The following is a 56932-nucleotide window of genomic DNA, read 5'->3' as shown; positions in this document are numbered from 1 at the left end:
CCTGGTGGCCGTGCTGGAGGCGCGCGATCCGCTGCGGTCCCGTTCCGACGCCCTGGCCGCGCGCTGGCAGGCGCTGGCGGCGTTCCGTGCCGGGCGCGTGCCGGCGGACGCCGGCCGCGGTGCACTGGCCGCCATCGACGCTGCCGCCAGGCAGTGGCGCCGGCGCCTGCGGCTGGAGGCCGCGCCTCCCGGGGAGGCGCCGGGGCACCTGCTCGGCGACCTGCTCGCGCACGCCTTTCCCGACCGCATCGCCCGCCAGCACCCCGCCGACCCGCGCCGCTACCAGCTGGCCAACGGGCGCATGGCGCGGCTGTTCGACGACAGCGCGCTGTACGGCGAGCCGTGGCTGGTCGCCAGCGACCTGCGCTTCGAGGCGAAGGACGCCTTGCTGCTGCGCGCCGCTCCGGCCGACGAGGCGGCGCTGCGGATCGGGTTCCCCGCGCATTTCCGCGAGACCGACGAGACCCGCTGGGATCCGGCCCGGCGCGCGCTGGTGGCCGAGCGGGTGAGCCGTTTCGACGGCATCGTCCTCGAGGTCCGTGCCGGTGGCCGGGTCGACCCGCGGCAGGCGGCCTCGGCGCTGACCGCGGCGGTGCGCGAGCTGGGCCTGCAGGCGTTGCCCTGGAGCGAGAGCCTGGCGCAGTGGCGCGAGCGCGTGCGCTGCCTGCGCGAGTGGATGCCCGAGCTGGACCTGCCCGATCTCTCCGACACCGCGCTGCTTGCGCGGCTGCACGACTGGCTGGGACCGGCGTTCGAAGGCCTCACCCGCCTCGACGCGCTGGACCCGGCGGCGCTGTCGGCGGCGCTGCGCGGCTCGGTCGACTGGTCGCTGCGCGAGCGCATAGACGCACTCGCGCCCGAACGGATCGCGGTGCCGTCGGGCATGCAGCGCCGCATCGCCTACGCCCATGACGCCGACCCGGTCCTCGCGGTCAAGCTGCAGGAGCTGTTCGGCCTCGCCGACACCCCGCGCATCGCCGGCGGGCGGGTGCCGCTGACCCTGCACCTGCTGTCGCCGGCCGGGCGGCCGCTGCAGGTCACCCGTGACCTGCGCGGCTTCTGGGAGCGCACCTGGCCGGAAGTGCGGCGCGAGATGAAGGGGCGCTACCCGAAGCACCCCTGGCCGGAGGACCCATGGAGCGCCGCGCCCACCCATCGCGCCCGGCCGCGCGGCTGAGCGGACGGCCCGCGTTCAGCGCGGCGGCCACCCGCTCACGCAGCCGCCACGGCCGCGCTTCGATACTGCGGCGGTCGCGACTATCGCATCCGTGCACGCACAGAGGTTTCCGATGAGCAAGCTCGACATCCTGCAGGGCAAGGCCCTGGAGCTCGCCGGCCAGGTCGGCGACGGCCTGCGCCATTCCGCCCCGACCGCCACCACCTGGCTGCGGGCGGGCATGGCGCTCGGCGCCGCGCGCGCCAGCGCCCGGACCGCCGGCAAGCTGGCGCGGCGCAATCCTGCGGTCACCGTGGCCGCGGCGGTCGCAGCGGCGGGTGCCGGTCTGCTGATCTACGCGCTGCGGCGCCGCCAGAACGGCAACGGCCAGGGCAGCACCCTCGAAGGCAAGTCCAAGCGGGTCGAGGCCCGCCGCGCCAGCCCTTCGCGGACTTCGCGGCCGCGCAAGACCGCTTCGCGGCGCAGCCGAACCACCACCGGTAACGACGGCAACGACAGCTAGCGCGCTGGGCGGGCGCCCTAGGCCGGCAACCGCGCCTCGGGCAGTTCGATCACGAAGCGCGCCCCGCCGCCGTCGCGGTCCTCGTACCAGAGCTGGCCACCGGCCTCGCCGACGATCTGCTTGGCCAGCGACAGGCCGAGCCCGCTGGACATGTCCCCGGGCGCCGGCTGGCCGCCCTGCAGGCGTACGAACGGCTGGAACAGCTGCCGCTGCTTGGCGGCCGGGATGCCCGGCCCCCGGTCCTCGAACACCAACTGCAGGAACCCGTCGGCACCGCGCCGGCAGCCGATCTCCAGGTCGCTGTGCGGCGCGTACTTCATTGCATTGGTGACCAGGTTTTCCGCGACCTGGCGCAGCACCAGCGGGTCGATCGCGACCGCCATGGCGTCGTTCGGCGCCGAGACCGACAGGCGACGATCGCGCGCCTCGAACTGCAGCGCATAGCGGCGCTCCAGCCATCCCAGCACGTCGGACAGCGGCGCCACCGCCGCCGCCGGCTCATCGCGGGCGGCGCGCTGGGTCTCGAGATAGCGGCGGATATAGCCGAGCGCATCGTTGGCGCTGTCGTTGATCGTCTCGAGATACCGGGGAACTCGGTCTTCGCGCACCTCGCCGGCACGCAGCATGTCGACCGCGAACAGGACGCTGCTGAGCGGGTTCTTCAGATCGTGGGCGACCAGATTCACCAGTTCCTGGCGTTCGCGCGCGACCCGCTCCAGGCGGTCGCGGGTCAGCTTGAGACCGATGTGCGCGCTGACCCGCGCCAGCAGCTCCTCGGGCAGGAACGGCTTGGTCACGTAGTCCACCGCGCCGGCATCGAACGCACGCAGCAGCTGCTCGCGATCGCGCGCGGCGGTCAGGCAGACCACCGGCAGGCGCATCAGCGTGTCGCGCTGCTTGATCTCGGCCAGCACCTGGAACCCGTCCATGCCGGGCATCAGCACGTCGAGCAGGATCAGGTCGGGCAGCTGCTCGGTGGCGATCCGCAATGCCTGCTCGCCGTCGCCGGCATCGAGCACCTCGTAGCCGTTGCGGGACAGCAGCGTGCCGACCACGCGCAGGTTCGCAGGCTGGTCGTCGACGACGAGGATCCGACCCGAAGCGGTACTGCCCTTGACCATGGGATCACTTTCATGAACGCGAATATCCCTGCCAAGTTAGCAGAATTGCTCACGTTTGCACCGTCTTCGCCAGGCCTCTGGCCGGCCCGTTCATGAACAAACTTAAGCGTTCATTTCAGAGGCTCGGCGCTACCTCGGTCCACTGTCCCGGCGCCAGGCCGCGCAGCTGCCACGGCCCGATCGCGACCCTGACCAGGCGCAGGGTGGGCAGGCCGACCGCCGCGGTCATGCGCCGTACCTGGCGGTTGCGGCCCTCCCGTAGCACCAGCTCGAGCCAGGCGTCCGGCACCCGCTTGCGGAACCGCACCGGCGGGTCGCGCGGCCACAGCGACGGGGCGCCGATGGCTTCGGCCACGACGGGCCGGGTGGGCCCGTCGCGCAGCTCGACGCCGTTGCGCAATGCCGTCAGTTGCTCCGGCCCTGGAGCGCCTTCGACCTGCGCCCAGTAGGTCTTGGCCAGCTTGTGGCGCGGGTCGGTGATGCGGTGCGCCAGGGCACCGTCGTCGGTCAGCAGCAGCAGGCCTTCGCTGTCGTGGTCGAGGCGGCCGGCGGGATAGACCGCGGCCGGCAGGCCGAAGCCGGCCAGGGTGGCGCGCGGCGGGGTGCTGCGGTCGGTGAACTGGCACAGCACCCCGTACGGCTTGTTGAACGCGATCAGCACCGCGGCCGCGGCCGCGCTTCAGTCTTCGCTGATCACCACCGCGCGCACCGAGTACGCGCCGGTGTGGCCGTCGCCCATCGGCAGCGAGTTGACCCGGACCGTGTGCTTGCCGGTGGACGGGGCGGAAGTGACCAGCAGCGAGTCGGTCCCGCCGCCTTCCTTGTCGTCGTTCTCGGCGATGCGCTCATTGTCGGGCCCGAACAGGATCACCACCGGGTCGAACTCGGTCGACTTGACGGTGATCGCCACCAGCTGGCCCTCGGTCAGCTCCAGGGTGTAGTCGTGGCTGCGGCCGCCGTTGTCGGCCGGGCGGTCCTCGGCGCGCAGCGTGCCTTCCACGGTCTTGCCGGGCGGCAGCGGTTCGGCGGCGGCGGCCGGCACCGCGGCCAGTGCGGCGATGGCGAACGGAATCAATGAACGAGCAAGACGCATGGAACCCCCTGGGATGGACGAATGGACGCGAACAGCGCGCGCGAAGCGTACACCAGCTTCGCCCCCGCCACGCGCCCGCGGCTTCCGTCCGCGGGCGCGCCAGGGCTCATTCGGGCTTGACGAAACGCAGCGTCATGCGGTCGCTCTCGCCGATCGCGGCGTACTTCTCGGCGTCGGCCTCGTCGTGGTTGTTGGAGGGCGGCAGCGTCCACACCCCGTTGGGGTGGTCGCGGGTGTCGTCGCGGTTGGCGTTGATGTCGCTGCGGTCCACCAGCCGGAAGCCGGCGCTTTCGGCCAGCGCGATCACCGTCGCCTCGGCGACATAACCGGACTCGTCGTCCTTGGGCAGCTCCTGCTCCGCGCGGTGCTCGACCACGCCGAGCACGCCGCCCGGCTTGAGCACCTCGAAGAAGCCCTGGAACATGCCGTTCGCGGTGTCGTTGCCCAGCCAGTTGTGGACGTTGCGGAAGGTGAGCACGGCGTCGGCGGTGCCCGGCTCGCCGAAGCGCGGCGCCGCCGGGTCGAACTCGACCATGGTGGCGCGGCCGTACACCGCTTCCGGCTCGCCGCCCAGGCGCTCGCGCAGGCCGTCGCGGGCGCGCGCATAGTACTCCCGAGAATCCGCCTCCTCCTGGCTGGCCGGGTCCACCACGGCGGCGACATAGGTGCCGTTCTCGTAGAGGTAGGGCGCCAGGATCTCGGCATACCAGCCGCCGCCGGGGGTGATCTCGACCACGGTCATGTCCGGGGTGATACCGAAGAAGGACAGCGTCTCCTTCGGGTGGCGGTACTGGTCGCGGGCGGCGAACTCCGGCGTGCGCCAGTCGCCGGCGAGGACCCGGTCCAGCTCCGCGGCGCTGTCCACGGCGGCATCGGGCGCCGGAACCGGGGCTTCGGCCGCGGGCGGGGGGGTGGTCGCGGCCGCGGGGGGGTCGCTTTCGGCGGCACAGGCGGCGAACAGGGCGGGCAGCAGGGCGGCGAGCAGGGTGCGCTTCATTCGGCGGGCTCCGGTCGAGGGGCGGCCAGCCTAGCGCCAATCCGGCCGCGGCCGTTAGTGCGCCGCAGCGCCGCGGCTGCCGCTGGCGGCGGCATGCCGCCTCGCCTCGCCATGCAGCCACTCGCGGAACGCGCGCAAGCCGGCGTGCGCCTGTCGGTGCGGCGGATACACCAGGTAGTGCGCATAGCCGGTCCGCAGGCGCTTGCGGCCCAGCCGCTGCAGCTGCCGCGACTCCAGCAGCAGGCGGACCCGGGTCAGCCGGCCCAGCGCCACCCCCATGCCGGCGGCGGCGGCCCGGTGCAGCGCCTCGGCGTCGTCGAAACGCGCTGCGAACCGTGCCGGCACGGTCCCGCCGTGGCGCGCGAACCATTGCGGCCAGGCCTCGGGATCGGGGTCGCCGAGCAGCGGCCAGCGCGCCAGATCGCCGGTGCCGGCGCCGGTGCGGCGCATCCGCGCCACCAGCGCCGGGCTCGCCACCGGCGCCAGCCACTCGTCGAACAGGTGCTCGGCGATCACCCCGGGCCAGGCGCCGCCGCCGCTGCGAAGCGCGGCGTCGACATCGCCGGCGCGGGCGAAGTCCACCAGCGCGGCGTCCGACAGCAGGTTGAGGTCGAGCTGCGGGTTGGCGGCGGCGAACCCCGGCAGCCGCGGCAGCAGCCAGGCCGAGGCCAGCGACGGCACAACGCTGAGGGTGAGCACGTGGTCGCGCCGCGCCGCCAACGGTCGCAGCGCCTGCTCGATCGCCGCCAGGTGCGGGGCGACCTGCTGCAGCAGGCGCTGGCCGTCGGCGGTGGGATGCATGCCGCGCGGACCGCGCTCGAACAGCCGCCTGTCCAGGCGCCGCTCGAGCGCGGCGATCTGGTGGCTGAGGGCGCTGACAGTCAGGTGCAGCGCCGCCGCCGCGCCGGTCAGGCTGCCGGCCTGCGCCACCGCCACGAATCCCTGCAGCGCGTGCAGCGGCGCGCGCAGGTCCCTCGGCGCCGCGGTCGGACTTGAAACCATTTCAAGCCTGCTTTCGGAATTGAGCGATTTTCATCCTCCGACTATCGGCCTAGCTTGTGAACCGTTCAAGCCTTGGAGCGTTCGACATGAGCATCTGGAACGAACTGCTGTTCCTGCACGGGCATATCGCAAGCCCGCACCTGGCGCGCGCGCTGGCGGCGGAGCCGGACGCGGGCGCGGCGGCGGAGCTGCCGCCGCTGCTGCGGGACCCGCCCGGCGACCTGCGCCGCGGACGGCGGAGCGCGGGTCAGGACGCGCCCGCCACTCCCGGGGCCGCGGCGTCGGCCGGCTAGCACGGTGCGGAGGCCGGGACCGGCGGCGTCCACCACGGCGTTGCACAGCCGCAACGCAGTATTGCCGGCCGCCGCCGCGCACGTCGCCCCGGCGGCGCTATGGTGCGCACTCCCCCGCGAACCGTGAGCGCCATGACCGCCACCCAGAACACCCGCGTCCTGCTCGCCGCGCGACCGAACGGCGAGCCGACCGAGGCCGACTTCCGCATCGAGCGCGCCCCGCTGCCCGTGCCCGGCAAGGGCCAGGTGCTGCTGCGCAACCGCTGGCTCTCGCTCGACCCCTACATGCGCGGGCGCATGAACGCCGGCCGTTCCTATGTCGCCCCGATCGAGGTCGGCGCGGTGATGGAGGGTGGCACCGTATCGGAGGTGGTGGAGTCGCTGCACCCGGATCTGGCGCCCGGCGAGCTGGTGCTGGCCGAGGGCGGCTGGCAGACCCATGCCGTGGCCGATGGCGACAGCCTGCGCCGCAAGCTCGATCCCGGCGACCTGCCGTTGACCACCGCGCTGGGCGTGTACGGCATGCCCGGATTCACCGCGTACGCGGGCCTGCGCGAGATCGGCAAGCCGGCGCCGGGCGAGACCGTGGTGGTGGCGGCCGCCTCCGGACCGGTCGGCGCCACCGTCGGCCAGATCGCGAAGCTGCGCGGCGCGCGCGTGGTCGGTATCGCCGGCGGTCCGCGCAAGGTGGCGCACCTGCGCGACGATCTCGGCTTCGACGTCGCCCTGGACCATCGCGCCGACGACTTCGCCGCGCAGCTGAAGGCGGCGGTGCCGGACGGCATCGACGTGTACTTCGAGAACGTCGGTGGCCACGTGTTCGACGCGGTGCTGCCCTTGCTCAACGAGTTCGCGCGGATACCGGTGTGCGGGTTGATCGCGCACTACAACGACAGTGCGCCGCCGCCGGGGCCGGATCGCCTGCCGCAGCTGATGGCGCTGGCGCTGGCCAGGCGGCTGACCATCCGCGGCTTCATCGTGTTCGACTTCAACAAGCTCTACCCGGAGTTCCTGCGCGAGATGGGCGCCTGGCTGCGCGACGGCAAGGTCCGCTACAGCGAGGACATCGTGGAAGGTCTGGAGAACGCGCCGCAGGGTCTGATCGGCCTGCTCCGCGGCGAGAACTTCGGCAAGCGCCTGGTGCGCATCGCCTGATCGCCTTGGCAGGGAGATCGGGGGCCCCGATCTCCGAGGCATGCGAACGCCCCCGGATGCTCGCGCCGGGGGCGTCATGAATACCCCGAATGGCAACCGATCCATGGCCGACTACGAGCTGCTGCACGCCGAAGGCGCCGCCACCCCGATCAAGGGCTGGGTGCGCGGGGTGCCGCTCGAGGACCAGGCCCACCGCCAGCTGCGGAACATCGCCGCGATCCCGTTCGTCGGGCCCTGGGTGGCGGTGATGCCCGACGTGCACCTGGGCAAGGGCGCCACCGTCGGCTCGGTGATCCCGACCCGCGGCGCGATCATCCCGGCCGCGGTCGGCGTCGACATCGGCTGCGGCATGGCCGCGGTGCGGACCACCCTGCGCGCCTCCGACCTTCCCGACAGCCTGGTGCAGCTGCGTACGGGAATCGAGCGCAGCGTGCCGGTCGGCAACGGTCCCGGCGGCGAGCATCGCCGCCCGCCCGACAGCATCGGCACCCGCATCGCGCAATCGGGACTGGCGGCGCGGCTGGACACGATCAAGGCCAAGCACCGGCGCATCCGCACCGACAAGCTCGACCGCCAGGTCGGCACCCTGGGCGGCGGCAATCACTTCATCGAGATCTGCCTGGACGAGGCCGACGCGGTGTGGGTGATGCTGCACTCCGGCTCGCGCGGCACCGGCAACCTGATCGGCAGCTATTTCATCGAACGCGCCCGCGAACAGCTGGCGCACCGCGTGCTCGGCTTCCATCTGCCCGACAAGGACCTGGCGTTCTTCATGGAAGGAGAGCCGCTGTTCGACGACTACGTCGAGGCGGTGTCGTGGGCGCAGGACTACGCCCGCGAGAACCGCGAGGCGATGATGGCGCGGGTGCTGCACGAGCTGCGCCAGCGCCTGCCGAAGTTCCAGCTCGAGAAGATGGCGGTCAACTGCCACCACAACTACGTGCAGAAGGAGACGCATGGCGGCGAGGCGCTGCTGGTGACCCGCAAGGGTGCGGTGAGCGCGCGCGCGGGCGAGCTGGGGATCATCCCCGGCAGCATGGGCACGCGCAGCTACATCGTGCGAGGACGCGGCAACGCCGACAGCTTCCACAGCTGCAGCCACGGCGCCGGAAGGGTGATGAGCCGCACCGCAGCGCGCCAGAACATCACCCTGGCCCAGCACCGCGAGGCCACCGCGCACGTCGAATGCCGCAAGGACAAGGCGGTGATCGACGAGTCGCCGGCGGCCTACAAGTCGATCGACGCGGTGATGGCGGCGCAGTCGGACCTGGTCGAGGTGGTGCACACCCTGCGCCAGGTGGTCTGCGTGAAGGGGTGAGCGGGCGGACACCATGAAGAAGGCCCGCGCATGCCCGGGCCTCCCGTTGTCAGCGCGCTGACGCGCTCAGCCGGCCGCCAGGGAATCCAGCGCCGCGTTGAACGTCGCGCTCGGCCGCATCGCCCGGGCGACGCGCTCCAGGTCGGGATGATAGTAGCCGCCGATGTCCACGGCCTTTCCCTGCACCGCATTGAGCTCCTCGACGATCTTGGCCTCGCTGGCCGCCAGCGTCGCCGCCAGGGGCGCGAAGGTCCCCTGCAGCGCGGCGTCTTCTTCCTGCGCCGCCAGCGCCTGGGCCCAGTACAGCGCCAGGAAGAAGTGGCTGCCGCGGTTGTCCAGTTCGCCGACCCTGCGCGAGGGGGACTTGTTGCCGTCCAGGAACATGCCGTTGGCCCGGTCCAGCGCCCTGGCCAACACCCCCGCGGCGGCATTGTCGTGGCGCCCGGCCAGGTGCTCGAAGGAGGCCGCCAGCGCCAGGAACTCGCCCAGCGAGTCCCAGCGCAGGTGGTTCTCCTCGACGAACTGCTGCACGTGCTTGGGCGCCGAGCCGCCGGCGCCGGTCTCGAACAGCCCGCCGCCGGCCATCAACGGCACCACCGAGAGCATCTTGGCGCTGGTGCCCAGCTCCAGGATCGGGAACAGGTCGGTCAGGTAGTCGCGCAGCACGTTGCCGGTGACCGAGATGGTGTCCTCGCCCCGGCGGATGCGCTCGAGCGAGAACGTCGTGGCCGCCACCGGATCGAGGATGCGGATGTCCAGGCCGCCGGTGTCGTGGTCCTTCAGGTAGGTCTCGACCTTGGCGATCACCTGGCCGTCGTGCGCGCGCGCCGGATCGAGCCAGAACACCGCCGGCGTGGCGCTCAGCCGGGCCCGCTCCACCGCCAGCCGCACCCAGTCTCGCACCGGGGCGTCGCGGGTCTGGCACATGCGCCAGATGTCGCCGGTCTCGACCGCGTGCTCGAACACCACGGCGCCGTCCTGGTCGGTGACCCGCACCGTTCCCTCGGCAGGGATCCGGAAGGTCTTGTCGTGCGAGCCGTACTCCTCGGCCTTCTGCGCCATCAGCCCGACGTTGGGCACGCTGCCCATGGTGGCCGGGTCGAACGCGCCGTTGGCGCGGCAATCGTCGATCACCGCCTGGTACACGCCGGCGTAGCTGCGATCCGGGATCACCGCCTTGGTGTCCTGCAGCTCGCCGTCGGCGTTCCACATGCGGCCGGAGTCGCGGATCATCGCCGGCATCGACGCGTCGACGATCACGTCGCTGGGCACGTGCAGGTTGGTGATGCCCTTGTCGGAGTTCACCATCGCCAGCCGCGGGCGTTGCATGTAGAGCGCGTCGATGTCGGCGCGGATGGCGTCGCGGGTCGCTTCCGGCAGGCGGTCCAGCTTCGCGTAGAGGTCGCCGATGCCGTTGTCGCCGTCGAAGCCGACCTCGGCCAGGGCCGCGGCGTGCTTCTCCAGGACTTCGCGGTAGAAGCGCTCCACCACCACCCCGAAGACGATCGGATCGGAGACCTTCATCATGGTCGCCTTGAGGTGCAGCGAGAACAGCACGCCCCGGGCCTTGGCGTCCTCGATCTGGGCGTCGACGAAGGCGGACAGCGCACTGCGGCGCATCACCGCGGCATCGACGATCTCGCCGGCCTGCACCTTCACCGCGTCCTTCAGCACCGTACGCTCGCCGTCGGCGCGGTGCAGCTCGATGCGCAGCGAGCCGGCGCGTTCGAGCGTGGCCGAGCGCTCGCTGGCGTAGAAGTCGCCGTCGGCCATGTGCGCGACGTGGGTCTTCGAGTCGGCGCTCCACTTGCCCATCCGGTGCGGGTGCTTGCGTGCGTAGCGCTTCACCGAGGCCGGCGCGCGGCGGTCGGAATTGCCCTCGCGCAGCACCGGATTCACCGCGCTGCCCTTGACCCGGTCATAGCGGTTCCGGATGTCCCGTTCGCCGTCGCTGCTCGGCGCGTCGGGGTAGTCCGGCAGATCGTAGCCCTGGCCCTGGAGTTCGCGGATCGCCGCCTTCAGCTGCGGCTCGGACGCGCTGATGTTCGGCAGCTTGACGATATTGGCCTCCGGCGTGGTGGCCAGCTCGCCGAGCTCGGCGAGATGGTCGCCGATGCGCTGCTCCGCGGTGAGCCGTTCCGGGAACTGGGCGATGATGCGCCCGGCCAGCGAGATGTCGCGGGTCTCCACCGCCACGCCGGCGGTGGCGGCGAACGCCGAGACGATCGGCAACAGCGACTGGGTGGCCAGGTAGGGGGCTTCGTCGGTCAGGGTGTAGATGATCTTGGGGGCGTCGGACATGGGGCGTGGGGGTTCCTGCAGGCGGAAGGAGGGCGCGCGGGCGGCGGGCCGGACCGGGCGGGATCGCGGCGGCCGGGCGCCGGCGACGGCGGGGCGATGGAGGCGCGAGCGATCGCCGTATTGTGGCGGGAACCGCAGGGGCGGGCAAAGGGACGGCGCGGTGCGCCTGCGGATCGGGGCCGGTCCGGCCTCAATCTCCGGCCCCGGCCGCCGCTATCGACGGCAGGGACACCCGGAAACCCAGCCGATGGCACTGCGCGTCACCCATGCCGAGACCTCCTCGCGCGATGCGACCGCAGCGGTGCACGAACTGGCCGGGCAGCTCGGCGGCGCCGAGCTCGACGCGGTGCTGCTGTTCTGCGACCCCGACTACGACCTGGATGCGCTCGGGGCGGCGATCAAGGCCGCGTTCGCCTGCCCGGTGATCGGCTGCACCTCGGCCGGGCAGCTCGGCGCACGCGGGTTCCAGGCCAGCGGCATCCTCGCCGCGGGCGTGCGCGGCGGCGCGATCGACGTCCACCCGCTGCTGATCGCGCCGCTGTCCGACCTGCAGGCCCAGGCCGCGGTCGCGGCCGCCACCGTGCAGGCGGCGACCGAGGCGAGGCCCGCGCAATGGTTCGGACTGCTGCTGGTCGACGGACTGTCGACCTGCGAGGAACACCTGGCCGCGGCGTTGTACCAGATGACCGGCAGCCTGCCGGTCATCGGCGGTTCGGCCGGCGACAACCTCAAGTTCGAACGCACCCACGTCTACCACGACGGCCGCTTCCTGTCCCATGCCGCGGTGCTGGCGCTGTTCGAGTGCCGCAACCCGTTCGCCGCCTTCAAGTTCCAGCATTTCGTGCCCAGCCAGATCGAGCTGGTGGTCACCGGCGCGGATCCGGACCGGCGCATCATCTTCGAGCTGGACGGCGAACCGGCGGCACTGGCGTATGCGGAGGCGGTGGGGGTGGCGGTGGCCGACCTTGACGCCGCCGTCTTCTCCACCCACCCGCTGCTGCTGACCATCGCCGGCGAGCCCTACGTGCGCTCGATCCTGCGGGCCAACGCGGATCTGTCGCTCACCTGCTACTGCGCGGTCGACGAGGCCATGGTGGTCTCGGTGGGGCGGGCGGTGGACCCGATGGACACCCTGGAGCGCGCATTCGCCGAGGTCCGCCGCAGCGTGGCGGACCCGGCGCTGGTGATCGGCTGCGACTGCATCCTGCGCCGCGTCGGCTTCGAGCAGAGCGGCCTGGCCGTACGGGTCGGCGCGTTCATGGCCGGTCAGCACGTGTTCGGCTTCTCCACCTATGGCGAGCAGTTCAACGGCCTGCACGTCAACCAGACGTTCACCGGCGTGGCGATCGGGGCATGAGCAGGGCCGGCCGCGCAGCACCGCCCCAGGCGGCCCCGGCAACGGCGGACGCCGCCGCCGTGGCCGAGCTGCGGCGCAGGCTGGCGGCGCGCGACAAGGTGATCGCGGTGCTGAAGCGGCGGGTGCGCGAGCGCGACCACTCGGCCGCTTCGCCGCTGGCGACCCTGCAGCACAACGTCGCGCTGGGAAGGGTCGTGGCCATGAAGACCCGCGAACTGAGCGAGGAGCGCCACGAGCTGCAGCGCGCGCTCACCGAGCTGGGCAGGACCCAGGCGGCGCTGCTGCAGGCGCAGAAGATGGAATCGGTGGGCCAGCTCGCCGCCGGCATCGCCCACGAGATCAACACCCCGGCCCAGTACGTGCGCGACAACGTCGCCTTCGTGCGCAAGGGCATGGCCGCCGCCGACGAGGTGCTGGCCGCCGCGCTGGCCGTGGTCGAGGCGGCGCGCGGCTGCGGCGGGCTCGAGGCGCCGGTGGAGGCGTTCGAGGCCGCGGTCCGCCGCACCCGCTTCGACTACGTTCGACGCCAGGTGCCCGAGGCGCTGGAGCAGTCGCTGGAGGGGCTGGACCGGATCTCCAGGATCGTCGGCGCGATGAAGCAGTTCTCGCACCCCTCGGCGGGCGAGAAGGAGCGCGTCGACCTGCGCCCGCTGGTCGAAACCGCGGTGACGGTGGCGCGCAACGAGTGGAAGTACGTCGCGCAGATGGAGCAGGATTTCGCGGAGGACGTGCCGGAGGTCTCCTGCCTGCGCGACGAGATCGGCCAGGTGCTGTTGAACCTGGTGGTCAACGCCGCGCATGCGATCTCCGACAGCCTGGTGCCCGGGCAGCGGGACAAGGGCCGGATCGCGATCTCGGTGCGCAGGTTCGGCGACCGCCACGTCGACATCCGCGTCGCCGACGACGGGCCCGGGATCCCGGAGGCGATCCGCACCCGGGTGTTCGACCCGTTCTTCACCACCAAGCCGGTGGGCAAGGGCACCGGGCAGGGACTGGCGATGGCCTATTCCACGGTGGTCGACAAACACGGCGGCGCGCTCTTCTTCGAGACCGGTGCCGGGCCCGGCACCACCTTCGTGGTACGCCTGCCGATAGAGGCCACGGGGGCGGGGCCGTGAGCGAAGCCGCGCTGCCGCGCATCCTGTGCGTCGACGACGAGCCCAACCTGCTCGCCGCGCTCGAACGCAACCTGTTCGGCCAGTTCGAGGTGACGACCGCCGGCGGCGGCGAGGCGGCGCTGGCGGCGATGGCGGAAGCGCCGCCGTTCGACGTCGTCGTCTCCGACATGCGCATGCCGGCGATGGACGGCGCCACGTTTCTCGGCCTGGTCCGCCAGCGCTCCCCGGACACGGTGCGGGTGCTGCTGACCGGGCAGGCCGACGCCGAGTCGGCGATCGCGGCGATCAACCGCGGCGCCATCTTCCGGTTCCTGTGCAAGCCCTGCCCGACCGAGGAGCTCGCCGCCACCCTGCACGAAGCGGTGCGGGTGCACCGCCGCATCCTGTTCGAGCGCGAGCTGCTGGAGACCACGCTGGCCGGGGCCATCCGCATGCTCACCGAGGTGCTGTCGATGGTGGCGCCGGGCGCCTTTCATCGCTCCGAGCTGCTGCAGACCTGCGTCGCCCACGTCGCCGACCGGCTCGGCTGGGCCGACAGCTGGGCGGTGCGGGTGGCCGCGGCGCTCAGCCATGTCGGCTGCGTCGGCGTTCCCGCCGACCTGATCCAGCGCGACCTGGCCGGCGGCGAGCTCTCCGGGGAGGAGCGGCGGCTGCTGGAGTCGCACCCCGAGGTCGGCCACCGGCTGCTGGCGGAGATCCCGCGCCTGGACACCGTGGCCCGGATCGTCCGCTACCAGGCGGCGCCGCCGCCCCATGGCGAGCCCGCCGAGGTGGTGCGTGGCGCGCAGCTGCTGCGCGCCGCGTTGTATCTGGTGCGGTGCCTGTCGCGCAAGGAGTCGCAGGCCAGCGCCATCGAGGGCGTGCGCATGCTGGAGCCGGAGATCCCGACGGACATCGTCAAGGCACTGGGCGGGCTGCGCCTGCGCATCCACGAGGGCCCGCGGCTGGCGCGCATCCGCGAGCTGATGCCGGGCTGGCGGGTGGAGCGCGACATCGCCAGCACCCGCGGCACCATGCTGCTGCGGCAGGGCAGCGAGCTCAGCGCCACCGCGATCCTGGCGTTGCGCAACCTGCATGCCGCCGGCGCCATCGAGGAACCGGTGCTGGTCAGCTGCGGGGCCGACCCCGGGGCCCCGGAGCCGGACGTGGCTGCGTTCTGAACCGGCACCCGACGGCCGTGGGCCGGCCGAGCACCCCGGCCGGGCGGCCGCCGATGGTTGGGCGGATCCGGCCCGAGGCCCGTGCGGCGGGCGAAGCGCCCACGCGGTCACCGCGGCGTCATGAACCGGCCTTACCTTGCCGCGCACTCCAGGGGTAGGACGGCACGTTGGCCGAACAGGCGAAGCGGGGACTGGCGCGCATGTTCGCCGAACAGGGGCCGGTGCTGCGCGGATTCTTCGTGCGTCGCGGCGCGAACGAGGACGCGGAGGACCTGGTGCAGGAAACCTACCTGCGCCTGCTGCGGGCGCACGATCGCCAGGGCGGGGCGATCGCCAATCCTGAGGCGTACCTGTTCACTGTCGCGTTGAACCTCGCGCGCGAACAGGCGGTGCGCCGCCAGCGATCGCCGCTGCCGATCGACGATCTCGAGGCCCTGACGGCCCTGCTCAGCAGCGAGGAGAGCGTCGAGGACGCCGCCGAACGCGCGCAGCGGGGAAAGCGCCTGCAGGCACTGCTGAACGGCCTGCCCGGGCCCACCCGCGCGGTGCTGGTGATGCAGTACCGCGACGGCCTGAGCTACAAGCAGATCGCCGAGCGGCTGGGCGTGTCGCCGCACATGGTCAAGAAGCACGTGGTGCGCGGACTCTCCGTCTGCCGGCGTGCGCTGGCCGCTCCCGCGGGGGCGCGATGACCGAACCCGGGGACCACCCGGCACGCATCACCCAGGAAGCGGCGCACTGGCATGCGCTGCAACGCCAGGACCGGCTGAGCACGGCGCAGCAGGCGCGCTTCATGGACTGGCTGGCGGCCTCGCCGGAGCACCTGCGCGAATACCTGGCCATCGCCCGGGTGGCGGGTGAGCTGGGCGACCTCCTGCGCGCGATGCCCATCGACCTGGAGGCGCTGATCGACGACGAAGCGCCGCGGGCGGCACCCGGCAACGTGGTCGTGCTGCCCGCCCGGCGCCCACCGCCGCCGAAGACGGTGCCCCGGCGGCGAATGCGCCTGCCGCGCTTCGCGGCCGCGGCGGTCGCGCTGCTCGCGCTGGGCATCGGCATGCACCTCGCCTGGCCGCGATCCGCGCATTACGCCGCGCCGCACGGTGCGCCGCGCAGTTTCGAGCTTCCCGACGGCACCGTGGTGCACCTGAACGCCGAGAGCGCGTTGTCCATGCGCTTCAGCCTGCTGCACCGTCGCATCGAACTGGCGCGCGGGCAGGCGAGCTTCGTGGTGGCCGACGACCGCCGTCCCTTCGCGGTCCACGCGGCGGGCCTGCAGGTCCGCGACATCGGCACCACCTTCGACGTCTCGCTGCAGCGCGAGCAGGCGCGGATCGGCGTGGCCGAGGGCCGGGTGCGCATCGTCGCCGCCGCCGGCGAAGGCCGGCTCCTGGCGGACCTGCGCGCCGGCCAGAGCGCCCGCGTCGACTATCGCGACCAGGCCGTCAGCGTGAGCCACGAGGATGTCGAGACGATGACGGGATGGTGGACGCGACGGGTCGTGTTCCGCGACATGCCGCTGCGCGACGTGGCCGATGCGTTCAACCGCCTCAATCGCGTCCACCTGCACGTGGAGGACGCGGCCGCCGGCGAGTTGCGCCTGACCGGCAACCTGAGCGGCGACGACCTGGAGTCGCTGCGCGCCTTCCTCGACGGGCAGCCCACGCTCAGGACGACGCTGTCCGCGGACAGGATCGGCGTCGGCACCCGGCGCCGCGTGCCCGGCGGCGTACAGCGCAAATAGAACGTCGCACCGGTCGTGCTTCGTTGCGGCGCCGCGTGAATCGACGCAGCCGTCGATGAAACGCGCACCGCCGCCGGCGCTGTAAAAAAAAATTCATCGAAAAGGCGGTGCCCGGTCTCCGCTCCGGGCCCTCGTAGTCCAGGCATGCGCGACCGCCCCTGCGTCGCGGCGCCCGACATCACCCCACTGGAATCCACGATGCGCAGAATCCTGTTTCTCTCGATCGCCCTGGCTTTGCAGGCCGCAACCACCACCGCGACCGCACAGGAGGCCGGCGTCGCGACCGAGGCCATTGCGTCGCAGCCCCTGGACCGCGCGCTCAACGCGCTGTCGCGGCAGACCGGTCTGCAGTTCGTCTATGGCGCGCAGGCGGCCGGGAACCCCGAGACCCGCGCCATCCCCGCGGGCCTGCCGCCCGAGGAAGGCCTGAAGCGACTGCTGGCCGGCACGGGATTGCGTCATCGCTATCTCAATGCGACCACCGTGACCATCGAGGCCGCGGGTGCCATGGACGCTCCGGCCCCGGCGCCGGCGGTACCGGGCGCCGCGCCGGGCGCCGCCGCGGTGCCGCAGGCGCTGTCCCCCGTGCAGGAACTGGAAAGCGTCCAGGTGGTCGGCAGCTACAGCCGCAGTCTCGAACAGGCGGTGGACATCAAGCGGTCGAACATCGGGTTCTCCGACTCCATCGTCGCCACCGACGTCGCCGACTTTCCCGAGCAGAACCTCTCGGAGGCCCTGCAGCGCATGCCCGGCGTGACGATCGAACGCAACAAGGGCCTGGGCACCCGGGTCAACGTGCGCGGCCTGCCGTCCGAGTTCACCCACGTCTCCATCAACAACCTGGCGACGGCCTCGGGCAGCGGCGGGCGCGACGTGGAGTTCGACATCTTCGCCTCCGAGATCATCCAGCAGGTGACGGTGCAGAAGTCGCCCACCGCCGCGGACGAGGAGGGCGGCATCGCCGGTTCGGTGCTGATCTCCACCGCGCGCCCGTTCGACTACGACGGTCGCAAGCTGGTCGCCTCGGCGGAAGGCGCCTACAACTCGATCTCCGAGCAGACCGATCCCAGGCTGTCGTTCCTGGCCAGCGACACCCGGGGCGACTGGGGCGCGCTGGTCTCCTTCTCCAAGGCGGAGCGCACCAACCGCACCGATTCCACCTCGGGCATCAACTTCCGGCCGATGTTCCGCTTCCTGGAGGCGTCGGACCCGCGCGGAAGCCAGGCCGCCGAGGTCCTCGAGCGCGATGCGGGCATCGTCGTGCGCGATCGCACCGACCGCGACGAGACCGGCCGCATCATCTTCCAGGACAAGGTCGGCGACCGCGTCTATCTCAACGACCAGGACAAGTGGGGCGCCACCGCGTCGGTCCAGTACAGGCCGAGCAACCGCTTCAGCCTCACCTTCGACGCGATGATCGGCGGCTACGACACCACCGAGGACGAGTACGACGCCGCGGCCTACTCCGCTTCCAGCCGCAGCACGCTCGAGACCATCCACGAATACGACGCCACCACCCTCTCCGAGCACGGCATGGTCGTGCTGCGCGACGTGTCCTACACCGCCACCCAGCACGAGTTCCTGAGCAAGGAACGCATCAACCGGACCGACTACAGCCAGTACAGCGTGGCGATGGACTGGAAGGGCGACAGCTGGGGAATCGACGCGATGCTCGGTTACTCGGGTGCGGAAAAGACGCTCGACTACGCCAACCTCAAACACGTGGCCTATGCGCCCTCGCGCACGCGCTGGACCGGCAACAGCGGCGAGACCGTCCCCAGCGACAATCCCGGCACCATCGACATGTACGACGCGCCGCAGGCGTACCTGTTCGAGGCCTACGAGACCACGCTGGAACAGGTGACCGACGACAAGTACGCCGCGCAGCTCGATTTCAGCAAGGCGCTCGACCTCGCGTTCCTGCCGGCGCTGCGCACCGTGCAGTTCGGCGCGCGCTATACCGACAAGTCGAAGGAGCGCCAATACGGCGAGCTCAAGATCACCGGCCCGGCCGCCGGCGACACCTCCTGGGTCGACACCCGCACCCTGGCCGACAGCCCGCTGCAATGGGTCAGCGACATCGTCCCCGGCGGCGCGTACGGCGTGAAGGACCTGGACTGGCGGCAGGTCTCCAACGAATACGCCCGCGGCGCCTTTCGCTATCCGGGCTTCGCCACCCCGTTCGACGAGGGCCAGTACTACCGCGTGGACGAGGAGGTGACCAGCCTCTACGCGATGGCCGATTTCGCCTTCGACCTGGGCAGCGTGCCGCTGTCGGTGAACGCCGGCGCGCGCTATTCCGACACCGCGGTGCTGTCCTTCGGCTACCACCCGGTGCAGAACGCGGACGGCACCACCGGCTACACGGATTCGCCGGTGTCCAGGACAGGCGGCTACGACGACATCCTGCCCAGCCTGAACATGACCGCCGAGCTGTCGGACGGCCTGCTGCTGCGTGCGGCGGCGTCGGAAACCCTGATCCGCCCGCAGCTGACCGACATCGCCTACAAGCGCACCGCCAGCTGGAATTCGTTCCGCTTCACCGACGGCAACCCCGACCTGCTGCCGACCACCGCCCGGCAATGGGAGATCGGCCTGGAGAAGTACCTCGAGAACGGCGGCCTGCTGGCGGCGTCGTACTTCCGCAAGAAGATCGAGGGCGTGGTCGTCAACTCGCTGACCGGGGTGGTCGAGGACGTGGCGGTGTACAACGCCAACGGCACGCTCAACGGCCGCTACGACTTCGACGTGTACCAGCCGGTGAATGCCGACGGGTCCTACGAGGTGGACGGCGTCGAGCTGATCGCCCAGTTGCCGCTGGCCATGCTGCACGGCGCGCTCGAAGGCTTCGGCGTCAACGCCAACTACACCAGGCTCGACAGCTCGCTGGCCGGCGAATCGGACCTGGGCATCGGCACGCCGATGCCCGGCCTGGCCGAAAACACCTTCAACGTCACCCTGTACTACGACAACGACCGCTTCGATGCGCGCCTGTCCTACAACCACAAGGACGAGTACGTCGAGTCCATCGGCTACAACATGTACCCGATCTGGCGCGACGCCTACGGCCAGCTCGACATGTCCATCGGCTACCGGTTGACCGACAGCATCAAGCTGACCCTGAAGGGCATCAACATGACCGACGAGGAAACCGGTGGCTACACCATGGATCCGTCGTTCCCGACCATGTACGAGCGTTCGGGCCGGCGCATCAGCCTGGGGATCCGGGCCGACTTCTGAGGCCGGCCATCGTTGTCCCGGCCGTGGCGGTCGACCTGCCGCCACGGCCGGATCCCGCGCGCTGCGCGCGCTGCCCCGGCAGCAAACGCAGCCGCTCCACATGCAGAAGGAAAGTCCATGCGCACCCCGCCACGCCTGCCGATCGCGGCGTTCATCGTCTGCCTGCCGCTGGCGGCACAGGCCGCCGACCCGGACGACGGGCGCCGCTGGCAGGCGGGCGATCACCACGTCCACAGCGAGTGGAGCGTGGACTGGGACCGGTCGACGTCCCCGCCCACGCCGATCCGCGGCGGCGATTCGCCCTACACCCGGACCCGCAACGCGCAGCAGGCGTTGGCCTACGGCCTGACCTGGATGGTGCACACCGACCACGGCGGTCCCGGCCATTCCGCGGTGACCCGCGACCATGCCTGGCCCGCCCTGCAGCAGGCCAGGCGGGCGGTGCCGGCATTGATCCAGTTCAACGGCATGGAGTTCGACGTGCCGGGTGGCGAGCATGCCTCGCTGATCATCGCGCCGGGACCGGAGGAGCGCGACCAGCTGGTCGCGATCGAACGCGGGTACGGCCGCACCGAACCGCTGGAGCCGGGCAGCCGCGACAACGGGCAGCTGATGCTCGACGCCCTGGCGCACATGCGGACGCTGCCGGCGCCGCCGCTGGTGTTCATCAATCATCCGTCGCGGTCCGCCACCGGCATCGGCCGCTGGGGTGCGGTGGAGCCGGCGGAACTGCGCGCCTGGCACGATGCCGCGCCACGGGTGCTGGTCGGCATGGAGGGCGCGCCCGGGCATCAGGCTGCGCCGGTGCATCGCGGGCTCTATCGGAATGCCGCCGCGCCCACCTTCGGCGGCTTCGACCAGATGACCGCCGAGGTCGGCGGTGTGTGGGACGCGATGCTGGCGGAGGGCCGACGGTTCTGGATCACCGCGACCTCGGACTCGCACGAGAACCTGCGCGACGGCGGTCGCGACTTCGATCCCGGGCAGTACAGCAGGACCTACGTCTGGGCCCGGCACGAGGCCGGGGACATCCTCGACGGCATGCGCGCGGGAAGGATGTTCGCGGTGACCGGCGACCTGATCGATGCCCTGGAACTGACGGTGCGGGCGGACGGAGAGACGGGCCGGGCCGCCGCCATGGGCGGGACATTGGTCATGCCGGCGGCAGGCACGATGCGGGTGGAGCTGAAGGTCCGCCAGCCCGCCGGGCTGAACTTCAACGGCCAGCGCCCGACGCTGGGCCACATCGAGCTGATCGTGGGGAGCGGCGGCGGCGGCGAACCACGGATGGAAACCAGGCGTTTCGGGCCGGACGACTGGAAGAGAGAAGGTCGGTGGTATGCGTTGTCGTGGGCGCTGCCGGTGCCCCGGAACGGCGGCTTCGTGCGCGCGCGCGGCGCGAACACGGCGGAAGCCGCGCCCCTGGCCGACGTTCCAGGCGAGGATCCCTGGCAGGACCTGTGGTTCTACTCCAACCCCGTCTTCGTCGAGATCGCGCCCTGAGGCGATCGGCGGAGGGGTCGCTGCTCCTTGCGCACCCTGCTCTTCCGCCTGCGTCACCGAACGTGTCGCCGGCGGGCAACCGACAGGCGGCGCGGATGGCGCGCGTCGCGGCGATCAGCCTCCGCGGTACCAGCCGAACACCTCGACCGGCAGCAGCGGTTCGACATCGATCTCCAGCGCGGCGTATGCGTCCAGGGCGTCGCGCACCAGCCGCTGGGTCGGCGTGTGGCCGGCCAGGTGCTGCAACTCGTCGGCCGAGAGCTGCGCCAGGGTCCAGGCGTAGAGTTGCTCGCTGCGCGCACGCAGCGCTGCGCGCAGCCACTCGTGGGGCGGTGCGTGCACCACGTGGCCGCGCGCCGCCAGTCCGTCGATCGCGCGCTGCAGCGGCCGCGCCGCGCCGCGCAGCCATTCGGTGTGGCCGGCGGCCTGCCTGCGCACCATCAGCGGTGCCGGTGCGCGGTGCGCGGCCAGCGGACGGCGCAGTTCGAGCTCCAGCTCGCGGGCGTCGCGCACGGTCTCGGTTTCCACCAGCGCGGCACCCGCCAGGTCGAAGAATTCGAACCAGCGCCGATGCAGGTCCTGCATGCGGCCGAGGGGATCGCGCGAGAAACCGACCTTGCAGTGGTCCTCCCAGGTGCAGGGCAGCACGTAGACGTAGCAGCGGCCGGGACTGGTCACGCACGCAGGTGTAGCAGGTCGGCCGCCGCCGGCGTGCATCCGTCGGGTGCGCCGGCCGGGACCGGCCGGACATGCGGTCGCCATCGCTCGCCGCGGCTGCGAGGGTGGCGGTCCCGCCGCCAACGCCTCGCGACCGGGGCCTGGAGATCGCCAGTCGGCCCAGGGCCCGGGCGCCGTTCGAGTGGGAGGAGTCCGCCGAACGCGGCCGCGGAAGCGCTGGACGGCGCGAGTCCAACGCCGAGCGTGTGGTCGTCGATTCGAGCGCCATGCCCTGATCGGGGGTGTCTTTGCGGGGGGCTGAGGTTCGCTCTCCGCCTGGATGCCCTTCTAGCCGGTTTAACGATATATTATAACATCACCTTACTTGTCCGGCCCCTCGATGCCCCACGTCCACCTCGCAGCGCGCTCCAGCATCAGCTCCCGCTACCACCCCTCCATCCTCGTCCTGGCCGCCGCCGTGGCGGGGCAGGCCTCCGCCCAGACGGCCACCCCGGGCGCCACCGACCTCGACGCGGTGGTGGTCACCGCCACCGCCAGCGAGCGCACCCTGGACACTGCGCCGGCGTCGATGTCGGTGGTCACCCGCGAGGAGCTGGCCGCCCGTCCGGTCTACGATCTCGCCGACGCCCTGCGCGGCGAGCCGGGGATCGGCCTGACCGGCATCGGCCTGGACCGTCGCGGGGTCAGCGTGCGCGGCATGGATCCCAGCTACACCATGACCCTGCTCGACGGCATGCGGGTCAACAGTTCGATCGGCGCGATCGCGCACAGCGACTACGACCTGGGCTGGATGCCGGCCGAGGCGATCGAGCGGGTCGAGATCGTGCGCGGGCCGATGTCGTCGCTGTACGGCTCGGAGGCGCTGGGCGGCGTGATCAACGTGATCAGCCGCAGCGCCACCGATGCCTGGCGCGGCAGCCTGCGCGCCAACGCCGGCGAGCCCGATGCCGCCGGCGGCGCGCGCCGGCAGATGGCCGTGTATGCCGGCGGCCCGCTGGTGGCCGACACCCTCGGCCTGAGCGTGTTCGCCGATCGCAGCCGGACCGACGAGACGCCGGACCCGCTGTTGCCCGGCGCCAGCCGCCGCGAAGCGCGCGACGCCGGCAGCGGCAGCGCCACCCTGAGCTGGACCCCGGGCGAGTTCCACCGCATCGACCTGCGCTGGCTGGGCGGCCGCGAGGAACGGGTGCGGCACGGCCTGCAGAGCGGCAGCAACCCGTACATCTACCAGTCCCGCGACGAAGTCGACCGCGAGCAATGGGCGCTGTCGCACCGCGGCCGCTGGGGCTGGGGCGAGAGCGGCCTGCGGCTCAGTCGCGCCAGCCTCGACAAGGTCAACGAACGCGCGCCCGGCACGCCCACCGGGCCGCAGCACCTGCGCGACGAGATCGCGGACGGGCACCTGGCGCGCACGTTCGGCGAACGCCACCGGGTCACCGTCGGCGGCGAATGGCGGCGCGAATCGCTCGAAGACGCCCTGGTCAACGACGCGGGCGAGGACGAGGCGACCCACCGCGCCGTCTTCGTGCAGGACGAGATCACGTTGGCCGACGGCTGGGACCTGGTGCTCGGCGACCGCTACGACCGCCACCGGCGCTTCGGCGGCCAGCACAGCCCGCGCGCCTACCTGGTGCACGAACGCGGCGGCTGGTTGTTCAAGGGCGGCGCCGGCCGCGGCTTCAAGGCGCCGACGCTGAAGCAGCTCTCGCCGGAGTACTACGCCAGCATCGCCGGCCTGCTCGAGCTGTTCGGCAATCCGGACCTGCGGCCGGAAGTGAGTACCACCTACGAGCTGGCCGCGCAGGTCCGCGGCGACGGCTGGCACGCGCAGGCGACCGCGTTCGAGAACCGCCTGCGCGACCTGATCGAGATCGTCTGCGTGGAACGCTGCGGCCAGCCGGGGGTGATGGAGATCCGCACCTACCGCAACGTCGACCGCGCACGCCTGTCCGGCATCGAGCTGGCCGGCGCGGTCGACCTGGCCGACACGCTGGCGCTCGAGGCCAACTACACCTACCTCGACGCCCGCGACCAGACCGCAGACCGCAAGCTGGAGATGCGCTCCCACCACGGCGGCGCCGCCACGCTGGCGTGGACGCCGGTCGACGCGTTCACCGGCCGCCTGCGCGCCGAGTACGTCGGCAGCCAGCTCGAGTATCCCAGCCGCGGGCCGGCGATCGCGGTTCCCGCCGATACGCTGTACGCGCTCGAGCTGAGCTACCGGATCGGCGATGCGCTGACCCTGCGCGGCGGGGTCGAGAACATCGGCGACGCCCGCCAGGACAGCGTCGACCTGCAATACCCGTACCCGCAGCTCGGCCGCAGCTACCACGTCGGCCTGGACCTGAGCTTCTGACGTGGCCGGGGCATTCCGCCGGCTGCTGTTCGCGGTCGTACTGGCCTGCACGGGTTCGGCGCAGGCCGCCGAACCGCTGCAGGTCACGGTGGTGACCACCGACTTCACCCTGCCGGGCAAGGCGCTGAAGATCGATCGCTGGGGCCGCGCGCACGGCGTGCGGGTCGTCTATCTGTCGATCGACCGGCCGCCGCCCGGCGAGCCGCGCGACTGGCTGGCGGCGAGCGGCCTGGTGATCGTCGATACGCCGGTGGCCAGCCATGCCGAACGCGTGCGCGCGCTGCTCGCGCCGGCGCTGGCCGAGCGCGGCGTGCCCTGGATCGCGATCGGCGGCGGCCCGCTCGCCTTCGACGCACTGGAACCCGCACGGGCGCGGCGCGTGGCCGAGTACTACCGGCAGGGCGGCGAGACCAACTTCCGCCGCATGCTCGACTGGCTCGGCCGCTGGCATCGCGGCGAGGCGACCGCCGCGGTGCCGCCGCCGGTGCCGATGCCGGCGACCGGCTACTACCATCCCGAGGCGGCCGAGCCGTTCGCCACGCTCGAGGCCTATCTCGACTGGCAGCGCCGGCGCGGCCACGCCGACGGCGCCCGCGTCGCGCTGGTGATCTCCAGCCATGCGCTGTCGTCGATGCAGCTCAAGGACGTCGATGCGCTGATCGCCGCGAGCGAACGACGCGGCCTGGTGCCGGTCGCGCTCTGGTTCGAGCGCGACGACCCCGACGGACTGAGGGACGGATTGCGCGACGCCGGCATCGTCGCCCTGGTCAACCTGACCCACTTGGGCGACGGCGAGCAGCGTCTGCGCGACTTCATCGCGCTCGACGTGCCGGCGCTGGTCGCGTCGACCGCGCGCGGCAGCACCGTGGAGGCGTGGCGCAGCGAAACCAGCGGCATGAGCGCCGCGGCGATGGCGACCCTGCTGGCGGTGCCGGAGAGCTGGGGCATGAGCGATCCGGTGGTGCTGGCCGCGGTCGAGGACGGCGAGCCGGTACCGATTCCCGAACAGGTCGAGCTGCTGGCCGACAAGCTGGCGTCGCTGGCGCGGCTGCGCGCGACGGCCGCCGCCGACAAGCGCCTGGCGCTGATGTTCTGGAACTACCCGCACGGCGAGCGCAACCTGTCCGCCTCGCAGCTCAACCTGCCGCGCAGCGTGGCCGACGTGACCGCCGCGCTGGCCGGGGCCGGCTATCCGGTCGCCGCGACCGGCGAGGCGCAGGTGATCGAGGCCGGACAGGCGATGCTGGCCGGCTGGTACCGGCCCGAGACCCTGCCCGGCCTGGTCGAACGCGGTCTCGCCGCCACCCTGCCGCTGGCCGAGTACGAACGCTGGCTGCGGACCCTGCCGGCCCGGCAGCGCGAGGCATTGCTGGAAAGCTGGGGCGATCCGGCCGACAGCCGTGCGGTGATCACGGTCGACGGCGTGCGCGCGTTCGCGATCCCGCGCTGGCGGCTCGGCGGACTGGCGGTGCTGCCGCAGCCGCCGCGGGCCGGCGAGTACGGCGTGGCCACCCACGACGGCGCGGTGCCGCCGGCGCACGCGTACCTGGCCGCCTACCTGTGGCTGCGCCTGCAGCACGACCCGCACGCGCTGATCCACTTCGGCACCCACGGCACCCAGGAATGGCTGCCGGGCAAGGACCGCGGCCTGTGGGCGTTCGACTGGCCGAACATCGCGATCGGCGACCTGCCGGTGTTCTATCCCTACATCCAGGACAACATCGGCGAGGCGGTGCAGGCCAAGCGCCGCGGCCGTGCGGTGCTGGTCAGCCACCAGACCCCGGCGTTCGCGCCGGCCGGCCTCTACGACGAGCTGCGCGACCTGCATCACCTGGTCCACGAGTACCAGATGACCGACCCGGGGCCGGTGCGCGAAACCGCCATGCGCCGCCTGCGCGAGGCGGTGGTCGCGCAGGACCTGCATGCCGACATCGGCTGGTCGGAAGCCGCGATCGAGGCCGATTTCGAGGGCTTCTTCGGCGCCCTGCACGACCATCTGCACCAGCTCGCGCGCAGCGCCATCCCGCTCGGCCTGCACGTGTTCGGCACGCCGGCCGCACCGGAGCACCGGCTGTCGACGGTGATGCAGCAGCTGGGCGACGACTACTACGCCGCGCTCGGCCTCGACCCGCAGGAAGTGTTCGCCGACGACTTCGGCAAGCTGCAGGCGAGCAAGCCGTACCGATTCCTGCAGCGTTACCTGCGCGGCGGCGAGTCGCCGCAGGCCATCGCCGACCCGGCGCTGCGCGAACAGATCGAGTGCGCGATCGCCAGCGACCGCCGCCTGGCCGAGACCGGCGAGATCGAGGCGCTGCTGGCGGGCCTGCGCGGCGGTTTCGTGCGGCCCGGCGAAGGCGGCGATCCGGTGCGCAGTCCCGAGGTGCCGAGCGGCCGCAACCTGTATGCGTTCGACCCCGACAGGATCCCGACCCGCGCGGCTTGGGAGGCGGGCGGGGAGGCCTTCGGGCAGCTGCTCGCCGCCCATCGCCAGGCGCACGGCGGCGCCGCGCCGGACAAGCTGACCTTCGTGATGTGGTCGGTCGAGACCGTGCGCCACCTCGGCGTGGTCGAGGCGCAGGTGCTGCACGCGGCCGGCCTGCGGCCGGTGTGGAGCGCGGGCGGCGACGTCGAGCGGATCGAGATCGTGCCGCAGGCCGAGCTGGGACGCCCGCGCATCGACGTGGTGGTGCAGGTGACCGGCAGCTATCGCGACCAGTTCGACGGCTTCATGCGCAAGCTCGACGCCGCCCTGCAGCAGCTGGCCCGGCTGGACGAGCCCGGCAACGCGATCGCCGCCAACAGCCGCAGGATCGCGGCGGCGCTGGTGGAACGCGGCCTCGACGCCGAACGTGCCGCAGCGCTCTCCCGCCTGCGCATGTTCGGCAACGCCCCGGGCGACTACGGCACCGACCTGGCCGACAAGGTGATGGACTCGACCGGCTGGGACAGCGAGACGCCGCTGGCCGAGCAGTTCCTGGCCCGGCTGCAGTACGGCTACGGCGGCGGCGACTGGGGCACTTCCGGCGGCGAGGACGGCAACCTGCTGGCCGCGCATCTGGCCGGTACCGACGGCGTGGTGCTGCCGCGCTCGTCGAACGTGTACGGCGCGCTCAACACCGACCACGTGTTCGAGTACATGGGCGGGCTGTCGATGGCGATGCGCCACGTCGACGGCAGCACGCCGGCGCTGTACGTCAGCGACCTGCGTGCGGCCGCGGCGCGTACCACCACCGCCGCCGAGTTCCTCTCCACCGAGCTGCGCAGCCGCTACCTCAACCCGCAGTGGATCGGCGCCATGCAGCAGGAAGGCTACGCCGGCACGCTGCAGGTGCTCGACGTCGCCAACAACCTGTTCGGCTGGCAGGCCACCGCGCCCGGCACCGTGCGCGCCGACCAGTGGCAGGCGATGCACGAGACCTACGTGCTCGACAAGCGCGAACTCGGCATCGATGAATGGTTCGAGCGGCACAACCCGACCGCGCAGGCGCAGCTGATCGAACGGATGATGGAGGCGGTGCGCAAGGGTTACTGGCAGGCGGACGCGCAGACCCGGCGCGAGCTGGCGCAGCGCTGGCAGGCGCTGACCGCCGAACACGGCGGCGATGCCGGCGCGCGCGTCACCCGCGAGTTCATCGAGCGGATCGCGGGCGGCTTCGGGCTGGACGCGGCGGCGCCGCGAGCGGCCGCTGCGTCCCCGCCAGCGCCCGCGCAGGTCGACGCTGCGCCGCCCGCGTCCGAGTCCGAATCCGAACCTGCGGCCGCGGAATCCGCAGAACCGGCGACCGTGCGTGGCCGGGTCATGCAGGAGGTCGCGCACGCGGCGCCGGCCGAGCCGCCCTGGCAGGCCTGGCTCGGCGGCCTGCTGCTGCTCGCCTGCGCCGGCCTCGGCGGCTGGCGCCAGGCCCGTCCCCCACGTCCTCTCCGGAGTCATCGATGAACGGTTTCGAATCCGCCCTGTACCAGCTCGCGCACGTCTTCCTGGTCCCGGTGCTGGTGCTGGTGGTGCTGGCGCTGGCCTACAGTTTCATCGCCCTGGGCGCGTTCGCCGTCGAGGGCTGGCAGCGCCGCGGCCGCGGCTACCGCTCGCCGCTGGCCGCGCATCACGCCGCCACCGGCGCCAGCTCCGCCGAACTGGAACTGTGGGTCATGCGCCAGCTCGAATGGCTGCGCATCACCGCGCGCAGCGCGCCGATGCTCGGCCTGGTCGCCACCATGATCCCGATGGGGCCGGCGCTGCTGGCGCTGACCCGCAACGACGCCGCCGGCGTCGGCGAGCACCTGGTGGTCGCGTTCTCCTCGGTGATCCTGGCCCTGGTCAGCGCCTCGATCGCGTTCCTGGTCCTGACCGTGCGCCGGCGCTGGCTGCTGCAGGAACTGGTGGCGATCGAGCGCACGCAGGCGGCGCAGGGCGGAGCGGCGGCGTGATGCGCTTCCTCGAGACCGACGAGCACGACGACCCGATCCTGTCGGTGGTCAACCTGGTCGACCTGTTCCTGCTGGTGATCGCGGTGCTGATGATCGTCATCGTCAGCAATCCGCTGAACCCGTTCTCCGACAGGTCGGTGGTCGTGATCGAGAATCCGGGCCAGGCCGACATGCGGATGCTGGTCAAGGACGGCGAGGAGCTGCGCGAGTATCAGTCCAGCGGCGAGATCGGCGAGGGCGAGGGCGTCAAGGCCGGGGTCGCCTACCGCCTGGCCGACGGGCGCATGGTGTACGTGCCGGAGGCGCCCGCCGGTCCCGACGACGGCGCAGGGCCGGCCGGCGGAGCGCCGCGATAGGCGCCCGCGTGGTCGCCGCCACCGATCGCCTGCCCCTGCAAGAATGCCCCGTGGCCGCGAAAGCCGCGGGAGGCGCCGGCCGGGTGCGCGGTGATGCCGGGCGTCGGCCGGCCGCGCCGGTCTTCGCGTGCATGGCACGCGCCTACATTAGCTCGACGATGCGCGGGGTGAGCTTGCCGTGGGCGACCACCAGCTCGGCGGCGGTGACTGGCAGGCTGAAACGGCGCCGGCCGGCGCTGCCGGGATTGACGTACAGCACGTCGCCGCGCGCCTCGATCCGCGGCCGGTGCGAATGTCCGGACACCACCACGTCGAAGCCCTCGGCGCCCGGATCCCGCTGCAGCTGCTTGCGGTCGTGGAGCACCAGCAGGCGGAGACCGCCGAGCGCCAGCTCGAGCGTGTCCGGGACCGCCGCGGCCCAGTCGCCGGTGTCGACATTGCCGCGGATGGCGCTGAGCGGGGCGAGTGCCGCCAACGCTGCGAGGATGTCGGGCGTACCGATGTCGCCCGCGTGCACGATGTGGTCGCAGCCCTGCAGGAAGGCGAGCGCCTCGGGCCGGAGCAGGCCATGGGTGTCGGAGATCAGGCCGATGCGCATCCGAGGGCCTCCGCCGGGGCGGGATCGCGCACCCGCGGCCGGATGCCCGGCTGCGGAAGGCTGCCGGCAACCGTGGCACGGCCGTGCCGGGTCCGAAAGCGAATGGACCGCGCGCGCGCCGCCGTCATCGCGCGTCCCCGCCGACGCGCGGCACGTGCGGCAGGCGCGCGTGCACCCGCGTCGCGGCGACCGCCGCCTGTCCCACCGCCACCGACACCTGGTTGAGCCCGCTGACCACGTCGCCGATCGCGTACAGCCCGGGCACCGAAGTCGTCTGTCCCGCATCCACCACCAGGGTGCCGTCCCCGGTCAGCTCGGCCCCGGCCGCCGCGGCGATGCCGGCACTCGTGCGTGCGCCGAGGTAGGGGTAGACGCTGTCGAACGTCGCCACCGTGCCGTCGGGGCCGCGGTAGCTGCAGCGCTCGCCATCGAATTCGAGGCGACCACCGGCGGGCAGCAACGCGACCCCGGCCTCCCGCGCCTGCCGCAGGGCCTCGACAGCCCCATCGCCGGGACTGCTGCCCGGGTCGGTGGGCAGCAGGGTCACGTGCTCGGAGTAGCTGCGCAGGAACAGACCGTGCGCGGCAATGTCGGCCAACGGCCCGTATACGCCGATACGGCTGTCGGTGGCCTCCCAGGCATCGCAGACCGCGCACAGGCGCAGCGCCCCGCAGGCCACCGCGTCGCCGGTCCAGGACGCTTCGGGCAGGGTGTCGGCCACCCCGGTCGCCAGGATCACGCAGTGCGCGCGCCACTGCCGCGGCCCGGCGGAGAGCACGAAGCCGTCGTTCTGGCGGCGAATCGCGTCGATCTCGGCGTGCTCGAAGCGCGCACCGAACTTCCGCGCCTGTTCGCGCATGAGCCGCAACAGTTCGTCGCCGGAGACCCCGTGCGGAAAGCCGGGGCAGTTGTTGCTCTCGGGAATCCAGCGCGCGCGGCTGTCGCCTGCGTCGAGCACCAGGCAGTCGCGGTGGAAGCGGCGCAGGTAGGTGGCGGCGGTCAGGCCGGCGGGGCCGGCGCCCACCACGATCGCATCGAGCATGGCGGGCGCAGCAGGGGATTGGGACATGCAGCGTTCCGGTTCGTCGGCCCTGGGGACGCCATTGAAGGCTTCGGCGGGTGCCGGCGGCGTGAGGCCGGACCTGGCGCCATCCCGCGGCCGGAGGCTCGGCACCTCGGGCCGGAGTGCGCTGCAGGGGGACGCACCGGCCCGTGGTCCTGGCGGCCGCTATCCGAGCGCCTGCCTCAGGTAGGGTGCGGTGCGGCTGCCGCCTGCGGCGGCCACCGCACGCGGCGGCCCTTCGGCGACGACGCGGCCGCCGTCCTCGCCGGCGCCCGGGCCGATGTCGATCACCCAGTCCGCGTCGGCCACCACCCGCATCTCGTGTTCGACCACCACCACGGTATTGCCCGCGTCCACCAGGCCGTGCAGCTGCGCCATCAGCCGGTCGACGTCGAGCGGGTGCAGACCGGTGGTGGGCTCGTCCAGGACGTACAGGGTGTCGCCGCGCTGGCTGCGCTGCAGCTCGGTGGCCAGCTTGATCCGCTGCGCCTCGCCGCCGGACAGCTCGGTGGCGGGCTGGCCCAGGCGCAGGTAGCCTAGGCCGATCGCCTCGAGCAGCGCCAGCGGGCGCCGTACCGCAGGCTCGGCCTCGAAGAACGCCAGCGCCTCCTCCACCGTCATCGCCAGCACCTCGGCGATGTTGCGCTCCTGCCACCGCACCTCGAGGGTCTTCGCGTTGTAGCGCGCGCCGTGGCAGGCCGGGCAGGGTGCGTACACGCTCGGCATGAACAGCAGCTCGACGCTGACGAAGCCCTCGCCCTCGCAGGTGTCGCAGCGCCCCTTGGCGACGTTGAACGAGAACCGCCCGGCGTCGTAGCGGCGCGCCCGGGCCTGGCGGGTGCCTGCGAACAGCCGGCGCACGTGGTCGAACAGCCCGGTGTAGGTGGCGAGGTTGGAGCGCGGGGTGCGGCCGATCGGCTTCTGGTCGACGTCGACCAGGCGCCGCACCGCATCGGCGCCGGCGGCGATCCTGCCGGCGGTGGGCGCCACCGCGTCGGCGCGTGGCGCGCCGGACTCGGTCTGTTCCGCCACCGGATCGTGCCCGAGGTGGCGGCAGACCAGCTCCACCAGCGCCTGGCTGACCAGGCTGGACTTGCCCGAGCCGGACACGCCGGTGACCGCGGTGAACGCGCCGAGCGGAATCCGGGCGTCCAGGCCATGCAGGTTGTTGCGGTGCACGCCGCGCAGCTGCAGCCACTGCCGCGGCTCGCGCGGTGGGCGCCGCGGCGTGCCGCGCCGCGCGAACAGGTAGGGGGCGGTGCGCGATCCGGACACCTGTGCCAGCCCCGCAGGCGGGCCGCTGTAGAGCACCCGTCCGCCGTGCTGGCCGGCGCCGGGCCCGATGTCCACCAGCCAGTCGGCGCGGCGCATCATCTCCAGGTCGTGCTCGACCACGAACACGCTGTTGCCGGCGCGCCTGAGCTCGGCCAGGGCACGCTGCAGCGCCTCGCCGTCGGCCGGGTGCAGGCCGGCGGTGGGCTCGTCCAGCACGTACACCACGCCGAACAGGTTGGAGCGGATCTGGGTCGCCAGGCGCAGCCGCTGCAGCTCGCCCGGCGACAACGTCGGCGCGGCCCGGTCCAGCGACAGGTAGCCCAGCCCCAGCGCCTGCAGGGTGCCGATGCGCTCGACCAGGTCGTGGGCGATCCGCTGCGCGGCGATCCGCTTCTCTTCCGACAGCTCGGGCGTGCGCCGCACGTCGGAGGCACCGGCGTGGGCGGCGCCGCCGGCCGCCACCCGCCGCGCGCTGGCCCGCCGCCCTGCCGCGCGCCCCATGGTCGCGCCGGCGCCGCTGACAACGGCGAACCGCCCCTCCGCGGCCGGGCGCAGGGTCTCGGCGATGCGGTCCAGCGGCAGCCCCGCCAGCGTGCCGATGTCCATCCCGGCGAAGCGCACCGACAGCGCCTCGCGCTTGAGCCGGCGCCCGTCGCAGGCCGGGCACACCCGGCCCACCATGTAGCGCGCCGCGCGCTGCTTCATCTGCGCGCTCTGGGTGGTCGCGAAGGTATGCAACACGTAGCGCCGCGCGCTGGAGAAGGTGCCCATGTAGCTGGGCTCCTCCTTGCGCCGCAGCGCCGTGCGGGTCTCCTTCGGGGTGAACCCGGCGTACACCGGCACAACCGGCTGCTCGTCGGTGAACAGGATCCAGTCGCGCTCCTTCTTCGGCAGCGCGCGCCAGGGCCGGTCGACGTCGTAGCCGAGCGTGACCAGGATGTCGCGCAGGTTCTGGCCGTGCCAGGCCGGCGGCCAGGCGGCGATGGCGCGGTCGCGGATGCTCAGCGACGGGTCCGGCACCATCGACTGCTCGGTGACCGCGTACACGTGCCCCAGGCCGTGGCATTCCGGGCAGGCGCCCTGCGCGGTGTTGGGGGAGAAGTCCTCGGCGAACAGCATCGGCTGCCGCGGCGGGTAGCTGCCGGCGCGCGAGTACAGCATCCGCAGCAGGCTCGACAGCGTGGTCACGCTGCCGACCGACGAGCGCACGCCGGGACTGCCGCGCTGCTGCTGCAGCGCCACCGCCGGGGGCAGGCCGTCGATGGCGTCTACGTCGGGCACGCCGACCTGGTCGATCAGCCGCCGCGCGTACGGCGCCACCGATTCCAGGTAGCGGCGCTGCGCCTCGGCGTACAGGGTGCCGAACGCCAGCGAGGACTTGCCCGAGCCGGAGACGCCGGAGAACACCACCAGCGCGTCGCGCGGGATGTCGACGTCGATGTTGCTGAGGTTGTGCTCGCGGGCGCCGCGGACCCGGACCAGCCCGCCGGCACCGGGGCGGGTGCCGGCGGAGCGGCCGGGTGTGGCGTGAGGTTGGCGCGGGCGGCGGGGCATGGCCGCGATGCTGCCGGCTGCCCGGTCACGGTCGCGCGACGGCCGCGCCGCCGCTGCGCGCGCCGCGGCCGTCGCTGATGCGGGAAGGGCGGCTACCCGGCCCTGGCCATCCTGCCGCAGCTGTCGGCGCAGCGCCGGCACGCTTCGGCGCAGCGCTGCATGTCCGCGTCGTCGCCCATCGCGGCGCAGGCTTCGGCGCACTGCCGGCAGACCTCGGCGCAGGCGCCGCAGGTGGCGGTGTGCACGGAGGCGCCGCGCAGCATCGCATCGGCGCTGGTGGCGCAGATGTCGGCGCACACGGACATCAGGTTGATGTGCTCGGCTTCGGCGTGCTTGCCGCCTTTTTCAAGACAGTAGTGGATCGTTTCCAGGCACACCGCATGGCAGGTGCTGCAGTTGTCGATGCACTGGTTCATCTCGTCGCTGCGGTGTTCGGCCGTGTGGTGGCTCATCGGCATCTCCGGTGGTGGCGGGTGATCCACGGCGTACCCGCGTCGCCAGCGGTCGCGATGGCGGCCGCCCCCCTGAGGCCAACCGTGCCAGCAACGTCCTCCACGGACGGTGAAGTGGCGGGTGCCGGGGCAGCCGCCGGCGCGGGGCGCGGGCTGCTTCGGCAGGATTGGCGGCGAAAGCCGGCCGGCGTGCGGTGCGGGCTTTCGCGCGCATGGCGCGCTCCTACGAGTGCGGGCCCGTTCGAGTGCGGGCCCGTTGTGCCGGCTGGCCGTGCGCGCGGGTCAGCGGTGGCGCTGCAGTTCGCTCAGGTGCAACTGCGTTTCGACCACGCCCGGGCGGCGTTCCACGGTCACCGTCTGCGCCACCGCGTCGATGCGGTAGGTCAGGTAGTAGCGCAGCCGCGGGCGGCTCAGCGGCTCGGCGCGGAACGCCGCCAGGCAGCTGCCGTCCGGCCAGCGCGCGGACGGATACAGCAGCCCCGGCAGCCCCTGGGCGCTGGCGTGCTTGCCGATCGCCTGGGTGGCGCCGTAGTCCTCGTCCAGCAGCTCGGGGTGATCCCGTTCCTTGCCGCGCAATTCCAGGAACAGGCCGCGCGCGTGGACCTCGTAGACGGCGCGGTGGCGCGTCACCGGCCGGCTCACGCCCTCGATCGCCGAGAGCTGGCGCAACTGGTGCCAGCAGGTCTCGGCCAGTCCGGTGGCCTCCTCCAGCGCGCCGTACCAGACCCGGAGGCTGCCGTCGCCGTAGCGGCTGGCGACGGTCTGGTCGCTGGTGAACGGATAGCCGATCGCCTGCGAATAGTGCAGCCCGCGTTCGACCACGCCGGTGCGCGCCGGCCGCATCCGCAGGTCCGCGGCCAGCGCCGCGGCGCGCCCGGCGCCGTCGGCCACCAGGTCGTCGAACAGGTCCTCGGAGACCCGCAGCGAGGTGATGTTGCGCAGCAGCCGGCCGTCGAAGTCGGTGAGCCGGTCGTACAGCGACACTACTGGCCCCGCTGGAAGTCGACGAAGCGCGCGATCCGCGCCAGCCCGACCAGGCCGTCCTCGAGCATGACCTCGAGCGGGGTGCGCCCGTCGAGCAGGCGGTTGCGCCGCCGCACCCAGCCGAAGCGCAATTCGGGATCCTCCGGGAACAGCATGCGCAGCCCCTTGTGGATGCCGAGCAGGTAGCCGGCGCGGTCGAGGGTGTCGCGGCTGTTGGGCAGCGCGCGCTCGCCGCGGCGGTACTGGGCCAGGACCTTGCGGCTCTCCGGGCTCATGCCGAGCAGGGCGAGCTGCTGTTCGGTCGGCAGCGCCCACTTCTCGAACAGCGCGGCGAGGATCCGGGCCAGGTCGCGGCGGGCCTCTTCGCGGGCCAGGTCCGGGACCTCCGGCAGGACATGTGCGGTGATGGCCATGAGGCCTCCTGGGTATGCGACCCCAATATAAGGGGATACAACCCCAAAAACCACCCCGCCCCGAGCCTGCGGCGGCGAGCCGGCCACCGATGGCTGGCCGCCGGGGAGCATGCCCCGGTCGGGACGACGCTGCTCCCGAAGCCCACGAGCGCGCGCCGGTCGGTCGATTCCGTCGCCATCCCTCCGCGAAGCGCCAAGAAAAAAGGCGCGGCCTCGGCCGCGCCCTTCCCCGGGCCGAAGGCGCGCGGTCTACTCGATGGTGAACTCGCGGGTCTCCACCACCTCGCCGTCCAGCGAGATCTCGAGGGTGTAGCGGCCCTGCGGCCAGTCCTCGGGGTTGCTGATGCGGAAGTTGGTGACGTCCGCGCCGGTGAAGTCGAGCTGCTCGCTGCGCTCGTCGACCAGCTGGCCGTCCTCGAAGGTCCAGCGGGCGGTCAGGGTGCCGCTGCTGGGCATGGCGGCGTCGCCGATGGCGCTGGTCGAGACCGCCGCGACGATGGTGTCGTCGCTGGCGGAGAAGCTGGTCGCGGGCGCGGCGATGGTGCGGTCGGCGGCGGTGTCGGTCCCCAGCTGCACGGCGGTGACCGTGACGGTGGGAGCCGGGCGTTCCGGCTCCGGCGGGGTGGCCGGCTCGACGGGTTGCGCCGGCGGCGGCGTGGCCGGGGCGACGGGTTCGGGATCGCGGTTGCAGGCGGCGAGCGCGAGGCTGCCGATCAGCAGCGCGGACACCAGCAGGGCGGGGCGGGTACGGTTCATTGCGGTTTCCTCTGTCGAAGATGTGGCGGGTGGCCGCAGGTGGCCTGAGGATCAGGCGGGGTCGGATCCGTCGCTGTCGCGAGCCGGGATCCGCAGCGTCTGGCCGGGGTGGATCAGGTCGGGGTTGTCGAGCTGGTCGCGGTTGGCCTCGAAGATCTCGCGCCAGTGGTTGGCGCTGCCGTAGAACTTCTTCGAGATCGCCGAGAGGTTGTCGCCCTTCTCGACCAGGTAGCTCTGCTCGCCGCTGCGCGCGGCGGTGGACGAGACCGAGGATTGGACCTTGCTGAAATCGGCGCGGTCCGCGCCCGGCGCCGCGGTGCTCGCGCTGCTGCCGGCGACGGCGGAGAAGTCCGGCCGGTCGTTGCCCGAGCGGCCGTCGTCGGAACCATCGGGGGATCTGTTCACGGTGGCGCTCCACTGTCGGGTGGCGGCAAGCCTCCCACGCGGGGTGTTAAGAGCGGATGCTGTCCCCAGGGGCCAGGGGCCTGGGGCCTGGGGCCTGGGCTGGCGAGCGTCTACTGCCGCGGGTCGCGGCGGGCCGCCGGCGGCTCCAGCCCGGGCGTGGCGCGCCACGGGTTGATGTCCAGGCCGCCGCGGCGCGTATAGCGCGCCTCGACCGACAGCCATTGCGGTCGGCAGCGCGCCGCCAGGTCGGTGAAGATGCGCTCCACGCACTGCTCGTGGAACTCGGCGTGGTCGCGGAACGAGACCAGGTAGCGCAGCAGCCCGGCCCGGTCGATCCGCGGCCCGCGGTAGGCGATGTCCACGCTCGCCCAGTCCGGCTGGCCGGTCACCGGACAGTTCGACTTGAGCAGCGCCGAGCGCAGCGTCTCGGCGACGGGGCCGTCCGCATCGCTGGCAAGGTGGTCCGGCTGCGGCGGGCCGTAGTGGTCGATGCCGATCTCGAGGTCGTCGATGGTCTGCGCATCGTCGCGGTCCTGCCCGGCCACCGCGGGCAGCCCGAAGGCCACGGCGACCGGCGCGCCGGCGGCCTCGGCCAGGTCCGCGGCGATGAGCTCACGCACCCGCCCGGGATCGTCGAAGCGGGCGGCGTTGAGCGAGTTGAGGTAGAGCTTGAGCGACTTCGATTCGACCAGCCGCGGCGAATCGGCCGGCACCGTGAACGTGGCGGTGGCCACCACCGGCTTGCCGCGCGCGTCGAGCCAGGCGAGCTCGTAGGCCTGCCAGCGGTCGTGGCCTACGAACGGCAGCGCGGCCGGGTCCAGGCCCAGCGCATCGCGCCCGGCGCTGCGCGCGATCGGAAACAGCAGCGCGGGATCGTAGGCGCGCGGGTAGGCCACGTCGCGGCCAAGGGGGAGATCGGAAGCCATCGGCGCATTCTATCGGGGCCGGCCGCCAGCCCGCGTGCGGCCCGGGCCGCTACCGCATCGCCGCGCTCTCGCCACCGCCTTCGAGATAGTCCAGCGTGAGCTGCAGCATCGCCCGCAGGCCGAGGTCGAGCGCGGACTCGTCGACGTCGAACTGCGGCGAATGGTTGCTCGGGGCGGTCAGCGGATCCTCGCCGACCGGGGTGGCGCCGACGAAGAAGAACAGCCCCGGTACCTGCTGCGCGTACAGCGAGAAGTCCTCGGCGCCCATGATCAGCGGCATGTCGACCAAGTTGCCGGGGCCGGCGGCGGCCTCGAGGCTGGGGCGCATGCGCGCGGTCAGCGCCTCGTTGTTGAAGGTGACCGGGTTGCCGGCGTCGGCCGGGATCTGCGCCTCGACGGTGGCGCCGTTTGCGGCGGCGACGTGCTCGGCGATGCTGTTGAGCCGCGCGAACACGTCCTTGCGCATGTCCTCGTCGAAGGTGCGGATGGTGCCGACCATTTCCACCTCGTCGGGGATGATGTTGTAGCGGATGCCGCCTTCGATCGCGCCGAAGGTCACCACCACCGGCTGCTTGCTGATGTCCATCTGCCGGCTGACGATGGTCTGCGCCTGGGAGACGATCTGCGCCGCGGCGACGATCGGGTCGACCCCACCCCAGGGCCGCGAGCCGTGGGTCTGGCGGCCGATCACCTTCAGCCCGAAGCGGTCGGAGGCGGCCATGGTGGGCCCGGCGCGAACCCCGACCTGGTCGGCGTTGAGGGTGCTGAACACGTGCAGCCCGAACACCGCCTCCGGCTCGAAATCGCGGAACACGCCTTCCTCCAGCATCAGCGCCGCGCCGCCCTCCTCGCCTTCCGGCGCGCCCTCCTCGGCCGGCTGGAACACGAACAGGATCTCGCCTGCAAGCTCTTCGCGCATCCCCACCAGGGCCTCGGCCACGCCCATCAGGATCGCGGTGTGGGCGTCGTGGCCGCAGGCGTGCATCACCCCGGTCTCCTGGCCGCGGTAGGTGTCGGTGACGGTGGAGGCGAACGGCAGCCCGGTCTTCTCGGTCACCGGCAGCGCGTCCATGTCGGCACGCAGGGCGATGCGCGGCCCGGGCCGGCCGCCCTTGAGCACCGCGGTGACGCCGGTATGGGCGATCCCGGTCGTCGGCTCCAGTCCGAGCGCGCGCAGGTGTTCGGCGACCTTGGCCGCCGTGCGCGTCTCGCGGTTGCTCAGCTCCGGATGCTGGTGGATGTCGCGGCGCCAGGCGACCACCTTGTCCTGCAGCGCCTGCGCGGCGGCCGCGACCTCCGGGCGAAGCGCATCGGCGGCGGGCTCCTGCGCGGCGGCGGCGGCGAACAGCGGGAGTGCGAGCAGGGCGGCGGCAAGGTGGGCGCGGACGGGCATCGGCGGTTTCCTGGCGGGAGGGACGGTCCGATGCTAACCCGGGACGAACCCGCTGCCATGGCCGCGAAAGCCGGCGCGTCCCCGGCTGCCGCCGAACGGCGGCGGCCGGATCCCTGCGGAACGCGGCGGCCGACGGCGCCACCGCAGGCGCCGCTCAGAACGCCTCGTCGAACGCCACCTCGCCCTGCACCCCGACCTGGTAGGCCGACACCCGCCGCTCGAAGAAGTTGGTCAGCTCCTGCACGTCCTGCAGGTCCATGAAGCCGAACGGGTTGCGCGCGCCGAAGTGCTTCGCGAAGCCGAGCTGCGCCAGGCGCTGGTCGGCGCAGTACTGCAGGTATTCGCGCATGTCGCGGAGCGACAGCCCCGCCACGCCGCCGGAGAGGGTGTCCTCGGCGAACGCCACCTCGCAGTCCACAGCCTCGCACAGCATCTCCACCACCTGGCGGCGGAACGCCTCGTCGACCAGGCCGGGCTCCTCCTCGCGCGCGGTGCGGATCACCTCGAAGGCGAAGGCCATGTGGCAGCTCTCGTCGCGGAACACCCAGTTGGTGCCGGCGGCCAGGCCGTTGAGCAGCCCGCGCGAGCGCAGGTAGTACACGTAGGCGAACGCGCCGAAGAAGAACAGGCCCTCGATGCAGGCGGCGAAGCACACCAGGTTGAGCAGGAACCGGCGCCGCTGCTCCGGGGTCTCGATCCGCTCCAGTTCCTGGATCGAATCGATCCACTTGAAGCAGAACTCGGCCTTGCGGCGGATCGAGGGAATGTTCTCGGTGGCGGCGAAGGCCTTCGCCCGCGCCTCCGGGTCGGGCAGGTAGGTGTCGAGCAGGGTGAGGTAGAACTGCACGTGCAGCGCCTCCTCGTACAGCTGCCGCGACAGGTACATGCGCGCCTCCGGCGCGTTGATGTGCTGGTAGAGATTGAGCACCAGGTTGTTGGAAACGATCGAGTCGCCGGTGGCGAAGAACGCCACCAGCCGCTCGATCAGGTGGCGCTCGGCCGGGCCGACCTTGTGCGCCAGGTCGCGGGTGTCGAGCGAGAAGTCGACCTCCTCCACGGTCCAGGTGTTGCGGATCGCGTTGCGGTACATCTCGTAGAACTGCGGATAGCGCATCGGCCGCAGGGTCAGTTCGAAGCCGGGGTCGAGCAGGAGCTGCCGGCGGGTGCCGGAAGGGGGATTGGACATCGGGATTTCCTTGGGCTGTCAGCCCGACCGGATCGGGTCGATCCGGTCAGCGCACGTAGCGGTCGGCGACGTGCCGGCTGATGAAGGTGGACAGGCCGCGGCCGGACTCGGCCAGGCGTTTCATGCGCGCGACGTTGCTGCGGCCGGCGCTGGCGTGGCTGTACTCGTAGACGCGCTCGGAGCCGCGGAACTTCACCAGGATCGACTCCGGCGTGAAGGCATAGGCCTGGACGCCGGAGTCGCCGCTGAGGTTGGCGTAGCGCTGCATCGCTGTCTCCGCTGCGGCCTCACTGGCAGGCCTCGCAGGCTTCCGGGTTCTCCAGCGAACAGGCTATCGCCTGCTCCGGCGCGGCCGCGTCAACGGTGGCCTTGGCGATCCGGGTGGCGGGCCGCGAGCGCAGGTAGTAGGTGGTCTTGAGGCCCCGCTTCCAGGCGTGCATGTACATCGACGACAGCGCGCCGATCCGTGGGTTCTCCATGAACAGGTTGAGGGACTGGCCCTGGTCGATGAACGCGCCGCGCTCGGCGGCCATGTCGATCAGCGCGCGCATCGGCAGCTCCCAGGCGGTGCGGTAGATCGCGCGCAGCACCTCCGGGATCTCCGCGATCCCCTGCACCGAGCCCTCGGCCTGCTTGATCGCATCGCGCATCTCCGGGGTCCACAGCCCCAGCTGCTTGAGTTCGCCGACGAGATAGCGGTTGACCTGCAGGAAGTCCCCGGACAGGGTCTCGCGCTTGAACAGGTTGCTCACCTGCGGCTCGATGCATTCGTAGCAGCCGGCGATCGAGGCGATGGTGGCGGTCGGGGCGATCGCGATCAGCAGCGAATTGCGCAGGCCATGCTCGGCGATGCGCGCACGCAGCGCGTTCCAGCGGCCGGGGTCCGCCGGCGCGGCGTCCCAGGCGTCGAACTGGAGCTTCCCGGCGGCGGCGCGGGTATCGGCGAAGGAGGGGTGGCGGCCGCGCTCGAGCGCCAGCTCGCAGGACGCGTCCAGGGCGTGGAAGTAGATCTCCTCGGCGATTCGCGCCGACAGCGCCCGCGCGGCCGCGCCGTCGAACGGCAGGCGCAGGCGGAAGAACACGTCCTGCAGGCCCATGCAGCCCAGCCCCACCGGGCGCCAGCGCAGGTTGCCGCGGCGCGCCGATTCGATCGGGTAGTAGTTGAGGTCGATCACCCGGTCCAGCTGCCGCACCGCCAGCCGCACGGTCTCGGCCAGGCGCTCGAAGTCGAAGCGGCCGTCCTCGTCGAAGTGCCGCGCCAGGTTGATCGAGCCGAGGTTGCACACCGCGGTCTCCTCGGCCGAGGTGACCTCGAGGATCTCGGTGCACAGGTTCGACAGGTGGATCACGTTGCCGGGTTTGGCGGTCTGGTTGCCGGCGCGGTTGCAGGTGTCCTTGAAGGTCATCCAGCCGTTGCCGGTCTGCGCCAGGGTGCGCATCATCCGCGCGTAGAGTTCGCGCGCGCGCACCGTGCGCACCGCCTTGCCCTGCTGCTCGGCCTGCACGTAGGCGCGCTCGAACGCCTCGCCGTACAGATCGGCGAACTCCGGCACCACCCGCGGATCGAACAGCGACCATTCGGCGTCGGCCTCGACGCGCTGCATGAACAGATCCGGGATCCAGTTGGCCAGGTTGAGGTTGTGGGTGCGGCGCGCGTCGTCGCCGGTGTTGTCGCGCAGCTCCAGGAACTCCTCGACGTCGGCGTGCCAGGGTTCCAGGTAGACGCAGGCCGCGCCCTTGCGCTTCCCGCCCTGGTTGACCGCCGAGACCGACGAATCCAGGGTCTTCAGCCACGGCACGATGCCGTTGGAATGGCCGTTGGTGGAGCGGATCAGCGAGCCGCGCGAGCGCACCCGGGTGAACGACACGCCGATGCCGCCGCTGAACTTGGACAGCTGGGCGATGTCGCCGTAGCGCTGGTAGATCGACTCCAGGGTGTCCCGGGGCGAATCGAGCAGGAAGCAGCTCGACAGCTGCTCGTGGGTGGTGCCGGAATTGAACAGCGTCGGCGAGCTCGGCAGGTAGTCCAGCTGGCCCATGCGCCGGTACAGCGCCAGGGCCTCGGGCACGTCCTCGCTCAGCGCGCAGGCGATGCGCATGAAGAACTGCTGCGGGGTTTCGATCACCTTGCGCGCGTGCGGATGGCGCAGCAGGTAGCGGTCGTACAGGGTGCGCAGGCCGAAGTAGTCGAAGCCCATGTCCAGGGCCGGGTCGATCGCGTCGTTGAGCTTGCGCGCGTTGGTCTGCACGAAATCGAGCAGGCGATCGTTGATCAGCCCCAGCTCGTGTCCGCGCGCCACCGATTGCGAGAACGCGTGGATCTCCTGGCCCATCACCTCCTTGCCGATCACGTTGGCCAGCAGGCGCGCGGCCAGGCGGCTGTACTCCGGCTCCTCGGCGGTCAACAGCGCGGCGGTGCGGATCGACAGCTCGTCGAGCTCGCGGGTGCTGGCGCCGTCGTACAGCCCGGAGATGGTGCGCGTGGCCACGCGCATCGGGTCGATCGCGTGCAGGCCCTCGCAGCAGCGCTGCACCGCGCGCACGATCTTGTTGAGGTCGACCGCCTCGCGGCCGCCGTTGCGCTTGGTCACGCGCATCGCGGTGGCGGTGGGCGGCGGGGTGAGCAGGAACGATGGATCCTGCACGATGGCGGGGGTGTCGCCGGCGGCGGCGGCTTCGGTCTGGGACACGGATGGACTCCTGCATGACGCACAGCCGCCTGCCCGCGCAGGCGGCACGGGAGCGAGGCACGACGGCGCGAACGTCGTCGCGGCCCCGCCCCCGCGGGCGAGCGGTCTCTTCGCAGGATGGGAAAGCGGCGTCGCAGGGCCCGCGACGGGCTCCCGGAGGAACGGCCGCGCGCGTCCGCTTCGCCAGCCATCTCCCCCCGGAGATTCCGCAGCCGGCACCGCGCGTCGTGCTTCGCGCGGCCGTCGGCAGGTCTTCGGACTCACGGGCACGAAGGCGCGAGCCTTCACCTGATCCGCCGCTTCCCGAGGTTAGGGCCTCAGTGCTGTGTGGCGGGGTCGTTCCCGATTACCGCTGCGGGGCAGTGCCGGACTGGCCGCCATCCAGGCTGGACGGGGCGTCACCGGCTTCCCTTTTCATCCGGCGGATAGCCGCCGCCGGAACCGACGGCCACAAGATAGTGGGGCCGGGATGCCACGTCAACGCGAAATATTGGGTCGCTGCGCTCGTCACGGCGGAGGTGGAACGGAGTGCCGCAGAGCGGTGGGCCCGGCCCTAGGGGAACTGCGACGCGGCCCCGCCGCCCGTGCCGCCGAGGGATGCCTCGTCGCTGTCGTCGGGGCGCCGCGGCGGCAGCGCCACCGGCACCGGCTCGCCCAGCCAGCGCCGGGTCGCGCGCTGGAAGAACAGGCTGTTGGGCACGCGCAGCAGGCTCTCGCCGCCCTCGTGCTTCTCCTCCAGGGTCACGAAGACCAGGTTCATGTCGACCACGCGGCCGCGAAAGCCCGCGCGCTCGCCGTTCTCGATCAGCTCGATGTGGTCGAGCAGCCGGAACGGCCGCAGGATCAGCAGCAGCAGCGCGCAGAACACGTTGGTGAGCACGCTCCAGGCGGCGAAGAAGGCGATCGCCGCGACCGCGGCGAAGCCGGTGAAGGCGGTCCACAGCACCCCGCCGGACACGCCGAACCGCTCCAGCACCAGCAGCAGCGCACCGAAGCCGACCAGGAACCCGACGATCCGCCGCGCCGCCACCGAGACTTCGAACGGCAAGTCGTAGCGCGCCGACAGGCGCCGCACCATCCGCACCAGCAACCAGCGCAGCACCCAGGCGGCGAGCAGGATCGCGACCACCTGCATCGCGAGGGCGATCTCGCCGAGCCAGGCGTGCAGCCACGGCGGCAGTTGCGCCTGGAAGCGGGAAGGGTTCATGCAGGAGGCAGCGCCCGGCGGTGAGCCGGGAGTCTAGCGCGCCGGCCGCGGCCAGTCCGGCTCCGCGGCCCCGCCCGGCGCCGGCGGCAGCACCATCCGCTGCATCAGGTGGCGGAGGGTCTCGGCCGGATCGCCGGTGCACTGGCCGGTATGCACCGGCGACATCTGGATCACCGCGCTGCGCGTGGCGGTCAGCGCGTGGAAGCGCGCGCGCGGCGCCAGCCGGCCGATCGGGCCGCTGCCCGGGCCGCCGCGGCAGACCGCCACGATCGCGTCGAGGTGGCGGCGCAGGGCGTCGACGTCGAGGCCCGGGTCGAGCGCGCGCAACCGCTGCGGGTCGACCGCGATCTCGGCGCCGAGATAGCCGAGCCCGGGGCACGACAGCAGCACGCCGACGTTGACGAATTCCTCGCGCTCGACCCGCGGCACCGCGCGGACCACCGCGTAGTCATACAGATGCGCGTGCACGCAGGGCCTCCTCGAGGAAGACATGGCGGGCCTGCAGGCGCCGGCAGAGGTGGTCGGCGTAGTCCTCGCGGCGCGACCGCGCCGCTGCCGCATCCGCGGCCGGGTCCAGCCAGGCGTCCGGCACCAGCGCCAGCACCCGCCGGATCGCGGCCTCGTCCAGCGCCGTCGCCAGGCGCGCGTCCGCCGCCTCCAGCGCGTCCGCGAACGGCAGCAGCACGTGCTCGGCCACCAGCCGGAACGGGCTGAGCGCGGCCTTGGCGGCGTTTTCCCAGTCGTGGTGGAAGTACAGCGCGGCGCCATGGTCGATCAGCGTCAGCTGGCGGTGCCACATCATCAGGTTCGGGTTGCGCGCGGTGCGGTCGACGTTGCTGGTGTAGGCATCGAACCACACGATCGCCGAGGCCAGGTCGGCGTCGGGGCGGTCGGCCACCGGGTCGAAGGCGATTGCGCCGGGCAGGTAGTCCAGGCCCACGTTGAGGCCGGCGCTGGCGCGGATCAGCGCCTGGATCTCGGGGTCGCCCTCGGTCCGCGCCAGCTCCGGGTCCAGCGTCATCTTCACGATCTCGGGCACCGGCAGCCCGAGCGCCCGCGCCAGTTCGCCGGCGACCAATTCCGCCACCAGCGCCTTCGGCCCCTGGCCGGCGCCGCGGAACTTGAGCACGTACATGCCCAGGTCGTCGGCCTCCACCACCGCCGGCAGCGAGCCGCCTTCGCGCAGCGGGGTGACGTAGCGGGTGGTGCGGACCGTTCTCAGCGCCGGGCTCCGGGAGACAGGCGCAGATGGTACCTGCCGCCGCTTCGCGGGCCTATCGCGCCGCCGTGCCGCGGCGCTGCGCGCGCGCGGCTTCGCCCGGGCCGTAGCCGGGCGGCCCGAACAGCGTGAGCAGGACCTCGCGCGCGCCGCGCGCAGGTCGCGGAACAGGCCCGCCCAGGCGTGGAAGGCGATCCGGAACGGGTTGCGGCTGCGCACCGGCCGCACCAGCCCGTAGCGCAGCGGAACGCCGTCGCGCGCCTCGCGGAACGTGCCGACCAGGCGGTCGAACACGATCGCCGCGCCGCCGTAGTTGCGGTCCAGGACGCTCAACGACCGCGCTGGGCACGCATCTGCTGGGCCGCGGCGCGCAGTTCGTCGCGCGAGAGCTGGCCGTCCGAGTCGGTGTCGAGCGCATCGAAGCGCTCGGCCACGCGCGGCATCCCGGCGCTGGCCTCGTCGCGGCTGATGCGTCCGTCGCGGTTGGTGTCGGCGGTGGTGAAACGCTCCTGCATCGCCTGGGCGAATCGCTCGGCACGCGAGTTGTTCTGGGCACAGGCGCTGGTGGATAGCGCCGCGAGGGTGGCGGCCAGCAGCAGGCGGGAGGTCGGGTTGCGCATCGGGCGGTTCTCCAGGCGGGTGAAGGAAGTGGCCGTCCATGGCCGGGGGGGAGGACCCACGCTAGCGCCGACGCCGCGCGCGAGGATGTCGGCTCTGTCGCCGGATGTGTCGGGCGCCGGCGCCGGACACATTTGGTCGCAAAACGCGCCGCCCGCGGGGTTTGCCCGCCACCGCGGCGGCCGCGATAGTGCCGCCATGGACGAACCCGCCACCCGCATCCTCCTGGTCGACGACGACGCGCGCCTGCGCGAGCTGCTGGCGCGCTACCTGGAGGGGCAGGGGTTCGCGGTGAAGGGCGTCGGCGACGCGGCGCAGCTGTCGCACGCGCTCGAACGCGGCCACTTCGACCTGATCGTGCTCGACCTGATGCTGCCCGGCGACAGCGGCCTGGACATCTGCCGGCGCCTGCGCGGCCAGGGCGACGCGATCCCGATCGTGATGCTGACCGCGCGCGGCGACGACATCGACCGCATCGTCGGCCTCGAGCTGGGCGCCGACGACTACCTGCCCAAGCCGGTCAACCCGCGCGAGCTGCTGGCGCGGATCCGTGCGGTGCTGCGCCGTGCCGGCGCCGCCCGGCCGGGCGCGCCGCTGGCCGACGGTGGCGAGGTCGCGTTCGGGCCGTTCCGGCTCGACCTCGGCCGGCGCCTGCTCACCCGCGGCGGCGCGCCGCTGCGCCTGACCTCGGGGGAGTTCGCGGTGCTGGCGGTGCTGCTGCGCCATCCGCGCCAGCCGCTGTCGCGCGACCGGCTGATGAGCCTGGCCAGGGGGCGCGGCCACGACGCCTACGAGCGCAGCATCGACGTGGCGATCGCGCGCCTGCGCCGGGTGCTGGAGGACGATCCGCGCGATCCCCGGCTCATCCAGACCGTGTGGGGCGTGGGCTATGTCTACGTGCCGCCGGAGGACTCCGCATGAGCCGGTGGCGGCTGCCGCCGCGCGGGGTGTTCGGCCAGCTGGTGCTGGTGATCGCGCTGGTGCTGCTGGGGGCGGCGCTGCTGGCCGCGGTGCTGGGCCGCGAGCTGGCCGTCGGCCCGGCCAGCGGCCAGCTGCTGCGGGCGATGCAGGCGTTCGCCGCGGTCGCGGAACGGCTGGAGCGCAGCGGCTCGCGGGAAACGCTGGTGACCGCGCTGCGCGAGGCGGGACTGCAGGTGCGCCGCGAGCCGCCGGCCCCGCCCGCCGGGCGGGTGGCGCCGCTGATGCGCGCGCTGCAGGCGCGCGCGGCGGCGCAGACCGGCCCGTCCGCGCCGGCCCGCGAGATCCGCATCGGCCGCGGCAGCGCCGGGGACGGCAACGTGGCCTGGCTGCGGCTCGGCACCAGCGAGCCGCTCTGGGTCTCGTTCACCGACGAGCGCCGCGGCGAGCACGCGCGGCGGTTCTCGGTGGCGCTGCTGCTCGGCTGCGCGCTGCTGGTGTGGGTCGCAGCGGCCTGGTGCGCGCGGCGGCTGGTGCAGCCGCTGCGGCGGCTCGCGCGCCAGGCGCCGGCGGTGGTCCGCGGCGAAGGCAGCGAAGCGCTCGGCGGCCGCGCCCCGCGCGAGGTCGACGAACTGGCGCGGGCGATGGTCGATGCGGGCACGGCGATGCGCGCCGCGAGCGACGAGCGCAACGTGATGCTGGCCGGCATTTCCCACGACCTGCGCACCCCGCTGACCCGCGTGCAGTTCGCGCTGGAGCTGCTGCCGGAGGTGGATCCGGAACTGCGGGCCGGCATCGACCGCGACATCGCCGAGATCGACGCGATCCTGTCGCAGTTCATCGCCTACGCCCGCGACGGCCGCGACGAGGCGGTGGAGCCCGTGGACCTGGCCGAGATCTGCCGCAACGTGGTCGGCGCTTCGGACGTCGCCTGGGAACTGCAGGTTCCGGACCGGGCGCTGGCACGCGGCCGGCCGATGGCGCTGCTGCGTGCGGTCGAGAACCTGGTGGTCAACGCCCAGCGCCATGGCGCGCCGCCGTACTCGCTGGCGCTGGCGCGCGAGCAGGACCACTGGCGCATCGAAATCGGCGACCACGGCCCGGGGCTCGGGCGCCACGAGGCGCGGCGGCTGCTGCAGCCGTTCGCGCACGGCGCCGGCGGCGGTTCCGGGCTCGGCCTGGCGATCGCCGAACGGGTCGCGCGCCAGCACCACGGCGAGCTGCGCCTGCTCCCCAACCCACCACGCGGGCTGCGGGCGGTGCTCGTGGTCCGCGGCCACTGACCCGCGCCGGGAGGCTTCGATGCCGCACCATCCCCTCACGACCCTGCTGCTCGCGTTCGCGCTGCTGGCGCCGGCCGCCGCCGACGACGCCCACGGGCCGCTGGCGCGCTGGCGCGCGCTCCGCGACGCCCCGCACCGGACCGATGCCGGCGAGCTTCCGGCCGGCACCCGGGTGCTGCGCGACATCGCCTATGGCGAGCACCCGCGCCAGCGCTTCGACGTCTACCTGCCGGCGCGCGCCGCGCGCGCGCCGGTGCTGCTGCTGGTGCACGGCGGCGGCTGGGCGCACGGCGACAAGGACCATCCCGGGCTGATCCCGGACAAGGCGCGGCACTGGCTGGCGCGCGGCTGGGTGCTGGTGTCGACCAACTACCGGCTGCTGCCCGAGGCCGCGCCGCTGCAGCAGGCCGGCGACGTCGCCCGTGCGCTCGCGCGGGTGCAGGCCGCGGCACCGGACTGGGGCGCCGATCCGGACCGCGTGGTCCTGATGGGGCACTCCGCCGGCGCCCACCTGGCGGCCCTGCTCGGCGCCGATCCGGCGCGGCTGCGGGACGCCGGCGCCGCCCCGCCGCGCGGCGTGGTGGCGCTGGACAGCGCGGCGATGGACGTGCCGCAGATGATGGCGCTGCCGCGCCGCCCGCGCCTGTACGACCGCGCCTTCGGCGAAGCGCGCAGCGACTGGGTCGCCGCCTCGCCCTGGCATGCGCTGGCGCGCGACGCGCTGCCGATGCTGGCGGTCTGCGCGCAGCGGCGGCCCGACGCGTGCCCGCAGGCGCACGCGCTGGCGGAGAAGGCGGCCACGCTGGGCGCGCGCGTGGAGGTGCTGCCGCAGCCGCTGTCGCACATGGCCATCAACCGCGAGCTCGGCCAGCCCGGGGCCTACACCGAAGCGGTCGACGCCTTCCTGCGCGGGCTGGTGGCGACCCCCGGTCCGTAGGCCGCCCACGGTCGCGACGCCCGCAGGCGGCTCCGGCCGGAGTGGCGGCAGTTGCGGGCGTGTCCAGCCGCGCCGGCCTTCGCGTGCATGGCACGCTCCTACAGGAGAGGAAGGCCACGGCCGCGAGCCGCCGCCGGCGTGTCGGCAACCCGCTGCGCGAACGCGCGGTTGCGGCGAGAATCGGTGCCATGGATGCGACGCTGCGGACCCGCCTCGACGCGCTCGGCGATGGCCTGCACCGGCTGCGCCTGGACGACGGCCGCGCGGTGGTGGTCAAGCGCCGCCGCGGCGCGCCGGCCGGGTTCTTCGCCATGGAGGCGCACGGGCTCCGGCTGCTGGGCGGCGCGCGGGCGCTACGCGTGGCGGAGGTGGTCGCGGTGGCGGACGATGCGCTGGTGCTCGCCGATCTCGGCCGCGGCCGCCCGGATCGCGACGCCTGGGCGCGCGCCGGCGCCGCGCTGGCGCGGCAGCATGCCCGCACCGGCGAGCGGTTCGGCCTGGACCGCGACGGCTGGTGCGGCGATGGCGCCCAGCCGAACACGCCGATGGACGACGGCTGGCGCTTCTTCGCCGAATGCCGGCTGTTGCCGCAGGCCCGCCGCGCGCGCGAGGCCGGCCGCCTCGCGGCCGCCGACGTCGCGCGCATCGAACGCCTGTGTGCCGCGCTGCCGGCGCGGATCCCGGCGCAGCCACCTTCGCTGCTGCACGGCGACCTGTGGAGCGGCAACCTGCACCCCTGCGGCGACGGCGAGCTGGCGTTGATCGACGCCGGCGCGGCGCACTACGGCTGGGCCGAGGCCGAACTGGCGATGCTGACGCTGTTCGGCGAGCCGCCGGCGCCGTTCTTCGCCGCCTATCGCGAAGCCGCCGCCGCCGATGCGGGCTGGCGCGGGCGGGCGCCCGTCTACAACCTGTACCACCTGTTGAACCACCTCAACCTGTTCGGCAGCGGCTACCTGGAGGCGGTGCGCGCGGCGCTGCGCCATGGCGCCTGAGCGCTCAGCAGCGGTGTTCGCGCGCCAGGTACTCGGCGCTGCGCATCTCGATCAGGCGCGAGGCGGTGCGTTCGAAGGCGCCGGCCAGGCGTTCGCCCGTGTACAGCTCCGGCGGCGCGGCGGCGGCGGTGCAGACCAGGTTGACCTGGCGGTCGTAGAGCTCGTCGACCAGGGTGACCAAGCGCCGCGCCGCGTCGTCGCGGGTGGCGTCCAGTACCGGCACCGCGCCGAGCAGCACGGTGTGGAACTCGCGCGCGATCTCGATGTAGTCGCTGGCGCCGCGCGGGCCCTCGCAAAGCGCGTCGAAATCGAACCAGGCCATGCCCGGGCTGCGCGCACGTACGGGAATGCGGCGCCCCTCCACCTCGATCCCGGCGTCGCGATGGCCCTCGTCGCCGCCCAGCTCGCGCCAGCGCCGCCTCAGCCAGTCGTCGGCGCCCTCGTCGAGCGGCGTGCGGTAGACCGGCGAACGGGTCAGCGCGCGCAGCCGGTAATCGGTGTCGCTGTCCATGCGCAGCACCGCGCAATGTCGTTCGATGAGAGCGATGGCGGGCAGGAACCGCACCCGCTGCAGGCCTTCGCGATAGAGCTCCGACGGTGGCGTGTTCGAGCTGGTGACCAGCACCATCCGCTCGGCGAACATCCGCTCGAGCAGTCGCGCCAGCAGCATCGCGTCGCCGATGTCGCTGACGAAGAACTCGTCGAGCACCAGCACCCGCAGCCCGGCGTCGCGCCAGCCGTGCACGATCGCCGAAAGCGGGTCGCGCTCGCCGCTGTGGGCGCGCAGCGCGGCATGCACCTCGCGCATGAAGCGATGGAAATGGGTGCGGCGCTTGCCGTCCCCGTCGCCGCCGCCGCTCTCCAGGACTTCGGGCTTGAGATCGCGCAGCGGCAGGCCGCGGAAGAACAGGTCGATCAGGAAGGTCTTGCCGCGGCCCACGCCGCCCCAGAGGTAGAGCCCCGGCACGGGGTCGCGGCCGCCGCCGAACAGCCGGCCCAGCAGTCCGCCGCGGCCCGCGGCCCGGTCCAGCGCCCGGTGGATGCGGTCGAGCTCGCGCAGCACCGCGCGCTGGGCCGCGTCGTCCTGCCAGTCGCCGCGGGCGACGCCGGCGGCGTAGACCTCCGAGGGCGCTGGCGCCGCCCCTGCGTCAGCCATCCGCGCCGGGCAGGTACTGGCGCACGCCGTTCTTGATCGCGCCGCGCAGGTCCATCAGCTTGCGGTGGAAGAAGTGGCTGGTGTCGGGCATCCGCACCAGCTCGGCCTCGGCCTTGCTGGTGTCCAGCCAGTCGTAGACCGCCTGCGGATCGACGATCTCGTCGGCCTCGCCCTGGATCACCAGCCAGGGACAGGCCGGCAGCTCGATCGCGTCGAAATCCCAGCGCCCGGCCGGCGGTGCGATCGAGATCAGCATGCCCGGCTTCAGCCCGGCGGCGGCGCGCAGGCTGACGTAGGCGCCGAAGCTGAAGCCGGCCAGCCACAGCGCATCGTCGGGGCGGCAGGCGCGCACCCAGGCGGCGACCGCGCGCAGATCGTCCAGCTCGCCCTCGCCGTCGTCGAACTCGCCTTCCGACTGGCCGGTGCCGCGGAAGTTGAAGCGCACCGTGGTGGCGCCGAGCTCGCGCAGCGCGCGGCCGGCCATGGTCACCACCTTGTTGTGCATGGTGCCGCCCTCGGTGGGCAAGGGATGGCAGAGGATGGCCACCACCGGCCGCGCGGCGACGTCCTCGTCGGGCAGGTCCACCGCCAGCTCCAGCGCGCCGGCCGGGCCGGGCAGGGTGAGGGCGGCGGACTGCTGCGGGAAGCGTGGGGTCTGCATGCCCGCGATGATAGGGGGTGATGGGTTCACGGTGTGCGCAGGCGCAGCCCGAGCAGGACCGGATCGTGATCGGAACTGCGCCAGGGGCCCTGCCGTTCCGCGCCGTTGCCCGCGCGATAGCCGACGTTCTGCGGTTCATCCGCATTGACGTGCCAGATCGCCGCGCCCGCCAGGCGCGCCGCCAGGGCCGGGCTCAGCAGCGCATGGTCGAGCCGCCCGGCCTGGCCCTCGTGGACGTAGGTGTACGCCTCGCCGGCATCGCCGAGCGCATCCTGCCAGCCGGCCCGGAGCAGGGTGCGGATCGGATCCTCCTGGGTGTAGGCGTTGAGATCGCCGAGGATCGCCAGCAGATCGGATCCGGACCCGGTCGGGTCCTGTTCCAGCCAGCGCCCCAGGCGCCGCGCCGAATCGGTGCGTGCGGCGTTCCAGCAGCCCTGGCCGTCGCCCTGGTCGCGTTCCGCGCCCCGCGCTTCGCCGCAGCCCTTGGACTTGAAGTGGTTGGCGACCACCACGAACGCCGCGCCGGCGTCGCTGCCTTCGGCGACCGGCACGTAGGCCTGCGCCAGCGGGCTGCGGCTGAGTTCGCCGAACGGTCCGCCGGCAAGCGTGGCCGGAGCGCCGAGGGCGCGCACCCGGTCGGCACGGTGCAGCAGCCCGACCCGGATCGCGTCCTCGCCCGGTCCCTGGCCGGGGTCGGCGAAGCGCCACTCGGCGCCGCCGCGGCCCAGCGCCGCGGCCAGCTGGGCGATGCTCGAGGTCGGCGCGTAGCCGTCGTTCTCCAGCTCGGCCACCGCCAGCACGTCGGGGTCGAGCGCCGCCACGGTCGCCGCCAGCCGCTCCAGCTGCGCCGCCAGCTCCCGCGGCGAGCGTGCGCCGCGTTCGGTCGGGAAGCCGCCGCCGCGGCCGTCGCCGTTGAACAGGTTCTCGAGGTTGAGGGTGGCGATGCGGACGTCGCCGCCGACCCTGGGCGGCTCCGGCCGCGGCGCCGCCCGCAGCTGCAGCGGCGCGGTGAGCTGCAGCCGCCGGCGGCCCCAGCGCGCGTCGACGATGCCCTCCGCGCCCTCGACCGTGCTGCCGGCGCGCGGCGCCTGCGCATCGCCTGGCAGATACCAGACGCCCGGCGGATCCTCGTCGCCGCGGCCGTCGTCGAGCAGCAGGGTGCGGTGGAGGTTGTCGGCGGCGACGGCGGCGGCCGCGGCGCCGGGCGGCGCGGCCTCGGTCGGCGCCGGCAGCCGGCCGCCGAACGCGGTCAGCAGCACCCCGCGGCGGGCGAGGTCGCGATGGCCGCTGACGGTGAGCGGCGCGGACACCCGGACCCGCATGCCCTCGTAGCGCTCCCAGTCCTCCGGCACCGCCTCCAGCACGGCGGCGGCGGTCTCGGCGCGCCCCAGCGGCTCCAGCGCCAGCGGCCGCAGCGCGGTGAGCGTGCCCTCGCCCTCGCCGAGCTCGAAGACCCGGCCGCGGACCCGGACCCGGTCGCCGCCGCGCACCGCGAACGCGTTCTCGGCGGAGACGAACAGCCCGTCCGAGGTGGCCGGGTCGCCGTCGCCGCCGTCCTGCAGGAACCAGCCGCCGAGCTGGCGGCTGAAATCGGCGGTCACCACGCCCTCGACCAGCACCTCCCGGCCCTCCAGCGGGCTGCGTGCGGCGTCGCCCTGCACCGCCCCGATCGCGGTGGGCACGGCCGCGGGCTCGGGCGTGCCGCAGGCGGCCAGCAGCGCGGTCAGCACGGCGGGCAGGGCGGTCTTCGGCTTGGGCAAGGGCGGCATCACGGTCTCCGGCGGGCGGGCGCGCAAACGAAGACGCCGCCCGGAGGCGGCGTCGCGAGGCAGGCCCGACAGAGCTTACTGCAGGTTGTCGAGCATCCAGTCGACCGCGGCGATCACCTGTTCGTCGCTGAGCGCGGGGTTGCCGCCGCGCGGCGGCATCACCCCGGCCGCGCCGGTGAAGCCCTCGATGGCGTGGCGATGCAGCACGTCCTCGCCCTGGGCGATCCGCGCGCTCCACTGCGCCTGCGCCAGGGTGGGCGCGCCGCCGGCGCCGCTGGTATGGCAGCCGGCGCACAGGTTGTCGTAGATCACCGCGCCGTCCAGGGTGCCGCCGTAGGCGACCTGCGACGCCGCGGCGGCCTCGGCCGCCTTCGCGGCGGCGGCGGCGGCGGCGGCGCCGGTGGAGCCGGCATAGACGTCGCCGACCGGGGCGATGCGGTCGAGCTGGCGCTGCACCGCGGCCTCGGGCACGTCGGCCGGAATCGACCGGTGCAGCCAGGCGGCCGTGCCGATCAGTCCCGCGGTGACCAGCATCAGGAACAGGATCACCAGCGAGAACTTCTTCAGGAAATCGAGATCGTAGTTGCGCACGTGGATACCTTTGGCGCGTGGCCACCGGGCCACAGCTAAACGGCGGAGTATATCGGGTTGATCCGGCCCGGTTCAGGCGTGCCGGTGCCCGGCCCGCCGCCCCGTCCGTCGGGCGGGGCGCGCCCGCGGAACAACCTCCGCGCCCGCCGTCCCGCGTCCGCCTAGCCGGCGTGGACCGGGGCGTAGTCTAGCGCATCGGCCGCCGCGGCCGGGCGCCGGAAGCGCGCCAGGCGGGCGTTTTTTGCACTGCAGCAAGGGCTTCCCGGCATCCGCGGTTACCCTTTTCGGGTTCCTCCGGTCCGGGTCCCCATGCGATTCCTCTTCCCCCCGATGTCGCGGCGCGGGTTTGCCATCGCCGATTTTGTTAGCGCTACCTTCGTGGTTGGGGGCGGCCGGTGAGCCTCGTCGTCGGTCTGGACGTCGGCACCCAGGGGGTCAAGCTGCTCGCCTACGACCCGCAGCAGCGCCGCATCGTCGCCGCGCACGGCCAGCCGCTGGAGCTGCTGGCCGGCGACGACGGCAGCCGCGAACAGCATGCGTCCTGGTGGCTGGACGCGATCCGCGCCTGCTTCGCGCGGCTCGCGCCCGACCAGCGCGCGCGGGTGGCGGCGATCGGCGTCTCCGGCCAGCAGCACGGCTTCGTGCCGCTGGACGCGGCCGGCGAGGTGCTGGCGCCGGTGAAGCTGTGGTGCGACACCAGCAGCCAGCGCGAGTGCGGCCAGATCATGGACGCGGCCGGCGGCGCGGAGCGCTGCGTGGCGCTGGCCGGCAACCCGATCCTGGTCGGCTACACCGCCTCCAAGCTGCCGTGGACGCGGCGCCACCGCCCCGACGCCTACGCCAGGCTGGCGTCGATCCTGCTGCCCCACGACTACGTCGACTTCTGGCTCACCGGCGAGCAGTGGATGGAGTGCGGCGACGCCTCCGGCACCGGCTGGCTGGACGTGCGCAACCGGCGCTGGTCGCCGGAGTTGCTGGCCGCGACCGACCCCGAGCGCGACCTCGGCGAATGCCTGCCGCCGCTGGTGGCGGCCGACGCCAGCTTCGCCATCGCCCCGGCCATCGCCGCCGAGCTCGGCCTGCCGCGCGGCGTGCGGGTCTCGGCCGGCGGCGGCGACAACATGATGGCGGCGATCGGTACCGGCAACGTCGCGCCCGGCGTGCTCAGCATGAGCCTGGGCACCTCCGGCACGCTGTTCGCCCACGCCCGCGGGCCCGTGGTGGACGCCGCCGCCGGCTGGGCCGCCTTCTGCGACTCCACCGGCGGCTGGCTGCCGCTGGTGTGCACCATGAACTGCACCCTGGCGACCGAGCAGATCGCACGCCTGCTCGGCTTCGACGCGCGCGATGGCGATGCGGCGATGGCCGGCACCGCGCCGGGCGCCGGCGGCCTGGTGCTGCTGCCGTTCTTCAACGGCGAGCGGACCCCGGACATGCCCAATGCGCGCGCCGCGCTCGCCGGCATGGACCTGTCCAACCTGACCCGCGGCAACGCCTATCGCGCGGCCATGGAGGGCGCGACCTACAGCCTGCGCAACGGCTACGACGCGCTGCTGGGGGCCGGGCTGGATTTCGACGCGATCCGGGTGACCGGCGGCGGCGGCCGCAGCCCGGCGTGGCGGCAGATGGTGGCCGATGTTTTCGGTCTGCCGGTCGACGTGCCGGTGCAGGCGGAAGGCGCCGCCTTCGGCGCCGCACTGCAGGCGCTGTGGGCGCTCGAAGCCGGCGCCGGCGGTGCCGACATCGCCACGATCGCGCGCGAGCACGTGCAGGTCGATCCCGCCCTCGCGGCGCGGCCGGATCCGGCCGCGGTCGAGGCCTACCGCGCGCCGTACGCGAAGTTCCTGCGCCACCTGCAGGCCGCGCGCCGGCTCCACGACGCCGAACCGCAGGCCGGCACCGGCTAGCGCCCGGCCGCCCGGCCCCCTCCTTCCTCTCCCATCACCGGCATCCCCATGAGCACACCCTTCATCGGCAAGCACGAGTACTTCCCCGGCATCGGCCGCATTCCCTACGAGGGGCCCGGTTCGGACAACCCGCTGGCGTTCAAGCACTACGACGCCGCGCGCACCATCGGCACCCGCACCATGCGCGAGCACCTGCGCTTCGCGGTGTGCTACTGGCATACGTTCTGCAATGCCGGCCACGACCCGTTCGGCCCCGGCACCCGCGCCTTCGGCTGGGAGCGCGGCGACACGCCGCTGGCGCGCGCCGAGGCGCGGCTGGATGCGGCGTTCGAGTTCTTCACCAAGCTCGACGTGCCCTACTACTGCTTCCACGACGTCGACCTGGCGCCAGACGCCGACGACATCAACGAGTACCGCGACAACCTCGCGCACATGGTGGCGGCGGCCAAACAGCGCCAGCGGGATACCGGCGTCAAGCTGCTGTGGGGCACCGCCAACCTGTTTTCGCACCCGCGCTACATGAACGGCGCGGCCACCAACCCGGATTTCGCGGTGGTGGCGCGCGCCGCGGTGCAGGTGAAGGCGGCGCTCGACGCGACCGTCGAGCTGGGCGGCGAGAACTACGTGTTCTGGGGCGGACGGGAAGGCTATGCCAGCCTGCTCAACACCGACATGCGCCGCGAGCTGGACCACTTCGCGCGGTTCCTCGGCATGGCGCGCGACTACGGCCGCAGCATCGGCTTCACCGGCAACTTCCTGATCGAGCCCAAGCCGATGGAGCCGATGAAGCACCAGTACGACTTCGACAGCGCCACCGTGGCCGGCTTCCTGCAGCGTCACGGCCTGGCCGGCGACTTCAAGCTCAACATCGAGGCCAACCACGCCACCCTGTCCGGCCACACCTTCGAGCACGACCTGCAGGTGGCCTCCGACCACGGCCTGCTCGGCAGCATCGACGCCAACCGCGGCAACCCGCAGAACGGCTGGGACACCGACCAGTTCCCCACCGACCTGTACGACACCGTCGGCGCCATGCTGGTGGTGCTGCGGCAGGGCGGGCTGGCGCCGGGTGGGCTCAAC

At 72.8% G+C, this 56932-nt stretch carries 50 protein-coding genes and 1 riboswitch (2 of these 51 only partly in view); of the genes, 22 read left to right on the top strand and 28 right to left on the bottom strand.

Going from position 1 to position 56932, the window contains the following annotated elements; all coding sequences use genetic code 11:
• Both hrpB and QFW77_RS06215 read left to right on the top strand, forming a co-directional pair.
• Window positions 1-1177 carry the end of an ATP-dependent helicase HrpB gene (gene hrpB / locus QFW77_RS06220; protein WP_280573524.1) on the top strand. 1373 nt of this gene lie to the left of the window's left edge, so only the last 1177 of its 2550 coding nucleotides appear in the window; its start codon lies beyond the left edge, outside the window; the stop codon is at window positions 1175-1177.
• Window positions 1178-1289: 112 nt separating this feature from the next.
• The gene (locus QFW77_RS06215) at window positions 1290-1679 is read left to right on the top strand and encodes a hypothetical protein (RefSeq protein WP_280573523.1); all 390 of its coding nucleotides are present in this window, start codon (window positions 1290-1292) and stop codon (window positions 1677-1679) included.
• 17 nt (window positions 1680-1696) lie between these two features.
• On the opposite strand, the gene QFW77_RS06210 is transcribed toward QFW77_RS06215, so the two are convergent.
• From QFW77_RS06210 to QFW77_RS06190, 5 genes are all read right to left on the bottom strand, one after another.
• Window positions 1697-2800 (bottom strand): hybrid sensor histidine kinase/response regulator, encoded by a 1104-nt coding sequence (locus tag QFW77_RS06210; RefSeq protein ID WP_280573521.1) that lies wholly within the window; start codon window positions 2798-2800, stop codon window positions 1697-1699.
• A 115-nt stretch (window positions 2801-2915) separates the two neighbouring features.
• Window positions 2916-3461 carry a pseudouridine synthase gene (locus tag QFW77_RS06205; RefSeq protein ID WP_280573519.1) on the bottom strand — a complete coding sequence of 182 codons (546 nt, stop codon included), beginning with the start codon at window positions 3459-3461 and terminating at the stop codon, window positions 2916-2918.
• Between the two features lie 18 nt (window positions 3462-3479).
• Window positions 3480-3893, bottom strand: coding sequence for a pre-peptidase C-terminal domain-containing protein (locus QFW77_RS06200; protein WP_280573517.1), 414 nt, complete (start codon window positions 3891-3893; stop codon window positions 3480-3482).
• Window positions 3894-3999: 106 nt separating this feature from the next.
• Entirely contained in the window at window positions 4000-4890 is an 891-nt protein-coding gene (locus QFW77_RS06195; RefSeq protein ID WP_280573515.1) for a class I SAM-dependent methyltransferase, read from the bottom strand.
• Window positions 4891-4944: 54 nt separating this feature from the next.
• Entirely contained in the window at window positions 4945-5892 is a 948-nt protein-coding gene (locus QFW77_RS06190) for a LysR substrate-binding domain-containing protein (protein ID WP_280573514.1), read from the bottom strand.
• A gap of 86 nt (window positions 5893-5978) precedes the next feature.
• On the opposite strand from QFW77_RS06190, the gene QFW77_RS06185 reads away from it, so the two are divergent.
• From QFW77_RS06185 to QFW77_RS06175, 3 genes are all read left to right on the top strand, one after another.
• Window positions 5979-6185 carry a hypothetical protein gene (locus QFW77_RS06185; RefSeq protein WP_280573512.1) on the top strand — a complete coding sequence of 69 codons (207 nt, stop codon included), beginning with the start codon at window positions 5979-5981 and terminating at the stop codon, window positions 6183-6185.
• Window positions 6186-6317: 132 nt separating this feature from the next.
• Window positions 6318-7340: an NADPH-dependent curcumin/dihydrocurcumin reductase gene (curA, locus tag QFW77_RS06180; protein WP_280573511.1), complete on the top strand. Its 1023-nt coding sequence runs from the start codon at window positions 6318-6320 to the stop codon at window positions 7338-7340.
• Between the two features lie 103 nt (window positions 7341-7443).
• On the top strand, window positions 7444-8658 hold the full coding sequence (locus tag QFW77_RS06175; RefSeq protein ID WP_280573684.1) for an RtcB family protein: 1215 nt from the start codon (window positions 7444-7446) through the stop codon (window positions 8656-8658).
• Between the two features lie 66 nt (window positions 8659-8724).
• On the opposite strand, the gene QFW77_RS06170 is transcribed toward QFW77_RS06175, so the two are convergent.
• Window positions 8725-10959, bottom strand: coding sequence for an NADP-dependent isocitrate dehydrogenase (locus QFW77_RS06170; RefSeq protein WP_280573510.1), 2235 nt, complete (start codon window positions 10957-10959; stop codon window positions 8725-8727).
• Between the two features lie 247 nt (window positions 10960-11206).
• Between QFW77_RS06170 and QFW77_RS06165 the strand changes: the two genes are divergently transcribed.
• The 7 genes from QFW77_RS06165 to QFW77_RS06135 all read left to right on the top strand — a co-directional run bounded on the left by QFW77_RS06165 (window position 11207) and on the right by QFW77_RS06135 (window position 21081).
• A complete protein-coding gene (locus tag QFW77_RS06165) occupies window positions 11207-12316 on the top strand; it encodes an FIST N-terminal domain-containing protein (RefSeq protein WP_280573508.1) in 1110 nt (369 codons plus the stop codon).
• Entirely contained in the window at window positions 12313-13434 is a 1122-nt protein-coding gene (locus QFW77_RS06160; RefSeq protein WP_280573507.1) for a sensor histidine kinase, read from the top strand. The genes QFW77_RS06165 and QFW77_RS06160 overlap by 4 nt, the downstream gene beginning before the upstream one ends.
• Window positions 13431-14594, top strand: a complete 1164-nt coding sequence (locus tag QFW77_RS06155) for a response regulator (RefSeq protein ID WP_280573505.1) — start codon at window positions 13431-13433, stop codon at window positions 14592-14594. Before QFW77_RS06160 ends, QFW77_RS06155 begins: the two co-directional genes overlap by 4 nt.
• A 200-nt stretch (window positions 14595-14794) precedes the next feature.
• Window positions 14795-15286, top strand: a complete 492-nt coding sequence (locus QFW77_RS06150; protein ID WP_280573683.1) for an RNA polymerase sigma factor — start codon at window positions 14795-14797, stop codon at window positions 15284-15286.
• Window positions 15283-16338 carry a FecR family protein gene (locus tag QFW77_RS06145; protein ID WP_280573504.1) on the top strand — a complete coding sequence of 352 codons (1056 nt, stop codon included), beginning with the start codon at window positions 15283-15285 and terminating at the stop codon, window positions 16336-16338. The genes QFW77_RS06150 and QFW77_RS06145 overlap by 4 nt, the downstream gene beginning before the upstream one ends.
• A 198-nt stretch (window positions 16339-16536) precedes the next feature.
• A complete protein-coding gene (locus tag QFW77_RS06140; RefSeq protein WP_280573502.1) occupies window positions 16537-19578 on the top strand; it encodes a TonB-dependent receptor in 3042 nt (1013 codons plus the stop codon).
• Between the two features lie 117 nt (window positions 19579-19695).
• Window positions 19696-21081, top strand: coding sequence for a CehA/McbA family metallohydrolase domain-containing protein (locus tag QFW77_RS06135; RefSeq protein WP_280573501.1), 1386 nt, complete (start codon window positions 19696-19698; stop codon window positions 21079-21081).
• Between the two features lie 114 nt (window positions 21082-21195).
• Here QFW77_RS06135 and QFW77_RS06130 read toward each other — a convergent pair whose 3' ends face one another.
• Window positions 21196-21798, bottom strand: a complete 603-nt coding sequence (locus tag QFW77_RS06130; RefSeq protein WP_280573500.1) for a GIY-YIG nuclease family protein — start codon at window positions 21796-21798, stop codon at window positions 21196-21198.
• 340 nt (window positions 21799-22138) lie between these two features.
• Here QFW77_RS06130 and QFW77_RS06125 point away from each other — a divergent pair, with 340 nt between their 5' ends.
• From QFW77_RS06125 to QFW77_RS06110, 4 genes are read left to right on the top strand one after another with little or no spacing between them, the layout of a single operon-like run.
• Window positions 22139-24115: a TonB-dependent receptor domain-containing protein gene (locus QFW77_RS06125; protein ID WP_280573499.1), complete on the top strand. Its 1977-nt coding sequence runs from the start codon at window positions 22139-22141 to the stop codon at window positions 24113-24115.
• A 1-nt stretch (window position 24116) separates the two neighbouring features.
• Window positions 24117-28052 carry a cobaltochelatase subunit CobN gene (gene cobN / locus QFW77_RS06120; protein WP_280573498.1) on the top strand — a complete coding sequence of 1312 codons (3936 nt, stop codon included), beginning with the start codon at window positions 24117-24119 and terminating at the stop codon, window positions 28050-28052.
• Complete coding sequence (locus QFW77_RS06115) at window positions 28049-28540, top strand: MotA/TolQ/ExbB proton channel family protein (RefSeq protein WP_280573496.1); 492 nt, start codon at window positions 28049-28051, stop codon at window positions 28538-28540. The genes cobN and QFW77_RS06115 overlap by 4 nt, the downstream gene beginning before the upstream one ends.
• Window positions 28540-28896, top strand: coding sequence for a DUF2149 domain-containing protein (locus tag QFW77_RS06110; protein WP_280573682.1), 357 nt, complete (start codon window positions 28540-28542; stop codon window positions 28894-28896). Before QFW77_RS06115 ends, QFW77_RS06110 begins: the two co-directional genes overlap by 1 nt.
• Window positions 28897-29038: 142 nt before the next feature.
• Here QFW77_RS06110 and QFW77_RS06105 read toward each other — a convergent pair whose 3' ends face one another.
• The 17 genes from QFW77_RS06105 to QFW77_RS06025 all read right to left on the bottom strand — a co-directional run bounded on the left by QFW77_RS06105 (window position 29039) and on the right by QFW77_RS06025 (window position 45637).
• Window positions 29039-29494 (bottom strand): metallophosphoesterase family protein, encoded by a 456-nt coding sequence (locus QFW77_RS06105; RefSeq protein ID WP_280573495.1) that lies wholly within the window; start codon window positions 29492-29494, stop codon window positions 29039-29041.
• A gap of 124 nt (window positions 29495-29618) precedes the next feature.
• Window positions 29619-30563 (bottom strand): NAD(P)/FAD-dependent oxidoreductase, encoded by a 945-nt coding sequence (locus tag QFW77_RS06100; RefSeq protein WP_280573494.1) that lies wholly within the window; start codon window positions 30561-30563, stop codon window positions 29619-29621.
• Window positions 30564-30722: 159 nt separating this feature from the next.
• Window positions 30723-33386: an excinuclease ABC subunit UvrA gene (locus QFW77_RS06095; RefSeq protein WP_280573493.1), complete on the bottom strand. Its 2664-nt coding sequence runs from the start codon at window positions 33384-33386 to the stop codon at window positions 30723-30725.
• Between the two features lie 92 nt (window positions 33387-33478).
• Window positions 33479-33838, bottom strand: coding sequence for a four-helix bundle copper-binding protein (locus QFW77_RS06090; protein ID WP_280573492.1), 360 nt, complete (start codon window positions 33836-33838; stop codon window positions 33479-33481).
• A 282-nt stretch (window positions 33839-34120) separates the two neighbouring features.
• Window positions 34121-34822 (bottom strand): RES family NAD+ phosphorylase, encoded by a 702-nt coding sequence (locus tag QFW77_RS06085; protein ID WP_280573491.1) that lies wholly within the window; start codon window positions 34820-34822, stop codon window positions 34121-34123.
• Window positions 34822-35235: an antitoxin Xre/MbcA/ParS toxin-binding domain-containing protein gene (locus tag QFW77_RS06080; RefSeq protein ID WP_280573490.1), complete on the bottom strand. Its 414-nt coding sequence runs from the start codon at window positions 35233-35235 to the stop codon at window positions 34822-34824. The genes QFW77_RS06085 and QFW77_RS06080 overlap by 1 nt, the downstream gene beginning before the upstream one ends.
• Before the next feature lie 249 nt (window positions 35236-35484).
• Complete coding sequence (locus tag QFW77_RS06075; RefSeq protein ID WP_280573489.1) at window positions 35485-35991, bottom strand: hypothetical protein; 507 nt, start codon at window positions 35989-35991, stop codon at window positions 35485-35487.
• Between the two features lie 51 nt (window positions 35992-36042).
• Window positions 36043-36396 (bottom strand): LysM peptidoglycan-binding domain-containing protein, encoded by a 354-nt coding sequence (locus tag QFW77_RS06070; RefSeq protein ID WP_280573488.1) that lies wholly within the window; start codon window positions 36394-36396, stop codon window positions 36043-36045.
• A gap of 110 nt (window positions 36397-36506) precedes the next feature.
• Window positions 36507-37322, bottom strand: coding sequence for an NADPH-dependent 7-cyano-7-deazaguanine reductase QueF (gene queF, locus QFW77_RS06065; protein ID WP_280573487.1), 816 nt, complete (start codon window positions 37320-37322; stop codon window positions 36507-36509).
• Between the two features lie 49 nt (window positions 37323-37371).
• Entirely contained in the window at window positions 37372-38715 is a 1344-nt protein-coding gene (locus QFW77_RS06060; protein ID WP_280573485.1) for an amidohydrolase, read from the bottom strand.
• Between the two features lie 154 nt (window positions 38716-38869).
• Window positions 38870-39901, bottom strand: coding sequence for a ribonucleotide-diphosphate reductase subunit beta (locus QFW77_RS06055; RefSeq protein ID WP_280573484.1), 1032 nt, complete (start codon window positions 39899-39901; stop codon window positions 38870-38872).
• 46 nt (window positions 39902-39947) lie between these two features.
• The gene (locus QFW77_RS06050) at window positions 39948-40169 is read right to left on the bottom strand and encodes a hypothetical protein (RefSeq protein WP_280573483.1); all 222 of its coding nucleotides are present in this window, start codon (window positions 40167-40169) and stop codon (window positions 39948-39950) included.
• A gap of 19 nt (window positions 40170-40188) precedes the next feature.
• Window positions 40189-42498 (bottom strand): ribonucleoside-diphosphate reductase subunit alpha, encoded by a 2310-nt coding sequence (locus QFW77_RS06045; protein WP_280573681.1) that lies wholly within the window; start codon window positions 42496-42498, stop codon window positions 40189-40191.
• Window positions 42499-42819: 321 nt separating this feature from the next.
• Window positions 42820-43052: riboswitch (cobalamin riboswitch) on the bottom strand.
• Between the two features lie 92 nt (window positions 43053-43144).
• On the bottom strand, window positions 43145-43798 hold the full coding sequence (locus QFW77_RS06040) for a mechanosensitive ion channel domain-containing protein (RefSeq protein ID WP_280573482.1): 654 nt from the start codon (window positions 43796-43798) through the stop codon (window positions 43145-43147).
• A 33-nt stretch (window positions 43799-43831) separates the two neighbouring features.
• Window positions 43832-44266 (bottom strand): DUF3037 domain-containing protein, encoded by a 435-nt coding sequence (locus QFW77_RS06035; protein WP_280573481.1) that lies wholly within the window; start codon window positions 44264-44266, stop codon window positions 43832-43834.
• Window positions 44247-45020 (bottom strand): HipA family kinase, encoded by a 774-nt coding sequence (locus QFW77_RS06030; protein ID WP_331487880.1) that lies wholly within the window; start codon window positions 45018-45020, stop codon window positions 44247-44249. The genes QFW77_RS06035 and QFW77_RS06030 overlap by 20 nt, the downstream gene beginning before the upstream one ends.
• 326 nt (window positions 45021-45346) lie before the next feature.
• Entirely contained in the window at window positions 45347-45637 is a 291-nt protein-coding gene (locus QFW77_RS06025) for a hypothetical protein (RefSeq protein WP_280573479.1), read from the bottom strand.
• Window positions 45638-45833: 196 nt separating this feature from the next.
• On the opposite strand from QFW77_RS06025, the gene ompR reads away from it, so the two are divergent.
• The 4 genes from ompR (at window position 45834) to QFW77_RS06005 (ending at window position 49768) form a co-directional block, all read left to right on the top strand.
• The gene (gene ompR / locus QFW77_RS06020; RefSeq protein WP_280573478.1) at window positions 45834-46556 is read left to right on the top strand and encodes an osmolarity response regulator transcription factor OmpR; all 723 of its coding nucleotides are present in this window, start codon (window positions 45834-45836) and stop codon (window positions 46554-46556) included.
• On the top strand, window positions 46553-47836 hold the full coding sequence (locus tag QFW77_RS06015) for an ATP-binding protein (RefSeq protein ID WP_280573477.1): 1284 nt from the start codon (window positions 46553-46555) through the stop codon (window positions 47834-47836). Before ompR ends, QFW77_RS06015 begins: the two co-directional genes overlap by 4 nt.
• Window positions 47837-47855: 19 nt before the next feature.
• Entirely contained in the window at window positions 47856-48773 is a 918-nt protein-coding gene (locus QFW77_RS06010) for an alpha/beta hydrolase (RefSeq protein ID WP_280573475.1), read from the top strand.
• A 188-nt stretch (window positions 48774-48961) separates the two neighbouring features.
• Entirely contained in the window at window positions 48962-49768 is an 807-nt protein-coding gene (locus tag QFW77_RS06005) for a fructosamine kinase family protein (RefSeq protein ID WP_280573473.1), read from the top strand.
• Between the two features lie 4 nt (window positions 49769-49772).
• Here the strand turns inward: QFW77_RS06005 and zapE are convergent, their stop codons facing one another.
• The 4 genes from zapE to QFW77_RS05985 all read right to left on the bottom strand — a co-directional run bounded on the left by zapE (window position 49773) and on the right by QFW77_RS05985 (window position 53945).
• A complete protein-coding gene (zapE, locus tag QFW77_RS06000; RefSeq protein ID WP_280573472.1) occupies window positions 49773-50924 on the bottom strand; it encodes a cell division protein ZapE in 1152 nt (383 codons plus the stop codon).
• Window positions 50917-51585, bottom strand: a complete 669-nt coding sequence (locus tag QFW77_RS05995; RefSeq protein WP_280573471.1) for an alpha/beta hydrolase — start codon at window positions 51583-51585, stop codon at window positions 50917-50919. Before QFW77_RS05995 ends, zapE begins: the two co-directional genes overlap by 8 nt.
• Before the next feature lie 26 nt (window positions 51586-51611).
• Window positions 51612-53354, bottom strand: a complete 1743-nt coding sequence (locus QFW77_RS05990) for an ExeM/NucH family extracellular endonuclease (RefSeq protein ID WP_280573469.1) — start codon at window positions 53352-53354, stop codon at window positions 51612-51614.
• Window positions 53355-53429: 75 nt separating this feature from the next.
• Complete coding sequence (locus tag QFW77_RS05985) at window positions 53430-53945, bottom strand: c-type cytochrome (RefSeq protein WP_280573468.1); 516 nt, start codon at window positions 53943-53945, stop codon at window positions 53430-53432.
• 395 nt (window positions 53946-54340) lie between these two features.
• Between QFW77_RS05985 and xylB the strand changes: the two genes are divergently transcribed.
• Both xylB and xylA read left to right on the top strand, forming a co-directional pair.
• The gene (xylB, locus tag QFW77_RS05980; protein ID WP_280573467.1) at window positions 54341-55852 is read left to right on the top strand and encodes a xylulokinase; all 1512 of its coding nucleotides are present in this window, start codon (window positions 54341-54343) and stop codon (window positions 55850-55852) included.
• A 48-nt stretch (window positions 55853-55900) separates the two neighbouring features.
• Window positions 55901-56932, top strand: the 5' portion of a protein-coding gene (gene xylA / locus QFW77_RS05975) for a xylose isomerase (protein WP_280573466.1). Its footprint extends 306 nt past the window's final position; the window shows 1032 of its 1338 coding nt (coding positions 1-1032); the start codon lies at window positions 55901-55903; the stop codon falls past the right edge of the window.

It is taken from the genome of Luteimonas endophytica (genome assembly GCF_029887875.1).
Classification (GTDB): domain Bacteria; phylum Pseudomonadota; class Gammaproteobacteria; order Xanthomonadales; family Xanthomonadaceae; genus Luteimonas; species Luteimonas endophytica.
Note: the sequence above shows the minus strand (reverse complement) of the source record. Positions and strands in the feature narration are given on the sequence as shown.

Coding starts and splice junctions, on each gene's coding strand:
- QFW77_RS06215 (WP_280573523.1), top strand. CDS start 1,290: ATGAGCAAGCTCGACATCCTGCAGGGCAAGGCCCTGGAGCTCGCCGGC.
- QFW77_RS06210 (WP_280573521.1), bottom strand. CDS start 2,800: ATGGTCAAGGGCAGTACCGCTTCGGGTCGGATCCTCGTCGTCGACGAC.
- QFW77_RS06200 (WP_280573517.1), bottom strand. CDS start 3,893: ATGCGTCTTGCTCGTTCATTGATTCCGTTCGCCATCGCCGCACTGGCC.
- QFW77_RS06195 (WP_280573515.1), bottom strand. CDS start 4,890: ATGAAGCGCACCCTGCTCGCCGCCCTGCTGCCCGCCCTGTTCGCCGCC.
- QFW77_RS06190 (WP_280573514.1), bottom strand. CDS start 5,892: ATGGTTTCAAGTCCGACCGCGGCGCCGAGGGACCTGCGCGCGCCGCTG.
- QFW77_RS06185 (WP_280573512.1), top strand. CDS start 5,979: ATGAGCATCTGGAACGAACTGCTGTTCCTGCACGGGCATATCGCAAGC.
- curA (WP_280573511.1), top strand. CDS start 6,318: ATGACCGCCACCCAGAACACCCGCGTCCTGCTCGCCGCGCGACCGAAC.
- QFW77_RS06175 (WP_280573684.1), top strand. CDS start 7,444: ATGGCCGACTACGAGCTGCTGCACGCCGAAGGCGCCGCCACCCCGATC.
- QFW77_RS06170 (WP_280573510.1), bottom strand. CDS start 10,959: ATGTCCGACGCCCCCAAGATCATCTACACCCTGACCGACGAAGCCCCC.
- QFW77_RS06165 (WP_280573508.1), top strand. CDS start 11,207: ATGGCACTGCGCGTCACCCATGCCGAGACCTCCTCGCGCGATGCGACC.
- QFW77_RS06160 (WP_280573507.1), top strand. CDS start 12,313: ATGAGCAGGGCCGGCCGCGCAGCACCGCCCCAGGCGGCCCCGGCAACG.
- QFW77_RS06150 (WP_280573683.1), top strand. CDS start 14,795: ATGTTCGCCGAACAGGGGCCGGTGCTGCGCGGATTCTTCGTGCGTCGC.
- QFW77_RS06145 (WP_280573504.1), top strand. CDS start 15,283: ATGACCGAACCCGGGGACCACCCGGCACGCATCACCCAGGAAGCGGCG.
- QFW77_RS06140 (WP_280573502.1), top strand. CDS start 16,537: ATGCGCAGAATCCTGTTTCTCTCGATCGCCCTGGCTTTGCAGGCCGCA.
- QFW77_RS06135 (WP_280573501.1), top strand. CDS start 19,696: ATGCGCACCCCGCCACGCCTGCCGATCGCGGCGTTCATCGTCTGCCTG.
- QFW77_RS06130 (WP_280573500.1), bottom strand. CDS start 21,798: ATGCACGCCGGCGGCGGCCGACCTGCTACACCTGCGTGCGTGACCAGT.
- QFW77_RS06125 (WP_280573499.1), top strand. CDS start 22,139: ATGCCCCACGTCCACCTCGCAGCGCGCTCCAGCATCAGCTCCCGCTAC.
- QFW77_RS06115 (WP_280573496.1), top strand. CDS start 28,049: ATGAACGGTTTCGAATCCGCCCTGTACCAGCTCGCGCACGTCTTCCTG.
- QFW77_RS06110 (WP_280573682.1), top strand. CDS start 28,540: ATGCGCTTCCTCGAGACCGACGAGCACGACGACCCGATCCTGTCGGTG.
- QFW77_RS06105 (WP_280573495.1), bottom strand. CDS start 29,494: ATGCGCATCGGCCTGATCTCCGACACCCATGGCCTGCTCCGGCCCGAG.
- QFW77_RS06100 (WP_280573494.1), bottom strand. CDS start 30,563: ATGTCCCAATCCCCTGCTGCGCCCGCCATGCTCGATGCGATCGTGGTG.
- QFW77_RS06095 (WP_280573493.1), bottom strand. CDS start 33,386: ATGCCCCGCCGCCCGCGCCAACCTCACGCCACACCCGGCCGCTCCGCC.
- QFW77_RS06090 (WP_280573492.1), bottom strand. CDS start 33,838: ATGAGCCACCACACGGCCGAACACCGCAGCGACGAGATGAACCAGTGC.
- QFW77_RS06080 (WP_280573490.1), bottom strand. CDS start 35,235: ATGGCCATCACCGCACATGTCCTGCCGGAGGTCCCGGACCTGGCCCGC.
- QFW77_RS06075 (WP_280573489.1), bottom strand. CDS start 35,991: ATGAACCGTACCCGCCCCGCCCTGCTGGTGTCCGCGCTGCTGATCGGC.
- queF (WP_280573487.1), bottom strand. CDS start 37,322: ATGGCTTCCGATCTCCCCCTTGGCCGCGACGTGGCCTACCCGCGCGCC.
- QFW77_RS06060 (WP_280573485.1), bottom strand. CDS start 38,715: ATGCCCGTCCGCGCCCACCTTGCCGCCGCCCTGCTCGCACTCCCGCTG.
- QFW77_RS06055 (WP_280573484.1), bottom strand. CDS start 39,901: ATGTCCAATCCCCCTTCCGGCACCCGCCGGCAGCTCCTGCTCGACCCC.
- QFW77_RS06050 (WP_280573483.1), bottom strand. CDS start 40,169: ATGCAGCGCTACGCCAACCTCAGCGGCGACTCCGGCGTCCAGGCCTAT.
- QFW77_RS06045 (WP_280573681.1), bottom strand. CDS start 42,498: ATGCGCGTGACCAAGCGCAACGGCGGCCGCGAGGCGGTCGACCTCAAC.
- QFW77_RS06040 (WP_280573482.1), bottom strand. CDS start 43,798: ATGAACCCTTCCCGCTTCCAGGCGCAACTGCCGCCGTGGCTGCACGCC.
- QFW77_RS06025 (WP_280573479.1), bottom strand. CDS start 45,637: ATGCGCAACCCGACCTCCCGCCTGCTGCTGGCCGCCACCCTCGCGGCG.
- ompR (WP_280573478.1), top strand. CDS start 45,834: ATGGACGAACCCGCCACCCGCATCCTCCTGGTCGACGACGACGCGCGC.
- QFW77_RS06015 (WP_280573477.1), top strand. CDS start 46,553: ATGAGCCGGTGGCGGCTGCCGCCGCGCGGGGTGTTCGGCCAGCTGGTG.
- QFW77_RS06010 (WP_280573475.1), top strand. CDS start 47,856: ATGCCGCACCATCCCCTCACGACCCTGCTGCTCGCGTTCGCGCTGCTG.
- QFW77_RS06005 (WP_280573473.1), top strand. CDS start 48,962: ATGGATGCGACGCTGCGGACCCGCCTCGACGCGCTCGGCGATGGCCTG.
- zapE (WP_280573472.1), bottom strand. CDS start 50,924: ATGGCTGACGCAGGGGCGGCGCCAGCGCCCTCGGAGGTCTACGCCGCC.
- QFW77_RS05995 (WP_280573471.1), bottom strand. CDS start 51,585: ATGCAGACCCCACGCTTCCCGCAGCAGTCCGCCGCCCTCACCCTGCCC.
- QFW77_RS05990 (WP_280573469.1), bottom strand. CDS start 53,354: ATGCCGCCCTTGCCCAAGCCGAAGACCGCCCTGCCCGCCGTGCTGACC.